This window comes from Dyadobacter sp. CY343 (genome assembly GCF_021390335.1).
GTDB lineage: Bacteria > Bacteroidota > Bacteroidia > Cytophagales > Spirosomataceae > Dyadobacter.
Map to the genome: position 1 here is coordinate 1 of NZ_JAJUXK010000001.1, position 57,671 is coordinate 57,671.

The 57,671-nt window shown below is 45.6% G+C and carries 52 protein-coding genes and 1 rRNA gene (1 of these 53 running past the window's edge); 23 read left to right on the plus strand and 30 right to left on the minus strand.

Going from position 1 to position 57,671, the window contains the following annotated elements; translation table 11 throughout:
- From rrf to LZG94_RS00025, 5 genes are all read left to right on the plus strand, one after another.
- Nucleotides 1-101 (plus strand): 5S ribosomal RNA (gene rrf / locus LZG94_RS00005); the annotation flags it as partial.
- A 709-nt stretch (nucleotides 102-810) separates the two neighbouring features.
- Entirely contained in the window at nucleotides 811-2,217 is a 1,407-nt protein-coding gene (locus LZG94_RS00010; RefSeq protein WP_233789771.1) for a Gfo/Idh/MocA family protein, read from the plus strand.
- 5 nt (nucleotides 2,218-2,222) lie between these two features.
- Nucleotides 2,223-2,984 carry a glucosamine-6-phosphate deaminase gene (locus tag LZG94_RS00015; protein ID WP_233789772.1) on the plus strand — a complete coding sequence of 254 codons (762 nt, stop codon included), beginning with the start codon at nucleotides 2,223-2,225 and terminating at the stop codon, nucleotides 2,982-2,984.
- A 67-nt stretch (nucleotides 2,985-3,051) separates the two neighbouring features.
- Nucleotides 3,052-4,200: an acyltransferase family protein gene (locus LZG94_RS00020; protein WP_233789773.1), complete on the plus strand. Its 1,149-nt coding sequence runs from the start codon at nucleotides 3,052-3,054 to the stop codon at nucleotides 4,198-4,200.
- 55 nt (nucleotides 4,201-4,255) lie between these two features.
- Complete coding sequence (locus LZG94_RS00025; RefSeq protein ID WP_233789774.1) at nucleotides 4,256-5,518, plus strand: hypothetical protein; 1,263 nt, start codon at nucleotides 4,256-4,258, stop codon at nucleotides 5,516-5,518.
- A 5-nt stretch (nucleotides 5,519-5,523) separates the two neighbouring features.
- Here LZG94_RS00025 and LZG94_RS00030 read toward each other — a convergent pair whose 3' ends face one another.
- The 4 genes from LZG94_RS00030 to accC form a co-directional block, all read right to left on the minus strand.
- Nucleotides 5,524-6,606, minus strand: coding sequence for a winged helix DNA-binding domain-containing protein (locus LZG94_RS00030; RefSeq protein ID WP_233789775.1), 1,083 nt, complete (start codon nucleotides 6,604-6,606; stop codon nucleotides 5,524-5,526).
- A 35-nt stretch (nucleotides 6,607-6,641) separates the two neighbouring features.
- Nucleotides 6,642-7,313, minus strand: coding sequence for a 2-C-methyl-D-erythritol 4-phosphate cytidylyltransferase (locus tag LZG94_RS00035; RefSeq protein WP_233789776.1), 672 nt, complete (start codon nucleotides 7,311-7,313; stop codon nucleotides 6,642-6,644).
- An 87-nt stretch (nucleotides 7,314-7,400) separates the two neighbouring features.
- On the minus strand, nucleotides 7,401-8,450 hold the full coding sequence (queA, locus tag LZG94_RS00040; RefSeq protein ID WP_233789777.1) for a tRNA preQ1(34) S-adenosylmethionine ribosyltransferase-isomerase QueA: 1,050 nt from the start codon (nucleotides 8,448-8,450) through the stop codon (nucleotides 7,401-7,403).
- Nucleotides 8,451-8,698: 248 nt separating this feature from the next.
- Nucleotides 8,699-10,204, minus strand: coding sequence for an acetyl-CoA carboxylase biotin carboxylase subunit (gene accC / locus LZG94_RS00045; RefSeq protein WP_233789778.1), 1,506 nt, complete (start codon nucleotides 10,202-10,204; stop codon nucleotides 8,699-8,701).
- 184 nt (nucleotides 10,205-10,388) lie between these two features.
- On the opposite strand from accC, the gene LZG94_RS00050 reads away from it, so the two are divergent.
- The 3 genes from LZG94_RS00050 to LZG94_RS00060 all read left to right on the plus strand — a co-directional run bounded on the left by LZG94_RS00050 (nucleotide 10,389) and on the right by LZG94_RS00060 (nucleotide 13,113).
- Nucleotides 10,389-11,168, plus strand: coding sequence for a hypothetical protein (locus tag LZG94_RS00050; RefSeq protein WP_233789779.1), 780 nt, complete (start codon nucleotides 10,389-10,391; stop codon nucleotides 11,166-11,168).
- Nucleotides 11,169-11,407: 239 nt separating this feature from the next.
- Entirely contained in the window at nucleotides 11,408-12,679 is a 1,272-nt protein-coding gene (locus LZG94_RS00055) for a pyridoxal phosphate-dependent aminotransferase family protein (RefSeq protein ID WP_233789780.1), read from the plus strand.
- A 254-nt stretch (nucleotides 12,680-12,933) separates the two neighbouring features.
- On the plus strand, nucleotides 12,934-13,113 hold the full coding sequence (locus LZG94_RS00060) for a histone H1 (RefSeq protein WP_215234328.1): 180 nt from the start codon (nucleotides 12,934-12,936) through the stop codon (nucleotides 13,111-13,113).
- Nucleotides 13,114-13,168: 55 nt separating this feature from the next.
- Here LZG94_RS00060 and LZG94_RS00065 read toward each other — a convergent pair whose 3' ends face one another.
- From LZG94_RS00065 to LZG94_RS00075, 3 genes are all read right to left on the minus strand, one after another.
- Nucleotides 13,169-13,582, minus strand: a complete 414-nt coding sequence (locus tag LZG94_RS00065) for a MaoC family dehydratase (RefSeq protein WP_233789781.1) — start codon at nucleotides 13,580-13,582, stop codon at nucleotides 13,169-13,171.
- Nucleotides 13,583-13,716: 134 nt separating this feature from the next.
- Entirely contained in the window at nucleotides 13,717-14,079 is a 363-nt protein-coding gene (gene hpf, locus LZG94_RS00070) for a ribosome hibernation-promoting factor, HPF/YfiA family (RefSeq protein WP_215234330.1), read from the minus strand.
- Between the two features lie 228 nt (nucleotides 14,080-14,307).
- Nucleotides 14,308-14,610: a DUF4286 family protein gene (locus tag LZG94_RS00075; protein WP_233789782.1), complete on the minus strand. Its 303-nt coding sequence runs from the start codon at nucleotides 14,608-14,610 to the stop codon at nucleotides 14,308-14,310.
- 142 nt (nucleotides 14,611-14,752) lie between these two features.
- On the opposite strand from LZG94_RS00075, the gene LZG94_RS00080 reads away from it, so the two are divergent.
- On the plus strand, nucleotides 14,753-15,172 hold the full coding sequence (locus LZG94_RS00080; RefSeq protein WP_233789783.1) for a cytochrome B: 420 nt from the start codon (nucleotides 14,753-14,755) through the stop codon (nucleotides 15,170-15,172).
- A gap of 54 nt (nucleotides 15,173-15,226) precedes the next feature.
- Here LZG94_RS00080 and cysM read toward each other — a convergent pair whose 3' ends face one another.
- The 13 genes from cysM to LZG94_RS00145 all read right to left on the minus strand — a co-directional run bounded on the left by cysM (nucleotide 15,227) and on the right by LZG94_RS00145 (nucleotide 27,954).
- Nucleotides 15,227-16,099 carry a cysteine synthase CysM gene (gene cysM, locus LZG94_RS00085; RefSeq protein ID WP_233789784.1) on the minus strand — a complete coding sequence of 291 codons (873 nt, stop codon included), beginning with the start codon at nucleotides 16,097-16,099 and terminating at the stop codon, nucleotides 15,227-15,229.
- Between the two features lie 43 nt (nucleotides 16,100-16,142).
- The gene (locus LZG94_RS00090; RefSeq protein WP_233789786.1) at nucleotides 16,143-17,354 is read right to left on the minus strand and encodes a S9 family peptidase; all 1,212 of its coding nucleotides are present in this window, start codon (nucleotides 17,352-17,354) and stop codon (nucleotides 16,143-16,145) included.
- A gap of 64 nt (nucleotides 17,355-17,418) precedes the next feature.
- The gene (locus LZG94_RS00095; RefSeq protein ID WP_233789788.1) at nucleotides 17,419-18,165 is read right to left on the minus strand and encodes an alpha/beta fold hydrolase; all 747 of its coding nucleotides are present in this window, start codon (nucleotides 18,163-18,165) and stop codon (nucleotides 17,419-17,421) included.
- 68 nt (nucleotides 18,166-18,233) lie between these two features.
- Nucleotides 18,234-19,952, minus strand: coding sequence for a long-chain-fatty-acid--CoA ligase (locus LZG94_RS00100; protein ID WP_233789790.1), 1,719 nt, complete (start codon nucleotides 19,950-19,952; stop codon nucleotides 18,234-18,236).
- 137 nt (nucleotides 19,953-20,089) lie between these two features.
- Nucleotides 20,090-20,599, minus strand: coding sequence for a GNAT family N-acetyltransferase (locus LZG94_RS00105; RefSeq protein WP_233789791.1), 510 nt, complete (start codon nucleotides 20,597-20,599; stop codon nucleotides 20,090-20,092).
- Between the two features lie 30 nt (nucleotides 20,600-20,629).
- Entirely contained in the window at nucleotides 20,630-22,021 is a 1,392-nt protein-coding gene (locus LZG94_RS00110; protein ID WP_233789793.1) for a hypothetical protein, read from the minus strand.
- A gap of 77 nt (nucleotides 22,022-22,098) precedes the next feature.
- Complete coding sequence (locus LZG94_RS00115; protein ID WP_233789795.1) at nucleotides 22,099-23,238, minus strand: hypothetical protein; 1,140 nt, start codon at nucleotides 23,236-23,238, stop codon at nucleotides 22,099-22,101.
- 97 nt (nucleotides 23,239-23,335) lie between these two features.
- Nucleotides 23,336-23,953, minus strand: coding sequence for a hypothetical protein (locus LZG94_RS00120; RefSeq protein WP_233789796.1), 618 nt, complete (start codon nucleotides 23,951-23,953; stop codon nucleotides 23,336-23,338).
- A gap of 11 nt (nucleotides 23,954-23,964) precedes the next feature.
- Nucleotides 23,965-24,513 carry a thermonuclease family protein gene (locus tag LZG94_RS00125; protein WP_233789798.1) on the minus strand — a complete coding sequence of 183 codons (549 nt, stop codon included), beginning with the start codon at nucleotides 24,511-24,513 and terminating at the stop codon, nucleotides 23,965-23,967.
- Between the two features lie 48 nt (nucleotides 24,514-24,561).
- Complete coding sequence (locus tag LZG94_RS00130) at nucleotides 24,562-24,960, minus strand: hypothetical protein (protein WP_255700571.1); 399 nt, start codon at nucleotides 24,958-24,960, stop codon at nucleotides 24,562-24,564.
- 10 nt (nucleotides 24,961-24,970) lie between these two features.
- On the minus strand, nucleotides 24,971-26,203 hold the full coding sequence (locus tag LZG94_RS00135) for a sulfite oxidase (protein WP_233789800.1): 1,233 nt from the start codon (nucleotides 26,201-26,203) through the stop codon (nucleotides 24,971-24,973).
- Nucleotides 26,204-26,411: 208 nt separating this feature from the next.
- A complete protein-coding gene (locus tag LZG94_RS00140) occupies nucleotides 26,412-27,203 on the minus strand; it encodes a ferritin-like domain-containing protein (protein ID WP_233789802.1) in 792 nt (263 codons plus the stop codon).
- Nucleotides 27,204-27,231: 28 nt separating this feature from the next.
- A complete protein-coding gene (locus LZG94_RS00145; protein WP_233789803.1) occupies nucleotides 27,232-27,954 on the minus strand; it encodes a ferritin-like domain-containing protein in 723 nt (240 codons plus the stop codon).
- A 569-nt stretch (nucleotides 27,955-28,523) separates the two neighbouring features.
- On the opposite strand from LZG94_RS00145, the gene LZG94_RS00150 reads away from it, so the two are divergent.
- Nucleotides 28,524-28,829: a hypothetical protein gene (locus tag LZG94_RS00150; protein ID WP_233789805.1), complete on the plus strand. Its 306-nt coding sequence runs from the start codon at nucleotides 28,524-28,526 to the stop codon at nucleotides 28,827-28,829.
- 135 nt (nucleotides 28,830-28,964) lie between these two features.
- Nucleotides 28,965-30,332, plus strand: a complete 1,368-nt coding sequence (locus LZG94_RS00155) for a sigma-54 dependent transcriptional regulator (protein WP_233789807.1) — start codon at nucleotides 28,965-28,967, stop codon at nucleotides 30,330-30,332.
- Here the strand turns inward: LZG94_RS00155 and LZG94_RS00160 are convergent.
- From LZG94_RS00160 to LZG94_RS00170, 3 genes are all read right to left on the minus strand, one after another.
- Nucleotides 30,320-32,845, minus strand: coding sequence for an ATP-binding protein (locus LZG94_RS00160; RefSeq protein WP_233789808.1), 2,526 nt, complete (start codon nucleotides 32,843-32,845; stop codon nucleotides 30,320-30,322). The genes LZG94_RS00155 and LZG94_RS00160 overlap by 13 nt on opposite strands.
- A 187-nt stretch (nucleotides 32,846-33,032) precedes the next feature.
- Nucleotides 33,033-34,988 (minus strand): c-type cytochrome, encoded by a 1,956-nt coding sequence (locus LZG94_RS00165; protein ID WP_233789810.1) that lies wholly within the window; start codon nucleotides 34,986-34,988, stop codon nucleotides 33,033-33,035.
- A gap of 28 nt (nucleotides 34,989-35,016) precedes the next feature.
- Nucleotides 35,017-36,867, minus strand: coding sequence for a family 16 glycoside hydrolase (locus tag LZG94_RS00170; RefSeq protein WP_233789812.1), 1,851 nt, complete (start codon nucleotides 36,865-36,867; stop codon nucleotides 35,017-35,019).
- 194 nt (nucleotides 36,868-37,061) lie between these two features.
- On the opposite strand from LZG94_RS00170, the gene LZG94_RS00175 reads away from it, so the two are divergent.
- The 7 genes from LZG94_RS00175 to LZG94_RS00205 all read left to right on the plus strand — a co-directional run bounded on the left by LZG94_RS00175 (nucleotide 37,062) and on the right by LZG94_RS00205 (nucleotide 43,111).
- A complete protein-coding gene (locus tag LZG94_RS00175) occupies nucleotides 37,062-37,826 on the plus strand; it encodes a DUF1080 domain-containing protein (RefSeq protein ID WP_233789814.1) in 765 nt (254 codons plus the stop codon).
- A gap of 136 nt (nucleotides 37,827-37,962) precedes the next feature.
- Complete coding sequence (locus tag LZG94_RS00180; RefSeq protein ID WP_233789816.1) at nucleotides 37,963-38,529, plus strand: hypothetical protein; 567 nt, start codon at nucleotides 37,963-37,965, stop codon at nucleotides 38,527-38,529.
- 92 nt (nucleotides 38,530-38,621) lie between these two features.
- On the plus strand, nucleotides 38,622-39,281 hold the full coding sequence (locus LZG94_RS00185) for a hypothetical protein (RefSeq protein WP_233789817.1): 660 nt from the start codon (nucleotides 38,622-38,624) through the stop codon (nucleotides 39,279-39,281).
- Between the two features lie 134 nt (nucleotides 39,282-39,415).
- Complete coding sequence (locus LZG94_RS00190) at nucleotides 39,416-39,568, plus strand: hypothetical protein (protein ID WP_233789819.1); 153 nt, start codon at nucleotides 39,416-39,418, stop codon at nucleotides 39,566-39,568.
- A gap of 13 nt (nucleotides 39,569-39,581) precedes the next feature.
- The gene (locus LZG94_RS00195) at nucleotides 39,582-40,709 is read left to right on the plus strand and encodes a DUF692 family multinuclear iron-containing protein (protein WP_233789821.1); all 1,128 of its coding nucleotides are present in this window, start codon (nucleotides 39,582-39,584) and stop codon (nucleotides 40,707-40,709) included.
- A gap of 88 nt (nucleotides 40,710-40,797) precedes the next feature.
- Entirely contained in the window at nucleotides 40,798-42,444 is a 1,647-nt protein-coding gene (glgP, locus tag LZG94_RS00200) for an alpha-glucan family phosphorylase (RefSeq protein WP_233789823.1), read from the plus strand.
- Nucleotides 42,445-42,493: 49 nt separating this feature from the next.
- On the plus strand, nucleotides 42,494-43,111 hold the full coding sequence (locus LZG94_RS00205) for a Uma2 family endonuclease (RefSeq protein ID WP_233789824.1): 618 nt from the start codon (nucleotides 42,494-42,496) through the stop codon (nucleotides 43,109-43,111).
- On the opposite strand, the gene LZG94_RS00210 is transcribed toward LZG94_RS00205, so the two are convergent.
- The 5 genes from LZG94_RS00210 to LZG94_RS00230 all read right to left on the minus strand — a co-directional run bounded on the left by LZG94_RS00210 (nucleotide 43,112) and on the right by LZG94_RS00230 (nucleotide 46,998).
- On the minus strand, nucleotides 43,112-44,017 hold the full coding sequence (locus tag LZG94_RS00210) for an NAD(P)-dependent oxidoreductase (protein WP_233789826.1): 906 nt from the start codon (nucleotides 44,015-44,017) through the stop codon (nucleotides 43,112-43,114).
- 7 nt (nucleotides 44,018-44,024) lie between these two features.
- Nucleotides 44,025-44,732, minus strand: coding sequence for a peptidylprolyl isomerase (locus tag LZG94_RS00215; RefSeq protein WP_233789827.1), 708 nt, complete (start codon nucleotides 44,730-44,732; stop codon nucleotides 44,025-44,027).
- A gap of 4 nt (nucleotides 44,733-44,736) precedes the next feature.
- Entirely contained in the window at nucleotides 44,737-45,330 is a 594-nt protein-coding gene (locus LZG94_RS00220; RefSeq protein WP_233789829.1) for a hypothetical protein, read from the minus strand.
- Nucleotides 45,331-45,449: 119 nt separating this feature from the next.
- A complete protein-coding gene (locus LZG94_RS00225; RefSeq protein WP_233789831.1) occupies nucleotides 45,450-46,862 on the minus strand; it encodes a BamA/TamA family outer membrane protein in 1,413 nt (470 codons plus the stop codon).
- Nucleotides 46,852-46,998: a hypothetical protein gene (locus LZG94_RS00230; RefSeq protein ID WP_233789833.1), complete on the minus strand. Its 147-nt coding sequence runs from the start codon at nucleotides 46,996-46,998 to the stop codon at nucleotides 46,852-46,854. Before LZG94_RS00230 ends, LZG94_RS00225 begins: the two co-directional genes overlap by 11 nt.
- On the opposite strand from LZG94_RS00230, the gene LZG94_RS00235 reads away from it, so the two are divergent.
- The 4 genes from LZG94_RS00235 to LZG94_RS00250 all read left to right on the plus strand — a co-directional run bounded on the left by LZG94_RS00235 (nucleotide 46,997) and on the right by LZG94_RS00250 (nucleotide 54,205).
- A complete protein-coding gene (locus tag LZG94_RS00235) occupies nucleotides 46,997-47,194 on the plus strand; it encodes a hypothetical protein (RefSeq protein WP_215234358.1) in 198 nt (65 codons plus the stop codon). The genes LZG94_RS00230 and LZG94_RS00235 overlap by 2 nt on opposite strands.
- A 33-nt stretch (nucleotides 47,195-47,227) precedes the next feature.
- Nucleotides 47,228-50,569: a SusC/RagA family TonB-linked outer membrane protein gene (locus tag LZG94_RS00240; protein WP_233789835.1), complete on the plus strand. Its 3,342-nt coding sequence runs from the start codon at nucleotides 47,228-47,230 to the stop codon at nucleotides 50,567-50,569.
- A gap of 39 nt (nucleotides 50,570-50,608) precedes the next feature.
- Entirely contained in the window at nucleotides 50,609-52,321 is a 1,713-nt protein-coding gene (locus LZG94_RS00245) for a SusD/RagB family nutrient-binding outer membrane lipoprotein (protein ID WP_233789837.1), read from the plus strand.
- Between the two features lie 102 nt (nucleotides 52,322-52,423).
- Entirely contained in the window at nucleotides 52,424-54,205 is a 1,782-nt protein-coding gene (locus LZG94_RS00250; RefSeq protein ID WP_233789838.1) for a metallophosphoesterase family protein, read from the plus strand.
- Here LZG94_RS00250 and LZG94_RS00255 read toward each other — a convergent pair whose 3' ends face one another.
- Complete coding sequence (locus tag LZG94_RS00255) at nucleotides 54,206-55,489, minus strand: hypothetical protein (protein WP_233789840.1); 1,284 nt, start codon at nucleotides 55,487-55,489, stop codon at nucleotides 54,206-54,208.
- 146 nt (nucleotides 55,490-55,635) lie between these two features.
- Here LZG94_RS00255 and LZG94_RS00260 point away from each other — a divergent pair, with 146 nt between their 5' ends.
- Nucleotides 55,636-56,853 (plus strand): DegT/DnrJ/EryC1/StrS aminotransferase family protein, encoded by a 1,218-nt coding sequence (locus LZG94_RS00260; protein ID WP_233789842.1) that lies wholly within the window; start codon nucleotides 55,636-55,638, stop codon nucleotides 56,851-56,853.
- 13 nt (nucleotides 56,854-56,866) lie between these two features.
- Here the strand turns inward: LZG94_RS00260 and LZG94_RS00265 are convergent, their stop codons facing one another.
- Nucleotides 56,867-57,671, minus strand: the final stretch of a protein-coding gene (locus tag LZG94_RS00265; protein WP_233789844.1) for an alpha-2-macroglobulin. It continues 5,210 nt past the right edge of the window; 805 of the gene's 6,015 nt are visible here — the last part of the coding sequence; its start codon lies off the right edge, out of view; the stop codon is at nucleotides 56,867-56,869.

Here is a 57,671-nt window from a genome sequence, read left to right on the forward strand (position 1 = left end):
TTGGCCTGGTGTTCACCTCTTCCCATCCCGAACAGAGAAGTTAAGCCCAGAACCGCCGATGATACTTGGGTCAAACCTGGTAAAGTAGGTAGTCGCCACAATACCATTCATAAGACCATCCCCAAAAGATGGTCTTTTTTTTATGACTCGTGTTTAATGCTCCCATGGATTTGCTGGGATGCGCCTTGGTTCTGACTACTCGGTAGGAGCTGAGCTGGCAAGTGGGCTAAGCAGAGCCCCAGAGCATATCAAGTCGGTACTAATCAAAATCTCATAAAGTAAGTCTAGCCGTGCAGGTATTTGCCGGGCGCAATACCCAAGCTAAAAGGCAGCTAAAAGGATGGTCTTTTTTAGTACGTTATAACAGTTATGAGGTAATCCAAACAGCTTCGTAGCACTGTGGAGCCAATCCGAAGTAAACAATAAGGTACAAGGACCTAATGGAGCATATCGCTTACTAGACGAAGCGCCGACTACTATTCCCTAGACACATCTCACAAACCAAGTATTCCTGATTTAAGGCTGGCAGGCTTAAATTGCACCGCAAGATCCATCAGACAAGAGCTAGAAATATACTGTCTAAAAAGAAAGATAATTTCATGCACATACTTAGATGGAATTCTCTTCCTTTTCATGCAAATGTAATGCCAGCAAAGTATTTATTAAGTCAGGCAAGTTCTCAGGAGCAGCTACCTTTTCCGGAATTAAACGATAATCTCTCACAACTATTTAACCGAAATAATTCTTACTAAATAAGAAAGATTAAAAAATTGTGTAAATATGAGGTTCAACTTCAACTCAACGATACAGATGAAAAAGAGAGAGTTCTTAAAAGTTGCAGGTATGAGCGGACTCGGTATTACAGCACCTGCCGGAGTCTTAACTAGCGACAACAAACGACATTTTGTACTGGAAGAGAGAAAGCAGGTTTTTAATATGAGTGGTTATGCCGCTCCTAAACTTGACACTGTCCGAATTGGCTACATTGGTTTGGGAAATCGTGGTAGTGGAGCTATCAAGAGGATAGTGCACCTGGAAAATATAGAAGTGGTAGGAGTTGCAGATATCTTGCCAGATAAAGCGGACGGTGCTAAAAAAGAATTAGAGAAGTCAGGACAACATCCGAAAACCTATTCGGGATCAGCAGATGCGTGGAAGAAGTTATGCGACAGAAAGGATGTAGACCTAATCTATATTTGCACTCCATGGGCTCTGCATGCTCCAATGGCACTATATGCGATGGAGCACGGCAAACATGTGGCAGTGGAAATTCCGGCCGCGCTAACCGTAGATGAATGCTGGAAGCTTGTTGAAACGTCGGAAAAGACAAAAAAGCATTGTATGATGCTTGAAAATTGCTGCTATGATTTCTTTGAATTACTTACGTTGAATATGGCGCGGCAAGGATTTTTCGGTGAAATTGTTCATGTGGAAGGGGCTTATATTCACGATATTTTTGACTCTCTGTTTCAGAAAGAAAAGCGGTTCGAATTGTGGAGACTAAAAGAGAACCTTCGTAACGGAAATTTATATCCCACCCACGGGCTTGGACCTGTCGCGCAAATACTTGACATTAATCGCGGGGATAAAATGGATTATCTGGTGTCGATGAGTTGTAATGATTTTATGCTGCAATCGAAGGCAAGAGAATTAGCAGCAACTAATTCTTACTTTAATCAATACGCCCAGAAGAGCTTCCGCGGAAATATGAATACTACTACCATTAAAACAAACAAAGGGAAAACTATCATGTTGCAGCACGATGTGTCTTCGCCGAGACCATATTCCAGACTTCACACCGTAAGCGGAACCAAAGGGGCAGCCCAGAAATATCCACTACCGGAAGACGGTACGCAAGGCAGAATCTCGGAAGGACATGAATGGCTAAATGCTACTGAGTTTAAGAAGCTCGAAGCCAAGTATCAACCGGAAATTATCAAACGAGTTGGAGAACTTGCGAAAAAAGTGGGTGGTCATGGAGGAATGGATTTTCTAATGGATTGGAGATTAATTGATTGTTTGCGAAATGGGCTTCCGCTCGATCAGGACGTATACGATGCGGCGTCATGGAGTGTTATATCTCCTTTAAGCGAATGGTCAGTGGCCAATAGGTCAAATTCAATTGATATTCCCGATTTTACAAATGGGGCGTGGAAAAAGAACAGGCCGGTTGATATTACTCTGAATGACGGCGGCAACACAGGTGTAAAATCATAGAAATTATGAAGATTGAGATTTTTGATAACAAAGAAGAATTAGGAGCGGCAGCGGGACGTTATGTAGCTGAGTTACTTAGGGGAATTATCTCCGAGAAAGGTTTTGCAAACATTATCCTCGCAACCGGGACAAGTCAATTTGATACGATCGATCAATTGATCAAGGAAAATGACATTGATTGGTCAGTAGTTACCATGTTTCACCTGGATGAATATATTGGTTTGCCAATTAGTCACCCGGCTAGTTTTAGAAAATACTTGCAGGAGCGTTTCCTGGCACAGGTACCTGCATTAAAAGAAGCGCACTTAATCAATGGTGAAAATGAAGCCAATATAGAAGTGGCCAGGGTTAGCCAGCTGATCACGAACTGTCCTGTTGATATTGCTTTGGTAGGTGTTGGTGAGAATGGACATTTAGCATTCAACGATCCGCCGGCAGATTTTGAAACTGAGGAGCCTTACCTAATTGTCGATCTGGACGATGCTTGCCGGCATCAGCAAATGGGTGAAGGGTGGTTTCAGGCATTTGATGAAGTTCCAAAGCAGGCTATCAGCATGTCAATCAGACAAATCATGAAATCGGATCATATCATCTGTTCCGTTCCAGATGCCCGGAAAGCTACGGCTGTGAAAAACAGTCTTGAAAATGAAGTGAGCAACATATTTCCAGCCAGCATTTTGCAGCAACACAACAACTGCACATTCTTTTTAGACAAGCATTCAGCGGATTTACTTTCTGAAAAGTCAAGATCAATTGGCCAGGATTAACAGGTACATAGGTACTTAGGGTAAAAAACAGTGTCGCTGTTACTTTCTTAAAGAAAATTGACAAGTAATGGAAGCTACTTCCCTGTCCGAAGCAACCAAGATTCAAAGCGAATATCCGATCTCTTCCTCGCGACTGGCGTCCATTGATGCATTGCGTGGATTTGATATGCTGATGATAGCCGGTGGGGGAGCATTTATTTTCTTGTTAGGAGGAAAAACTGGAATTGCATTTGTTGATGCAGCAGCCGCTCAGTTTGAACATCCCGAGTGGAACGGTTTCACATTCTTCGACTTCATATTTCCGCTGTTTCTGTTTTTAGCCGGTACATCTTTGGCATTCAGTGTCTCGCGCGGGTTATCCAAAGGGATGCAGCAATCTGAAATCAGGAATAAAACCTTCATGCGGATGCTGATCCTGATCGCACTGGGTATTCTGGATAAAAATGCGCCTATTGACATTTTCGATCCCGCGCATATTCGGTATGGAAGTGTCTTGGGCAGAATCGGATTGGCAACTTTTGTAGTCGCTATTCTTTACATGAACTTCAACTGGGTGCAAAGATTGTATATCGCGCTCGCCACGCTCGCCTTGTACTATCTCGCATTAATATTAATTCCGGTACCCGGCTTCGGGCAGGGCGATCTCACTTTTGAAGGTAACCTGGTAGGATGGTTTGACAGAGCATTCATGCCGGGCAAATTAAGACAGGGATCTTATGACGAACTCGCATTACTAACGCAGTTCCCCGCCATCTGTCTGACGATTTTCGGCTCTCTTGCCGGGGATATTCTATTGAAATCAACAAGTGCAATGAGCAAAGTCTTGAATATGCTATTACTGGGAATCTCAGGAATAGCTTTGGGCTTGCTTTGGAATTTTGTTTTTCCAATAAATAAACACCTGTGGTCCAGCTCATTTATTATGCTAACTGGCGGAATGGCATTCGTCTTTCTAGCAATATTTTACTGGATCATCGATGTGAAAGGATATGTCAGATGGTCGTTTTTCTTTCGGGTAATTGGGATGAACTCACTCGTTATTTATCTGGCAGTTAGGTTCGTTAATTTCAACGCTTCTTCACAACTGCTCTTCGAAGGATTTTACAAATATGCGCCAGAAAAATGGCATGAGGTATATAATGCACTGGGCGGCTTCTTGTTAGTCTGGTTTTTCCTTTATTTTTTATATCGAAATAAAATCTTTGTCAAAGTATAGTATGGAATCGGGACCATTGGAAGAGTCACATGGAAAAATAAAACGAAGGGAGTTCGTGAAAGCTGCAATTCAAACTGCCGCACTTCCTGTATTCCTGGATTTGCCCGATCCTGATTCTGCATATTTGACACAACCACATATTAATAACCCGACTCCCGATATGTCGCCAAAAAAAAGTGTAATAGGTCACTACGGTTCCTGGGCCAATTATCTGCTTCCTAAAACACCTCCGTTGTCTTTCAGAAATGAAAAGCACACAGATATGAAAAAATGGCAGGCAGAAGCACTGGCCAAAACGAAAGAGTTGATAGCAGCGCCAGAGCGAATTAAGTCCCCAATAGTAACTGTCGAAAAAAAATATATTTTCGATGGACTCGAAATCGAGGAATTATCCTGGGATTTGGGATACGGACGGCCGACGAAAGCAGTTTTTATGAAACCGCAGGGAGCTAGTAAACCGCTACCAGCTGTATTGGGACTTCACGACCACGCGGGTATGAAATATTTCGGCTTGCGCAAAATCGTAAAAACATCGGAGGATCAGCATCCAATTTTGAAGGAGCACCAGGATAGTGACTACGGCGGAAAACCTTGGGCAAATGAACTGGCTAAATTAGGCTATGCAGTTCTGGTGCACGACACTTTTGCATTTGGAAGCAGGCGCGTCCATTTTGACGATGTAGAAGGTTTAAACTGGGGATATGTGGATACGACAGGAAAAAATGATCAGGACCCGGAAAAGACCGAAAATATAAACATTTATAATGCGTGGTCTTCGGAACATGAGCATGTAATGTCGAAGTCGCTGTTTTGTGCAGGTACCACGTGGCCGGGCGTTTTCTTGTCGGAAGATCAGGTGGCGCTCGATATTCTCAGCAGCAGAAAGGATGTTGATCCGGAACGTATAGGCTGTGGCGGTCTCTCGGGAGGCGGCCTCAGAACTGTTTATCTGGGCGGGCTCGATCCGAGGATCAAGTGTGCAGTATGTGTAGGTTTCATGACAACGTGGACGGATTTAATCCTCAACAGATCCTTTAATCATACCTGGATGACGTACACGCCGCTGCTACCGCAATTCTTGGATTTTCCCGAAATATTAGGCTTGCGCGTTCCGATGCCCACATTGGTTCAGAATAATAATCAGGATCAACTATATACTTTGCCTGAAATGAAAAAAGCGGACGAAGTTTTAAAGGAAGTATACAAAAAAGCAAAAGCCCCCGAAAAATACGCTGCGAAGTTTTACGATGGCCCACATAAGTTCGACTTGGAAATGCAGAAAGATGCATTCGAATGGTTTGGAAAATGGCTTTCATGAGATAATTATAGCCAGTTTACCTGAGAAACCGCTTTACTTGAATACTGGGCGAACAGCTCAGCCTGCTTTTCAACGCGCCGCTTCTTGATCTGAGTAAGTTTGTTAAAAGGATACATATCTATTTGCAGCTTATCCTTCTTCACAGCCTTTCTCCACGTCCCTTCCACTTTTCCATCTATCACAATCGTAGGCATAAACATTCCATTGTTACCGGGGACGATTTTTTCAGCGTGCGACTTGTCAAGTATGATGGATCTGTCGGTATAACCGAGCATATATTCATCGAATCCAGGTAACAAAAACGTGTTGTTTCCGGTACCAAAATCAGAATCCGTTGGCGCATGCCAGTAGGTTGTTCCGGCCAGGTCAAAAGATTCCAGCTTACTGGCAACTTCATTCAACCCTTTTCTTGCATCGGAGATTTTCAGGCCTGCCCACCAAACGAAATCATTTAGGCTTGCGGGGCCGTGGCTGGTGAAGTAGCGGAGTGAAATTTCGGCCAAACTTTCAGCTTCGTCAAGTTTTCTCGGATTCATAACCCACTCATCGAGTAGCGCATAGGTAGGTTGCTTCTCACTATGTGTGCCGTGACAAAGGATCTTTTTCATTGCCAAATAGCCGATAATATGGATTCCTCGCTGCCCGGAGGTTGCTATTTCTGCGCTTTCCAGTAAAGCATAAACTTCTGCGCGGGTCAGCTGCTTGCCTCCCTGGAGCGCCGACGTAAGTAGTTCGGAACTTTGGCCAAATACCTTTTCATTCAGTTCCAGTTGTCTGTGACGACCTGCCGCCCCGGCGATAATTCTGGGGGCAAGCAAGCTCAGCATCCAATGTGCATCTTGGGCTGCAACAAAGTGGAGGGTACCCCGCATCGGCCAGGTTCTGAGAATCGATTTCTCACTTATCGCTTTCTCAATCTTCGCTTCACTGCTTCCCGCTGTCCTGAGCGCCAGAGACCATTTAGCACCTGCATAATCCTGCGCCTGCACAGCACCCAGCCAATGTACCGTTTCGGAGATCGTCTTAAAACGCCGATTTGAAATTAGCAGATTGTGTAGCCTGAGATATCTGATTTCGCTGTGTGTCATCGCAATTGGAGATTAAGACAGGAAAAGATAACAAACTATAAGGCCAGGTAGGTCTCAGCCCATTTGAGATCTTCCGGAGTGGTGATCTTAATGTTTTCGTATGCGCCGTCAATCAGTTGAATTGGATACCCTTTCGCTTCCAAAACACTCGCGCAGTCTGTGAAATGTTCCTGATAATCTACCGAGAATGCATCCAGCATCCAGGGAAGCCTGAAAGTTTGCGGTGTTTGGACGAGCCGGAAATGTGTCCTGTCGAGCGCCCTATTTCCCAAATTCGGATCAATGCTCCGGATCGATTCTTTCAATGGAACACTTGCCACTGCGGAGCCAAATTCAGCCGCTGTAAAAAAGCTTGCAGCAATAACCTCCTTTGATATTACCGGCCGCACGCCGTCGTGAACTGCAACATATCCTTCGACAGCATTGATACTACTTAGTCCGTTTTTGACAGAATGGAAACGCGTACTTCCACCTGAAACCAGCTGATACCGCTCTTTGAACTGGTATGTATCACACAAATTTTCCCAAAAAAGAAACTGTATTTCCGGGAGTACCAAAATAATATGAAGGTCCGCAGAATAGTTTCGGAAAGCTCGGATCGTATGCATAATTACAGGAAGCCCATTCACTGTGTGGAACTGCTTCGGAATGTCACTTTTCATGCGGCTTCCACTCCCCCCTGCTACTATTACAGCGTATTCTTGCATAAAATCGATCTGTTAAAAAAAATGATCATTTATGGATGAGTATTAATCTCAAACATAAATGATCATGTATAGACCGGAAAATTAATGCTAAATAATCAGCATTGCATCCCCGTAAGTGAAAAACTTATATTTCTCTTGAATCGCCATTGCGTAAGCCTTCATCACCAGGTCAAATCCGCCAAATGCGCACGCTGACATTAATAAGATAGACTCAGGAAGCTGAAAGTTGGATAATAGTGCATTAGCTATCTTGAAATCATACGGAGGAAACACGAATCTGTCTGTCCATCCTTCCACTGCTTTCAGGTGCCCGCTTGCTGAAACTGACGACTCAATCGCTTTCAAAGAAGTTGTTCCCACTGCGCAGATCCGCTTTTTACCATCAATAGCAGCATTAACAATACTAGCGCTGGATTGCGAGATCCTGTAATTTTCTGAATCAGTTTTGTGTTTTGTAAGATCTTCCACGTCAACAGTACGGAAAGTACCCAGTCCAACGTGCAAAGTTACCGGAGCAAAGTTTACTCCTTTAATTTCAAGACGTTTCATGATCGCCTTCGTAAAGTGCATTCCGGCAGTAGGAGCGGCTACGGCACCTACATGCTCAGCAAAAATCGTTTGAAAACGTTCACGGTCAGCAGTTTCTACTTTTCTGCGGGAAATAATTTCGGGAGGAAGCGGCGTTTCGCCCAACTCGTCGACCAGCTTCATGAATGCATCATTGTCGCCGTCATAAAGGAAACGAATAGTCCGGCCACGGGAAGTAGTATTATCAATTACTTCTGCAACCAGGTCGCTATCTCCGAAATAAAGCTTGTTTCCGACACGAATTTTACGCGCAGGATCAACTAAAACGTCCCACAAACGCATTTCACGGTTCAGTTCTCTTAGAAGAAAAACTTCAATTTTAGCTCCAGTTTTTTCTTTCTGACCAAAAAGGCGCGCAGGAAAAACCTTGGTATTATTAATCGCCATTACGTCACCGTCATCAAAATAGTTGATAAGGTCTGCAAAGGTCTTATGTTCAATCTCGCCCGTCTTACGATGAACAACCATCAGGCGCGATTCGCCCCGGTCAGAAGGATGAAGTGCAATTAAACTTTGGGGAAGATCAAACTTAAATTCGGAAAGCTTCATAGCTGGAAAATCTGTGTATTACTTATATCGTAGATGAAAATGCCGGGTTAAAATAATGCTTCTCAGCATCGTTTGCGCCAGCTTTTTTACTGAAAATCAACCTCAATTCGTGTTGTACTCAACTAACAAAGAAAATTTGTAACCAGGAATACTGTAATTGAAATAATATTTACTATAATAGATCCTGTAAAAAAATTAAGAGCGCAAAAGTAGTGATTTTCCTGCGGAAATCCTATCGGTCAACCACATTAGCCGTTTTGATGTCTTCTGTCTTTCCACCTAGACCTGACAGGCGCTGCAACCTCATGCTGAACATCTTTAGCCTGTTTGTTAACACTCAAAAGGATAGCCGAAATAAGTCCCGCAACCGCATCTGACTCAGTATCCTTCCTTGGTTTTATCATATCCGGACTAAAATATCTGCTGATAAAATTCGTGTCAAAATTGCCTGACCGGAAAGCCGCGTGTTCCAATACGAAACGGCAAAAAGACAAAGTTGTCCGTACTCCTGAAATCTGGTATTCATCAACCGCCCGGATCATTTTCCGTATCGCATCGTCCCTGTTATCAGCATAAGTGATGAGTTTAGAGATCATCGGATCATAATAAATAGGAATATCCATTCCCTGCTCAAAACCATCGTCCACGCGTACGCCATTTCCATCGGGCTTGATATAGGTAACCAATTTTCCGACGTCAGGCAGAAAGTTATTCAGCGGATCTTCTGCGTAAACGCGGATTTCAATGGAGTGCCCCTTGATAGTCAGTTCATCCTGCCGGATTTCCAAATGTTTCCCCTCCGCGATCAGGATCATTTGTTTCACCAGATCGACACCTGTTATCTGCTCAGTTACAGGATGTTCGACCTGTAACCTGGTATTCATCTCAAGAAAATAAAAATTCTGATTTTCGTCGAGGATGAACTCTACTGTTCCGGCGCCATAATATCCGCACGAACGAGCCACATCGATCGCGCAGCGGCCCATTTCTTCACGGATAGCGGGCGTAATCGAGATAGACGGCGCTTCTTCGATCACTTTCTGATGCCGTCGCTGAATGGAACATTCGCGCTCGAAAAGGTGAATGATATTTCCGTGCTGATCCCCGAGTATCTGTATTTCAATATGTTTGGGAGAGAGAATATATTTTTCAATGAATACCGAGCCGTCGCCAAAAGAAGCGACCGCCTCACTGACAGCCCGGTCCATTTGTTCGTCGAAATCGGCTTCACTTGCTACGACCCGCATTCCCTTTCCGCCTCCGCCCGCACTCGCCTTGATCAGAATCGGGTAACCGATCTCCGCTGCGATTTTTTTTGCCTCTTCCCGGTCTGTAATCGCACTTTCTGTGCCGGGTACCATCGGGATATTGTACTTCGAAGCCGACTGCTTTGCCGCCAGCTTACTTCCCATGATCTCGATCGATTCAGGCGAGGGGCCGATGAAGATAAGACCAGCTTCCTTTACCCGCTGCGCGAATCCGGCATTTTCGGACAGGAATCCGTAGCCAGGGTGTATGGCGTCGACACCCAGATCGCGGCACACTTTCAGTATTTTTTCAATATTGAGATAAGACTCCGAAGAAACAGCCGGTCCAATGCACACAGCTTCGTCGGCATAGCGAACGTGCGGCGATTTGCGATCGGCTTCGCTGAAAACAGCTACGGTAGAAATATTCATTTCCCTTGCAGTACGCATGATTCTTAACGCAATTTCGCCGCGATTGGCGATCAGGATCTTTTTGATTCGGGTCATGTAATTGGATGAATGCATTTGTCGACGTTCCTAAGTTAGCAAAAGCAGGCTCTTTTATTCAGACTACTCACGCCTCAGAATAAATGGACGGTTGCCGAAGGATTTTTGAGCACGAGCTTTCAGCATTAACAGCGAGCTGCTTCATGTATTTTAGATATTATTTACAACCAAAACTAATTAAACCATGAAAACGAACGCGATAAACAATCTTGTTTGGCTTTTGCTGACAGCGATACTATTGGTCAATACAGGATGCGGAGAAGAAAAGAAAGCGCCGGTGCCCGAATCAAAGCCTGAGGTGGTAGTAAATGAGAGGCTGCTGAATGCATCGACTCTGGCGAGCGGGGTCAAGGACATTCAGTACAATGCGGACAAGCAGCCTGAAAAGTTCTTTACTGCCGGAATGAAAGTGGATGTGAGCTATGCGAAAAACAATGTAGTGTATTCCTATTACGGTAAAGAATTGCTTGCGAAGAAAGTATACGATTTGCAAAATGGATTGGTGAAGAACCTGACCGAGTACAATTACTTGGGTAAAGTCGAGGAAAAGGGCTTTTCGACGTCATTCGAATATCAGGACGGGAAAATGATCAAGGAGATTACAACTATTAAAGATAAGCCGTTTGGCCACACGGAATATACCTATGATGCTGTCCACAAGAACGTCGCAGTATCTAAAGCGTATGATCATTCCGGCAATTTGCTCACTACTACAACTTACGAATACACGGATAAGTTGGATAAATCGGGATCGCATAATGAATGGTATATCTGGCTTGACGGCACGCTCTTCCCCAAAAAAGCCTTATACCTGGTTAAAAAAATAGGTACAGAAGATCATCTTGCAAAGAAAAAGTGGAACATCAGTTATGAGTATGATATCGATGCACAAGGATATGTGGTAAGTGGAAAAGGCACGAGGGATAATGGTTCATCGTTTGAATGGACCAATACCTGGCAGTAATTTTCGTATTCTAAAACTCAAATCGATCCCGGCACTTCCTGTCGGGATTTTTTATTTACCAGTTATTTTATTTCGGCTGCATTAAAGTTGCTATACGCAGTAACAGCAATGTTATCAGTATTTTACTAACTTACTGTTAGTTGGAAACATGACGGTCTTACTAAAGTACCGGTATATTTTTTTAATTTTGCATTTATCTAACATTAGTAATCATTGTTACCCACATAAATTAGAAGAGAGTGGATATTTTCGAGAAACTGCGCAACAACTCTGGTCCGATAGGAACTCCGGCAAAAATGCTGAATAGCCATCACTATTTTTCATTCCCAATGCTGGAAGGAGATCTGGGCCCGCGCATGAGGTTCATGGGACGTGAAGTATTGAACTGGAGTCTGAACAATTATTTAGGTCTTGCAAATCATCCCGAGGTAAGAGCTGCCGATACAGCCGCTACCGAAAAATGGGGACTGGCCTATCCGATGGGAGCGAGAATGATGTCCGGAAATTCAGTTCTCCATGAAACCTTCGAAAAAGAGCTGGCTGAATTTGTAGGTAAAAAAGATGCATTTCTTTTGAACTACGGCTACCAGGGCATTATGTCGGCAATTGAATGTTTGTGTGATCACCGCGATGTAATCGTTTACGACGCCGAATCACATGCCTGTCTGATCGACGGAGTCCGCCTTCACAAAGCTAAACTGGGGGAATATTACAAGTTTAACCACAATGATATGGTTAGCCTTGAAAAGAACCTGATCCGCGCTACCAAGCTTGCCAATGAAAAAGGCGGCGGCGTTTTGGTGATCACAGAAGGCGTATTTGGTATGTCTGGCAAAGTGGGCGACCTGAAAGCGATTGTTGAACTGAAAAAGAAATATGATTTCAGGCTGATCGTGGACGATGCGCACGGATTTGGTACTATGGGCGAAACCGGCGCAGGAGTTGGCGAAATGCTTGGTGTGCAGAAAGAAGTCGATCTGTACTTCTCTACGTTTGCAAAATCGATGGCGGCGATCGGTGCATTCATTGCTTCCGACGATGAGGAAATCATCATGTTCCTGAAATACAATATGCGTTCACAAACTTACGCGAAGGCGCTTCCGATGCCTTATGTGGAAGGTTGCCGCAAGCGTCTGGATATGATCAAGAAAATGCCTGAGCTGCGTGCCAAGCTTTGGGAAAATGTGAAAGCAATGCAGGATGGTCTGCGCAGCCGTGGTTTCAATATCGGCGAAACTGAATCTCCGGTAACACCCGTTTTCCTGCACAGCGAAGGCGGCGTGCCCGAAGTGACGCGAATGGTTCGTGACCTGCGCGAGAATATGGGCGTGTTTTGTTCGATCGTCGTTTATCCCGTAGTTCCGAAAGGGCAGATTATGCTGAGGATCATTCCGACAGCATCTCACACCCTCGAAGACGTGGAATATACACTGAATGCATTCACCACGCTGGCCGAGAAATTGAAGAACCGCGTGTACCAGCAGGAAGATGTGCAGGTAGTGGTGGAGTAATTAGAAATATGCGTTATTTGCATTCAGGGGGCTTTTTTTCTAAAAGCTCCCTTTTTTTGTCACAGGGCGAGGTATTTTCGACTTTATTTAAATATCTGATTATTAGACACTTAAATGATTGCAATCGATTAATTGTATTATAGAAGTGTTTTTTTTTGTTTTTTGGGTTGCTAAAATACTTTTAATTATTAAATTTCGGTCAAAACATGCGTTTTAAGCGTGTTAGAGGCATTTAAACTAAAAAACAAAAAGACATGGCACGATTCGATGAAGTTAGAGATTTGATCCTTTCACTTGAAGGTGATTTCGATAAGTTTTACAACAAAGAAAATCAAGCTGCAGGTACCCGCGTTCGTAAGGGTATGCAAGATCTTAAGACGCTGGCTCAGGATATTCGCGCAGAAGTTCAGAACAAAAAGAACGCTGGCGAATAGTAAGAAGCACACAGAAGATTTTTTGAACCCGGGCCAAACGTCCGGGTTCATTTCTTTAGAACTTCTCCTTATTGATCATAGTCGCCACTCCTTTTGTAGTTACCTTCTTCGTGGCCACATCCACAATCTCCGTCGAAATCTCGGCAAGATGCTTTTCAGCATTGATCGACTGTATTTTGAAAACCGCCTTGTATTCCGTGTCGACAAACATCGGCCGCAAAAATTCCAGCGTCTGCTTCACGTAAATTGACCCGAAGCCCGGAAATTGCGTTCCCAGTACTTTCGTGAATACCGTCGCTCCTAGCATTCCGTGAATGATCGGGCGCTTGAAATTCGTGGTAGCGGCATATTCCGCGTCAAGGTGAATGGGGTTATTGTCGCCTGTGAGGTCGGCAAAGCGCTGTACTTCTTCCTGTGTAATTGTAAATGGATATTCAAATGAAGCTTCAACAACAGGTTCTATTTCCATAGTATCAATAATTAGTGGATATGCGAATGCTTCAAAATAAGGTTAATTCGCGGATTGATCCAAGTTGCCGGTGGCCTTAAAACAAAAGAAGCCGCCTATTAAGCGACTTCCCTGATTGATCAAGCTATATGATTTTACTCTTCGGTTTCCTCTGTAAGTACTACGCCGTCAACCTCCGAAATTTTGGCAGACCTTGCGTTATTTCGCTTATTCTTGAACTTTTTAACCTGCATTTTCAGTGAATCTATCGCCAGGTCTGTCGCTTCTTCAAACGTAGTCCCTTGCTCTTTCACAAACATTGTCCCACCCGGAACATATAATTTAACTTCAAGCAGTTTGGTATGCGCCTTCGCATTCTCACTTTTGTCAAGCTTAAGAAATACCTCTCCACTAGTTATTCGATCATAAAATGTATCTAGTTTATCTAATTTCTGCTGAATGAAATTCAACAGTTTAGGATCGGCATCAAAATGAATTGCTTGCATCTGCAGTCTCATAAGCACATTGTTTTAAAGGTAAAACATATCGTTTAACTGCCAGCGAAATGCGAAAACCGTAACTTACTCAACTTGGAATGTTTATAAAAATCAAAAATTCCAGGTTTGAAACCGGCTTTCATATTTCCCTAACATTATTTAAGTAAAGCAAATATTAAGCCAATGTCAAGTAAACCGGATTGTTTCTCCAGATATTTCTCGAATTAAAAAAACGCGGCAAAGGCGACCTTAGGCTTCTTCCAGAAGGGTTCTGAAAGACACATATTGCCCATTAAAAAGTGAATGGTGCCGCTCCTGAAATTCAGACTGGAAACCGGTTTGATAGGCCAGAAAATCCTCCATTGTCCTGAACTTGAACTGGGTCGTGTAAGTCACGCCTTCGTTCTCAATTTCGGTCAAAAGCCTCAGTAGCTTGCATTCAAGCGGGATATTCGTTTCTAATATGCCTGGAATATGAGTACTTTTCATGTATGTAAGCCACTCTTTTTCAGCTGCGTAGCTGATATTGATCGTGATATTGTAAATAACCATAGTATAACTTGTTAACGGGACGCAAATATCAGGCTAATATTTTAGAATCGATTATGCGAGGTTGATATGTATTGCATTTGGGGGATGGTCGTTTGTGCGCTACATTTGCAAGCCTGCTTATTCACCATAACTGTTATTTACAATGAACATTTTGATACGAGCGCATTCAGGATTGCGATATGTTGTTCTCGCACTTTTGCTGGCTGCCATTTTCATCGCTTTCTCCAACTGGCGCAAAAACTCACGGGAAGACAGCAAAGTGTATCTCTTCGCCATGATCGCGACGCATACGCAAATGCTGATCGGCCTGATACTCTACGCAATGAGCCCGAAAGTGAATTTTGATCTGATCAGCGAAAAAGTGTTCCGTTTCTATTCGATAGAGCACATTTTTATGATGATCATCGCAATGGTACTCATTACGGTTGGAAGGGTGAAATCGAAGAAACTGGCGGGAGGCGATAAGCACCGAACCGTCTTATACTTTTATGGAATGGGGCTGATCATTATCCTGGTCGCTATTCCCTGGCCATTCAGAAGTCTCGGAACAGGTTGGTTCTGAGGTAAGATTTAAATAAAACGGCTATCAATCTTCACGATCGATAGCCGTTTTTATTTATCCGAAAAGCTCGCTCGAAAGGTACCGGTCGCCCCGGTCGCAGATAATGCACACGATCACGCCTTCATCCAGCTCCTTCGCCAGCTCGATCGCCGCCCAGGTTGCTCCTCCGCTGCTCATACCGGCAAATACAGCTTCTTCTCTTGCCAGCTTTCTCGTCATACTTACCGCATTTTCCTGCGTCACTTCAATCACCCGGTCTACCCGCTCGCGTTCGAAAATCTTGGGGAGATATTCAACCGGCCACTTACGTATTCCCGGAATGCTCGCTCCGTCGGTTGGCTGGCAGCCTACGATCTGGATCGATTCGTTTTGTTCTTTTAAATATCTGGAAACACCCATAATGGTACCTGTGGTGCCCATTGAGGATACGAAATGCGTTACTTTCTGATCCGTGTCCCGGTAAATTTCAGGGCCGGTCGTGCGGTAATGCGCCTTCCAATTGTCGGGATTGGCAAATTGATTTAACATATAATACTCCCCGCCCGCTGCTTTTTCCTCCGCCAAATCCCGCGATATCTCCATATTCTCTGCCAGGATCACCTTGGCCCCAAAAGCTTCCATGGTCAACACACGCTCTCTGGTAGAACTTTGCGGCATGATCAGCTCTATTTCAAGATCGAACAAACGTGCGATCATCGCCAGCGCAATACCGGTATTGCCGCTGGTAGCCTCAATCAGTTTCATGCCTGACTTAATCTCGCCGCGTTCCAGCGCGCCCTGGATCATACTGTAGGCCGCGCGGTCCTTCACACTGCCGCCCGGATTATTACCCTCCAGCTTTCCGAAGACTCTTACTTTCGGGTTGGGATTGATTCGTTTTAATTCAACCAAAGGGGTATTACCTACGAGATCAAGGAGTGAAGACATTTATGTATATGCTTTATTACAAAAAAATTAATATAATCCTGCCCTAAGGTGTGGCAGTGAAAAAACCGAGGGTACCTACCAGAAAAGCCACAATGGAACTGCTGTGCGTACCGCCGGGTATAGTTGTCAGCTGCACGTCCGCACCCAATCCTTTCATGGTATTGTATGCTTTTTCGGAATTAAAATAAAAAACCAGCTCATCGCTACTACCATGATACAATCTCGTCGGCGTTTTGGGCTTCCAGTTGTACACGTCGTTGTCACCGATCGCATCAATAAAACCTTTATCAGTACCGTCGTTGAGCGCTTTTTTGAAAGAATCGGTTAAAATAGAATCAAAGCTTGTGGCTATCCGCACATTCGCGCCGGACTTTGCAATTTCAGTCGCATAAGGTTCTTTGAAATAATAGGAAGCCGGTTTATTGAGCTTATAAATACGGTCGTATGTGAGCAAAACCCACAGATAAGAAAAGTTATAGGAAGCCAATCCGTGAGTCGGGGTATTGACGATATATTTCATAAAAGCAGTCTTATCGTAAGCACCCGCGCCACAGCTCGAAGCTCTCAGATTAAACTCACCAGCGGCTTCCTCTTCGATCTTTTTCTGCAAAGACATCGTCGCAAAGCCACCTTCCGAATAGCCGGCAATATATAGCTTCTCATCCCATTCTACTTCTTCCTGATCTTTCAAAAACTCTTTCGCCGCCCGCAGCATATCCAGCGAAGCCGACGCCAGGCTAGCCCGGTGCTCGTAAGGGTGCGGAACATCTTTCGAATCCCCATAACCGATGTAATCCGGATAAGCGATAATATACCCCATTGACCCGAACAAAGCACCAAAGGAGGCGGCCTCGGAATCATCTTCAAAATTGGAAGGGGCCGAAATATCTTCCCGAATAGTCCCGTGCTGCACACTGATCATCGACGCCGGCTGATCGGTGTCAGGGAGAATGAGTGCGCCCGAGGCCGTAATATCGGTTCCGTCGGTATTTTTAGTTTTATAGGAAAGTTTGTAAACCTTGATCCCAGCCTTTACATAGTTGGCAAGTAACGGGTTTATATCGCGAGCCCGTTGTACGATCTGCTCCCTGGAAAGAACAGAAATATCTTCACTGCGAATCAGATATTGATTTTCCTCTTCCGGTTCCGGTACTACCGCCGGTTTATCATTATTACAGGAGTTGAGGAGCAGTAAGCTCCACAGGAGCAGGTAAATGGATCTTTTCCCGAGGTTCAGGCTTACAGATTTTTGCATGGATTGAGTAACAGGTAGGCGTTTCAGGTTATAACGAACGCCTACCCGGTTTAGATCGCCCGACTCACCTTTTTTGTGATTTAATTTTGTCCATGTACCAGCTGATCATCCGTGAAGTTGCGTCCGGCCGCTCCACCATTCCCATGTGACCGGCTTCCGCCAGAATAAACGGATAGCTTCGCTTCGGAAATTCTGACAATGTAATCAGACTTTCAAAAGGGATAATTTTATCCTGCATCCCGATAATGAACAAAACGGGAAAGGGTAGCGCTTCCAGAACCGCAGTTCGGTCGGGGCGGTTGATCATCGCTGTAATGCCCACAATCAGCGCGTCGGCAGGAAGCTTCGAGTAAGTACTGATATGCGCTTCTACTTTCTCCGGAAATAATTCTTTAAAGCGATCCCCAAACATATTCGGGGCTGTATTTTTAATAAATGTCTCCGTGCCTTTGTTTCTCAGAATCTCGATAGCCTGATTTCTCTGCGCTTTCTTTGCCTCATCATCGGCATAGGCGGTGGAATGGAACAGGCCGAATCCTTCGAGCATATCCTGGTATTTTTCAGCGAAAGCCAATGCAATATACCCGCCCATCGAGTGTCCGATCAGCGTGCATTTGTGAATATTTGCATTGGTTAAAAACCGGTGTAATTCGTCGGCGTACTCTTCAACAGACTGGCAGAAAGTGAAGAGTGAAATATTGGGCCTGACAATCGTATAATATTCGTTAATCGTCGCGTCAACGTAGTCCCAGATCGTATCGTCAGCTCCGTGACCGTGCAGTAATACCAGGGTTTTCCGGTGTAGATTCATATATATCGGCTTTCATTGTTGAGAACTTATTTGCCTAAATATACAGAAAGCTGACGCTAATTGTGCCCTTAACTCCCAATTTTCGCCATTTCCTCCTCCCGCAATGCTCTTCTCAGGATCTTGCCGACGTTGGTTTTGGGCAGCTCGCTGCGGAACTCGATCTGCTTCGGCCGCTTGTAGCCGGTCAGGTTTTCTTTACAGTATTCCCGTATCTTTTCTTCGGTCAGTGCAGGGTCTTTTTTAACAATATAAACCTTCACCATCTCACCCGATTTATCGTCGGGAATGCCCACACAGGCAACTTCCAGCACGCCCGGACATTGCGCGATCACGCCTTCTATTTCATTCGGATACACATTGAAACCCGAAACGAGTATCATATCTTTTTTCCGGTCCACGATCTTGAAAAAACCATCCGGATCCTCGATACCAATATCCCCGGTCTTGAACCAGCGCCCATTTTCATCTTCAAAAATAACCTTCTCAGTTTCATCCGGCCTGTTGTAATACCCAAGCATAATCTGTGGTCCTTTGGCGCATATTTCGCCTTTTTCACCAACAGGTAGCCAGTTTCCATCGTCACTCAGAATGCGCATTTCGGTGCTCGGAAAAGGAAGCCCGATCGTACCTTGTCTGTGCTTTTCGTCGAGCGGATTAACGGATAGTACCGGCGAAGTTTCAGAAAGTCCGTAACCTTCCACCAGTATGCAGCCGGTTGTTTCTTCCCACCGGTCAGCCACTACCTTTTGCAAAGCCATTCCACCCGCAATGGTAATTTTCAGTTCGCTGAAATCTACGGAAGCGAAGTCGGGATTATTGAGTAAGCCGTTAAAAAGGGTATTCAGTCCGGGGAAGATATGGAATCGGAATTTTTTAAGCTCTTTAATGAATGCAGGAATATCTTTGGGATTGGTGATCAAAACATTCAAAGCGCCCCACTTAATGCCACATAACCCATTGATTGTCATTGCGAAAACGTGGTACAGAGGCAGCGCGCCGACCAATGTAAGTTGATTTGAATTAGGCGATTTCCGCATTTTGGACATCAGCCACTCATTTATTCCCTCCACATTCGCGATCAGGTTCCGGTGACTCAGCATGGCGCCTTTGGAAATGCCGGTAGTGCCGCCGGTATATTGAATGAATGCGACGTCAATGCCAGAAACATTAGGCCGCTTGTAGGTAAGTCCTGCACCTGTTGCAATTGCCGTAGAAAAGCTGGTAGCCTGCGGAATATGATAACCCGGCACCATTTTCTTTACATATTTGACTACTGCATTCACAATGAGCTTCTTAGGAAAGCCCATCAAGTCGCCGATCTCCGTAATAATTACGTGTTGTATATTGGTATTTTCAAGAACCTTTTGAAGATTTTGTGCAAAATTGGCAAGTATTACGATCGCTTTCGCTCCTGAATCTTTGAACTGGTGCTGCATTTCGCGACACGTATAAAGCGGATTGGTATTCACGATCACAAGTCCTGCCCTCAGCGCGCCCATCATTGCTACCGGATACTGCAGCAGGTTGGGCATTTGAATTGCAATCCGGTCGCCCTGTTTCAGGCCAACACTCTGCAGGTAAGCAGCAAAATTCCTGGAAAGCGCATCCAACTGACTGAATGTGATCGCCTTACCCATATTCGTATAAGCTGGCTTATCCGCATTTTGCTGAAAGCTGATCTCCATCATCTCAACGAGCGAAGAGTAAGCGTCCGGGTTGATTTCGAATGGAATACCTTCCGGATAGTTTTTAAGCCACGGATAAGAATCCTTTGAAGACTCAATCATAATGGTGGGGGCTAAGGGTTTCAGAACTGCGTTCGATAGCTTAATGTAAATAATTAAGCCAAAACTTTATTACTACAATGCAATTAATTTTCGCACGCAGAAATATCGGTATTAAAACGAAAAGCCGGATTCTGCTATTATCTACGGGAAATTTCCCACCGCCAAAGCAATCCTTCGTCGGGATCGCTGACATCTTCTGTTTGAGCAAAACCGATTTTTTCCAGCAGGCGGGCGGAGGTATTTTCTTCTGAAAGCGTATGAGCGACTACCTTCAATACGCCGGATTGACCGAATGCGTGGTCAACAAGTCCCTGTGCAGTTTCGGTACCCAGCCCTTTTCCACGATGGGAAGGCATAATTTCGTAGCCAATTTCTACCATACCAGTCGAATCAGGCTCCCCCTTGTAGCCGCAGGATCCGATCAGTTGGTTGTCGGGCTTGTAAATAATAAGATAAACCCACCAGTTTCGAAGCGGCGGATGCGCTTTCCAGCGGTGGTAGGAAGGGGTAAACGTATCGCGGAATTCGGTCCATTTTTTTGGAACATTCACGCCCATTACCCTGGCGAGTGTGTTATTCCCCAGGCGGATCGCATCGAAAAGGGTGTCGTCGCAGGGTACTATTCTTAAATTAGGGGTCTCAATCATATCGTGAATATCGACCCCCAATTTAAGAAACTATGAATTGTTTTCGTCGAAACGATCTGTAATTGCTTTTCTGATCGCCTGGTGCGGACGCATTCCCGAGCTTTTCGTCCGCGAAACAGCTCGGTCGGCTGAGGCATTCGATCGGGCCCGCAGCGCCAGGTTGGAAACAGTCAGGTGGCTGTCTCTCCACGAATCATATTCCTCTTCGCTCATCACATCCCGGCTTACTTTACCATGTGCATAACCATCACCAAATGATTGGATTCTGCTGTCGGTAAGTGCATTGCGGCGTTCGGCTTCCAGGCTTTCTATCTCAGCGCGGATTGCCGATTCTTCCTCCCTAAGTTCTTCGAGCTTTGGCAACAAAGCGAGGTCATTTTCGAGAATGCTTTTTTGCGTCATGTGCAGGTTAAGCTGTTCCTGAAGTGGCTCCATTTGTTTCAAAATTCTTTTTCTGCGTCTTCTTAATCTACCCAGTTTCGGGTCAATTTGCAGCCAGCGATACCAGAAACCCTGCAATACCGGCAGCGCCATACCTAGTGAAACTGCACCTGCCACTGCAAATAATACCCCGCTCAGTACAAAAGAAAGCAGCGCCCAGGGACTGTTCACCAGATCCATATTCAATTGATCCGAATTCCGCAAAGCGCCTTCTATTTTATCCGTCAGCTCGGGACTGCTGATCGGCGCGCCCGTCATCGGGTCAACTGCATTGAGTTGCAGGTTTTTGACTGATTTATTGATTGCTTCTTTTAGCTTGTCTGTCCTATAAGCTTCATACCGGAACCAACCAAGAATAACCAGCGTAACGATCGCGAAAATGGAGAGTGTTAGTTTAAAACCGGCATATCTCGACCTTGCTTTCGGTGTTTCGTTTTTGTGATAAGGTTCTTCAACGAGCCTGTCGTAGGCAGGTTTTAATAGGATAGACAACATCGCCAAACCAATTGCAAATGCCCACGCTTCATTCGGATTTCTGATATTCAGCGCATAAGCCACAATTTCGTGGGAAATGATCAGGTCACCGGCTATGAAAGAAATTCCGGCCGCCAGAAATATCAATCCGGCAACTAATGAATAGGAAGGCGCTTTGTCTGCTCTTTTTTCCCGCAGCTGCTCCGATTGTACATCAATATCAACTACCGATCTTTCCAGATCTTTCATTTGGCGGGCAGTTCCGTTAAGCGCCATCATCTCAGCCTGCAACTTATCGTAGGCTCCCTTATGCAGTTGCTGAGTTTCCTGGGTTCTTGTCCTCACAGAAGATAACTCGTCTTTTTTGGAGCCAAGGCGCTCCCGGATCCAGTCGTGATTGACATCACTGGATAAATATGATTCGTAAACCTGGCGGTCAATTCCTTCAATACCACGTGTATAACCGTGCTGGTAATCGCCGCTTTCGTTTGGATTTTGCTCGTTCATGATCTGTTATTTTTTATTGATCAGGTGGGAGATTTGAAAAAATCAGGCCATCGGGCCGGTAGTGTCGCTTCAAAAAGCTACTTAATGCCCTTCTGGATCAGGTTGAGCTGGCGGGTAGTAAGCTCATTTTTCATGCGGCGGGCGAGAAAGAACTCACTTTCGAAAAGTTTGATCAGCATATCGCGCTTCGCAAAAAGCCTGTCCCGCTCAGTTTCAGAAGCACTTTGTTCCCGGAGAACCTGCCACTTTTTGACCCTTATTTCATCAATTTCTTCCTGTAATACCTGGCAGTCAGCCTCCCAGTTGGAAGTATTGTCCCTGTAATCGCGCCGGTCATTCCTGATATTCAGCCACGATTGCAGGTCGTTGCGGAGAACGGTAATATTGCTTAGCAGTAATTTTCCCGCAAAAAGGAACAGGAAGAATACGAATATGAACAGGGCGAAAGCCTGCCACCAGGTTTGGTGCGTGATCACATTTGCAAATACAAAAAGCGCAGCTGCAAAAGGCAAACCCACTTCTTCCAGCAGCGATTTCCAGGTTACTTTCGATTCCGTATCGTGAAACAGAGAAATCTTGCCAAACAAACTGAACATACCCGCCAGGAAAACGCCGAGAGCGATCCATGAATTATCGCTAAAAACAGGCTTTAACGATTCCCGAATCAGGAAGAAGTTGCCAATGCACATCGCAATGCATAAGGTGATCCCGATTAATGTTCTGGGTAAATGATGTTCGCCAGCCAGCTTATCCGCAGGATGTTTCAGCTTCTCCTGCAATTCTTCGATCCGGTTATTTTTTTGACCGATAAAAAGGTTCAGTTCCTGGATCCGCTCATTTTGCTGTTCGATATTCGCGATATGCTCAGCCGCGAGATTTGAAAAGTACTTTTGGATTATATCTGTTTTCTCATGCGGATCAGATTCCGACAGGCCGAACAAAACACCTTCGTCGCGCAGCATATCTTCGTCTTCCAGCCAATACGGAATAGTTACTTCCACCCGCTGCAATTCCCGCACTTCCGGCTCAGCCTGAGCAGCTGCATATTGAACAGTAGCAGGCTTAACCTCCGCTGTTGGAATGCGCTTCTCGTCCGCGTAAACGGCATTTGATATGGAATTCTGATCTGTTTCGACAGGTTCGTCGTCGTAGTATTGGTTCTCGTCCGACTCTTTCGTACGGAACCAGTTCGCAATGTATTCAGTGAATTTGGCCATAGATTTTCATGGGTTAGCCTGCGATTATCCATGAAAACACGGAAATTCACTACATTATTGTGATGACCGGCATTTAAATAGCGTAACCCGCTCGGAACTAGGACATTTCGAACATTTGCTTCAATGCCTGCCAGAGTTTTTTCTTCAAATTACGGTCCGCTTCAATCACTACCAGCGGATCGGCCAACAGGAACCAGATCCCGTCGACATTTTTGGGGGTATAGGGCGCGAGCAGCAGGTCGAGGTGCAGCCTGATCAGCGGCACACCGAATGTGATGAAGAAATTGGTTCTCTTTTCTGAAAACACTTTTCGCGCATCCTGGCCGGGTAAAAAGCTAAAATTGAGAATATCTGCATGCTCGGTTGAATGCCCCACCGCTTTGAGGATATTATCTAAAAACAGTGCCTCTGAGGCGAGCATATCTTTCTGCTTTTGTTCGTCGATCAGGATCAGGACTTTGTGTTTAAGTTTTGGAAAATCAGGAGTGGCAGGCGGGGTAACAACCGGCGTCGCGTGAAGTATTGTTTTAGGCTCAGCAACTACGGGCGTAGAAACTTCGGGTACCGGCGTTTTTGCCTGAGGTTCCGGTAAAGTTTTCGCGGAAACCTCTTCTAGCGCAGGTTTGGCCGCTGCCGGAGCTGCAATAATATCTTCGGGCAGCTGAAAGAGCGTTTCATGCTGGTAAAGGATTTGAAACAATGCAGAAGAGCTCATTGGTTTTCAGCTTAAAGTTTACCCACAGAATAATCCGCAATACTCCATATCCCCAGCCGCTGTTTTCTCGCCTGTATTTCCAGATTTGCATATTCGGTACTGGTCGAATATTTCTTGAAATGTACCGCAAGTCCCTGCTTGACCAGTTCTTTATTCAAAACCCGGCCGTCGGGCAATACTACTTCGCCGAGTAGGCGGCCATACTTGTCGAAGTTACCTGCATGCCGGATCTGTACGGTTTTCCGAAAGCAGGCGTCGCTTGTGAATTGTTTGGCTACCTTATAAAATGGCCGGCCGCGCTCAGGTGAATTCACATGTAAAAACCGGATCCTGACCGGCATTCCCGCGCGGCGCCCCGTTTTTCTACCACTAAATATATATTTCAGTTCAATCGTATCCCCATCCTGTATTCCAATTACCTCCGCCCGTAGCGGGTTCGGGAGAGTTTGTTGCTGAATAGAGGATTCCCTGGAACTTGAATGGTTGACAAAGGCAGTTAATGCGAAAAAGCAAATCAGGGATGTCAGTTTCCCGATGGTCAGTTTTAAAAAAGATTGCACGCGTTTTTACTAAAATAAAAAATAGAAATAAGGGAGATAAGCCGGGTATTATTGTTCCAGCTTGTACCATTTGACGTTTTTCAGCGGAGTCCGGCGAGTCGAGGCGATCGTGGGGCTGTAGTGTTTTTCGAGATAATCGAGTACCGGCTTCTCTGTTTCACCCAGGTCCCAAAGGTTGTGATTTGCCTGCATCCAGCGGATCTTTTGTTTCCAGCCGTCGTGGGTAAACCGGTTATTCAGGATCAGTTTCGAGTTGTGGCAGGTAGTACACTGGGCTTTCACCAGGTGCAGGTTTTCGTCGGTAACCAGACCAGTTTCTTTGTCCTTTTTCAATGTATCCAACTTCAAAAGCGTGGCAGACTGTTCCAAACCAGCCCGATCTACATTCGACCCAAATGAAAAAAGCAGGATTCCAATACTAGTAAAAAAGATCAATAACAGTTTCATAATGTAGCTTTTAACCGACTTTCACCGCAATTCTCTCACACGCATTATTCAGGTAACCGCCAGGATTCCACGCCGGGATTACCATCGGCTGCGCATTACCTTTCGAATCGGTCGCTTTCACCCAAACTTCATAATATCCGTTTGAAGGAAATTTAATATTTGTATTCCAATGCTGCCAGGCAAGCCGATTCGCCGGCGTTTCGAGCTTGCATTCTTTCCAGGTAGAACCAAAATCGATAGATACTTCCACTTTCTTAACGGAAAGATCGCCTGCCCACGCATGTCCGCGCAATGCAAGTTCTTTATCCGGCGCGATCATAGCGCCCGATTTTGGAAAAGTGATCAGCGACTTCACCGGCATTGACTCAATAATCCGGAAATACTGGTCCGTTTGCGGAACATCTTCACCCGGCGCAACCGGACTTTTAGGCATTCTGTAACTATGTCCCTCCATTTTCGCCCCGTCGTGCACCTTGTTACGCACCGAAATACTGCTCAGCCATTTCCCTGAAACCGAAGCCGGCCAGCCACCGATCACGAGCCTGAGCGGGTAACCGTGAAATTCAGGAATATCCTTTCCATTCAGTTGCCAGGCGATCAGTGTCTCATTTTCCAATGCTTTTGCAATAGGTACCCCGCGTGAAATCGCCTCTTTTTTCGGGTCGCGGCTCAGGTGCTGGTCTTTGCCGTGATATCCAATATAAACCGCATCGTCTTTAATCCCCACATCAGCCAGAATATCCTTCAACCGCACTCCGGTCCACGAGGCGCAATGCACCGCGCCCTGGCCCCACTGGTTTCCCGAAGCCTGCGGCTGGAAACCCGACCGGCCATTCCCGCCGCATTCGAGTACAAGCTGGTAAGTATAGGTTTTGAATTTCTTTTTAAGATCTTCCAGGGTATAGGTTTTCGGCGCTTTCGCGGATTCTCCGTCAATAGTAAGCGTCCACTTGCTTACGTCGAATTTTTCGGGGATGAGTCCGTTATTTCGGATAAACATTTTTTCGACCGGCGTGATCTTGTCGTCCAGCAAATGCACCGGCGATTCCACATTCCAGGGTTTATCTCCCTGCACGATCATTTCCGGATTTTTACCTTTTAATGCGTCGCCCTCATCCCATTGCAGGGGTACATATCCTTCGGGCATTTTATCAGCAAATACCATTTGACTGCCCAAAGCAGTGCCAAGAACAGTTAAGCCGCTCTTCTTCAAAAAACCTCTTCTATCTAATGCAGGCTTCATTTTGGATTCAGGAAAAATTTCTTGTTCGATAACCAAATTTAGATAATCCTGTCTGGTTACCTAGTCCGAAAGCCGATAATAAGGAAATTTTACACAAAAAAAGAGGCTACCAACCGGTAGCCTCAAAGTCAAGAATAGTGCGTTGTAACACTTCGAACTTACTGTCACATACAAGTGTATGTATACGTCCAACAGGGGAAGATTTACTTTAAGGTTTTATGAATGGACCTGCAATTGCAAGTACTGCTTCTTTGGTCAAAGGCTCGTCAAAAGCTTCTGAAATGGCTGCATCGGTCTTCGAAGCTAATCCTTTCAGGTCTTTTCCGCCTTGTGTCAGATTATCTTCGCCAGCATAGATAGCAGGAACTGCGCCTTCTTTTCCGGTGATCCAGCCTTTCATTGCCGCATTTCCGGTAACGGAAGCAGCCAGTCTGCGTACAACCGCCGCGTGACGCGCTTCCACCGAGTGAACCTGCAATGCATATTCAAGGATCTGAGGATCACCGATCAATGCACCAGCTTGTCCTTTGTAGGCACGCACGCCGGTATCTTCCAGGGCGCTGGATACAGTTACAAACGTTTTGTAATTAGTAAAAACATCACCGAATGCGCCGCCGTACTGGAAGTCGAAAGACGGTTTTGCGATTGCTTTTGTACCCAAAGCTTTTACAAGAAATGCAACGTGCTGCGTTTCGTGTTTGCCAATCTGGGTGAAAATGGTTTTATCCGTCGCAGGGATCAGACCGGCGGCTGCATTACCTGCTTTGTAAAATTCGTCTTCCAGGAATTCCAGCGTCAATGCATAGTTCAATACATCCACTGCACCGGCAGACTGTGCGAAAGCTTTGTTGACGATACTTGCAAAAACGGTCGGTACTGCCACAGTCGCCAGTTTTGAACCTACCTTACTCATAAAATGACGGCGGGTAGCATATTCAAGCCTGCCTAGTGCGTCACCGTCAATTTTTTGAAAATTGTCAATTATTTTAAATATATCCATGATTTCTGATTCAGATTAAGTGGGAAGATTATTTACCGACGTTGGCTCCTGTGATGGTTTCTTTAACGTAACCCTTTACAGCATTCAGAATATCGGCAGGCGCGATCGCCTTATCCATTCCATTTGCATCCAGGATATCATCACCGGCAAAATCAGCCGACTTAGGATTGATCAGATCACGGATTACCGCCGCGTGACGGGCTTCCACTGAAACGATCTTGCCAGCCAATAAAAGGTTTCCGCCGTCTTTCAGCAGCTTGCCCGCTCCGTTGTAAGCAGCTACGCCTGTATCTTCAAAAAGCTTGGCAGCACCCAGTACCGCGTCCTTTTTTGTGAAGTCAATACTGGCGAAATTTGGAGTAAGTCCTTTGATCGCCTTGTCGCCCAATGCAGCTTTGAAAAATTCTCTGTGAATGATCTCGTGGTCGCGGATATCGGTCAGGATCGTTTTTTCGGCGTCGGTCATTCCCATGTAAGGTGTGGTAATTACCTGCGAATAAAATGCAGCTTCCAGTTGTTCGAGTGCGTATGCATAGTTAAGTACACCTACGTCGCCTGAGCCCAGGTCAACAGTATCGCCGTTGCCTCCTGGCATTGGTTCTGTTTCATCGTCTTTACAAGCGCTTGCGAGTGCAATGGTACCCAGCGAGGTAGCGATACCTGCTGCTCTCAAAAACGAGCGCCTGTTTACCGGCGATGTTTCCCCTTCTCTTTTACCTGAATTGGTTTCTGGTTTCAATAGTTTGTTCATAGCTTCAAAGGTTATTGAGCTCTCTCGTACATCGAAAGATTTGCAAAGACCTACGCCACTAAAAATGCTTTAGATCGAAAGGGGAAGAAAAAGCGGGAAGCGATGTATTCAGTAGGAGCAGGGCTAAAAAACAAAAAGAGCCTATTTCTAGACTCTTTTTGTTTTCAGACTAACCGATGAAATTCTCAATAACGTTGAGTAAATAATGCCATCCAGGTATTCAATCAATGAATGTATAGCGCTAATTTCGGGGATGAGCGTGTAGTATAATTTCTATTTATGACTCTTAAATGAGTTCGACACAAATATAAGTGATTCTGTTTCGTTTCAGATAGTACGATTCAAAATATTTTGAACAAATTTCGTTGTCATGCACAACCTATGGCAGATTTAAGGATTTTGTAATAAAAATTCTGATTTTGTGTCCAACAGTACATTTTTCTCAACGCTTCACCATTTCGAAAAAAGTGCTGTAAAATTTTTTTAGAGCGATGAAATCTGTTCTTTTGTCCCCGGTCTGCGGGCATAAGTTCTTGCCTGCTGCCTGACTTTACATTAAAAACAAAACTATGCGAAAGCTCATTTTTGCCACTATTCTGGCCTTGCTCGCAATATGTAATCTGCCTTCCGGAAAGCTCCGTGCCGCGAATCTGCCACATATACCCATCGCCCAGGAAAAGGTGGCGGTTAGACCGGAAGATCTGCCCGAGGCAGTTAAATCGACACTTGCGTCCGATGATTACGCGGAGTGGAAAGTTTCCAGCGCCTATATTGTAAAAAGAGACAATAATGCGCAGTATTACGAGATCAATCTTAAAAAAGGAGAGGAATCGTTAACAGTGAATCTGGACAAATATGGCCGGAAAGTCGATTAGCCGTTTTCTGAATTAATTTTACAAAAGCTACAATTAAAAGCCGGGCATACTCCGGCTTTTTGAGCTTACTTTTTATAATTTTACGTTTATCCCGCTCGTTAGTAAGCTATTTATTTTTGACCTACTTAATATCCCATGGCTCATCTGCTCCTCGTTGAAGACGATACAACTTTCTCTAAACTGTTGACCAATTTTCTTGGTAAACACGGGCATCAGGTTAAGGTTAGTTCGAATCTGAGAGAGGCCAGAGAGATCATTAGCAACAATCCTGATGGTCCATTCGATGTGCTTATGCTCGACTACCGCCTGCCGGATGGGAACTCGGTTGACTTCCTGAAAACGCTCCGCAGCGAAGGTAACAGGACAGCTGCATTCATTATGACCAGCTTCCACGATGTGCGTACTGCGGTGACTGCCATGCAGATAGGCGCTTTTGATTACATTACCAAGCCTGTGAATCCGGAAGAGCTGCTGATGGTTTTGAGAGAAGCGCTCAACAAAGGAGAAGTAACCAGCGTGAAGGCTGCGCCGAAAGTAAAGGGAAATTCGAAGGTGGATAGTCAGTCGCTGGATTTTATTGAAGGTAAAAGTAAGATCTCCAAGCAGCTTTACGAATATGTGCGTTTAGTGGCACCGACAGATATGTCCGTAATCATTCAAGGTGAGAGTGGTACTGGGAAAGAACACGTAGCAAAATCTATCCACAAGCTTAGCAAGCGCAGCAGCGGACCTTTTGTTGCGATCGATTGCGGGTCGCTTTCGAAGGAATTGGCAGCGAGCGAACTGTTCGGGCACAAGAAAGGGGCGTTTACAGGGGCATTGATGGATAAGATCGGTCAGTTCGAAGCTGCCGACGGAGGTACGCTTTTTCTCGACGAGATCGGTAACCTGGGCTACGATGTTCAGATCAAGCTGCTTCGTGCATTGCAGGAGCGCATTATCGTGCCGATCGGCAGTACGCAGCAGGTGAAAGTGGATGTGAGACTGATCGCTGCAACAAACGAAGACCTGATTTCAAGTGCAGCCGCAGGCGATTTCCGGGACGATCTTTACCACAGGTTGAACGAGTTTAAAATTGAAGTACCGCCACTTCGCAAAAGGGGAGAGGATCTGGCAATATTTATTCAGCATTTTGTGGATAAAGCCAATAGCGAGCTCGACAGAAATGTGCGTGAGCTTTCGAAGGAAGTGCTGGATATTTTTATGAAATACGATTGGCCGGGTAACCTGCGCGAGCTCAATAATGTGATCAAAAGGCTTGTATTGTTATCGAAAGAAGAAGTTGCAACTTCTGGCGCATTGCCGGCTGAAATGATCACTGCAATGGAAGATACCCCGAAAGCCAGCGGCTCGGACCTGAAAGCTTTGCAGGAAACGCATGAAAAAGAAATGATCGAGAAAGTGTTGCAGGAAGTGCGTTACAATAAAAGTAAGGCAGCGAAACTCCTTAATATTGACAGGAAAACCCTGTATTATAAAATCGAAAAATATCACATTGAATAAGCCAACGCTTTACCCTCGATCTGCTCGATTACACCACGGGCTCTTTCGGTAACACGCTCCATTTCCGGCACAGAAACTTGCGAAGGATCTTCCCGTAATGCTAACTCAAAGTTCCTAAATTGAGCTGAAAGCTCCCTGGCACCTATCTGACCCGTCCGTCCCGCCATTCTGTGCATGATTTCGGTTACTTTATCCAGTTCCCGCGTTTCAATATGAAGTTGGAGAGCCTCCACATCTGTGCGTGAATCCTTTACGAACTGTTCCAAAATTTCGCGCAATAGTCCATCGTCGCCGAAAGTCATTTGATTGAGCATCGTGAAATCGAGTTCTTCGGGCTCAGGTTCTTCGGTAGCTATTACCTCGGGAGACGAGGAGGATTCCAGCAGTTCAAGCAAATCGTTTGAATGAAAAGGTTTCATCAGATAGCCGTCAAAGCCGAGATTGAGCAGATTCGCACGTTCTTCCGGTAAAGCCTGGGCTGTAAGCACAAAAACCTTGACATCCTGCCCGGCGATCTTGCGGATCCGTTTGCAAAGCTCAGCGCCATTCATACCCGACATACGCATATCGGTCAAAACAAACTTAACCTGATTGTCCCACGGCCTGCTCAGTACTTCTTCTGCGGACGAGAATGAATTATGCGGAATGCCGTTCATTTCGAGAACGGAAGAGCACCATTTCAGGATGAAGGTATCATCGTCCACCAGCCATACTTTACCGGTAACATGATAGTTCTTTTCCGGAGCTTCCTCTGTCAATTCCAGTGTGTCAGCTTTTTTCATACTGGTGGTTACAAAAAAAGTTGTGCCCTGCCCTGGGCTGCTTTTGACACGAATATTGCCCTCCATTCCTTCTACGAGCGCTTTTACAATGGTCAAGCCTAGCCCAGTACCGCCGAAACGTCTTGAAATAGAGGAATCAGCCTGTTCAAATTGATTGAAAACCCGCTGTACCTGCTCCGGCGACAACCCGATTCCTGTATCTGAAATAGTATACTCAACCTGTATTTTGTTGTTTAATTCAACACTGGCAACCCTCAGCACAACTTCTCCGGTATCCGTAAATTTGATCGCGTTGGTAAGCAGATTGTAAAGTACCTGTCTCAATCTGAAAGGGTCACCGCAGAGATACAGGTTGGCGGGAAGGTTGTTTTCCAATCTCAGGACCAGATTTTTGGTCGACGCACTTGGCTTCAAAACCTGTATTACTTCATTCAGTAACGGACTCATCGCAAATACACGTTCTTCAAAAGTGAAGCGGTCGGAAATAATGCGGCTGTAATCAAGCACCTCATTGACCAGGTACAACAAGTGCTCGGATGCGGAATGGAGCGTTTCGAGATCCTGCTTTTTAGGCTTATCGACTTTTTTAAGTGCTTCGGTATAACCGATAATAGATTGGAGCGGCGTGCGGATTTCGTGGCTCATATTAGATAAAAACCGCTGTTTGGCCATGCTATGGTATTCGGCTTCCTCTTTTGCTTCTTCAAGCTGGCTCCGATAGGTATTGCTTCTGGAAATATCTGCAAATATCAGGTAGGCGAGTAATGCAGTCAAAAAGAAGAAACCCAGCATTACCCATTGCAGCATATCCACACTTTTAGCTACCATTTGATTGGCCTGGTAGCTGTCCTGGTTGGATTGGCTCAATACCTCGCTCTCGACCTCCTGCATGACGTTAAGCAGCTCGTTTACAAGTGCATTACCAGCTGTTGCAAGTTCTTTTTCCTTGTCTACGAAACTCGTGGTCCTCTTTTTCTGAGCCTTTTCAATTGCGTGAACGGCCTCATCTACCTTCTCGATCGTACTGTCTTCCTGAGCAACCGAAATCGTGTCGACCTGCACATTCACTTCCTGTTTCTGAACAACTTTATTAGGCTGTACAGGTGCCTTTTTCGCTTTTTTATTACCCCCAAAAACCCTGTTAAAAAAGCCTTTTTTCTCGGCCGCTTTTTGTGCCGAATCGGCAACTTCAGTATAAATAGTGGTAGTAGTGGTCCTTTTTTCTGTTTTGACTACAGTACTGTCCGGTTTCAGTTTGGTCGTGATCAATCCGGAAATGTTCTTAACCTCGTCTTCAAGCGTTTTGGTGTCAACAAGCTTTGATCTTACTGTCACATAGTTGCCGTAAATCTTCTCTCTTTTGCGGAGGATCGTTTTCATGGAATCGATCCGGATGATCTGTAAATCATCCCCAATGCTCATGTCGCTCAGCGAGTCAAGCGTGGCGACCAGCTCGACGGATTTGGCGAGTACTTGCTCCGTATGTTCCTCGTCGCTAGCCCTACGTGCGTTCTGTAAATGGTCGAGTTGCAGGATATTTTTGAAGATCTTATTGACCAGCCTGAGTTTATCATTAGGCGTGGAGATCATTTCGACCCGGCCAAGGATTTCCTGAAAGGCCAGTTTACTGATCAGCCACGAAGCGCCTAATGCGATAGACGCAACGATAAACCCCAGAAAAATCTTGCCTTTAACAGATTTCAAGAAAGACGGGTCGCGTAAAGTGGACATAACAGACTAACCATATTCAATATCAACTAACGCATTTCAGCTGCAAAAACGTGCAGTTACAATGCATCTGTCTGATAGAGTGTGAATATAACTGATTTTAAATAAAGAAAATATTGGTGAAAACGCAGAAAAGGTTGCCCGGGAAGCGGGCAACCTTTTCGAAACAAAATAACAATATCAATGCAGTTTACTTCGCAAGTGAATTGATCCAGGCAGCGATTTTCATAGCATCTGCTTTCGGAACCTGCGGCATTGGAGGCATTGGAGTTGCGTAGTCCGGCCAGTTTTCAGGCTTAGGACTATAGATCAGATCAACGATCTTCTCATTCGTATACTTGCGTTTAGCAACGTCCAGGTAAGACGGTCCAACTACCTTTTTGTCAGTTGTGTGACAAGCGAGGCAGGTGTTTCTTTGCAGGATCGGTTTTACTTCTTCAAAAGTCGGCGCTTTCGCTACGTCAGCCTTGCCAGCTGCGGGCTTGCCTTTTCCGTCTGGCGATACGTGCTCTTTTTCAGCAGTACCTGCCGAAGCAGAAGTAGTTCCAGGTTTCGTGCCGCCCGATCGGGTCGTCTTTAATTCCGATACTTTCAGTTTTTCACCATCCGGAATATTGTTCAACGTATAATATGCATCGGGATGAACAAGCGACCAGCTGTTTGTAGCAGCTCTTACGCCTTCCAGTGATATTTTGTGAACGTAATATTGCTTCATTCCAGCGAGCACAATGCGTACCTTTTTGTTATCGTCAGAAACTTTTACGCCCGTGATCTTTACATCTTCCGTATTAATAGGAGGGCTGCCGTAAACCGGGTAATGCTTGTACAGATAGCTGCTCACGTTGTAAGAATCCAGATCTTCGGCTGATTTGCGATCAACCGGCATAGTAAATTCTATTTCAAATCCGTCCGGCTGCGCTTTTACCGTATACATTTCAAAAGGCATTTTACCATTCCAGACAAGACGCTGCAAACCCTGGTTCGCGTCGCCTGCTGAACCCCAACCGCGGTTTGTTTCACCTACAAACATCGATCCGTCCTTGTCAAATGCCATTCTCAATACACCCGACTGGAATCCGCTGCGGAAACCAATACTCGCGCCCTGATATTCACCTTTAACTTTTTCCAAAACCACGCGCATGATATTGCTCTGGCCCTGGTCGCCCACAAATACCTGTCCGGTAAATGGACCGAATCCGCCTTTTGTATCATCCAAAATCAGCTCAGAAGTAGAAACTCCGTGTACACCATAAGGCAACCAAACTGCCGGCAGCTGCACCATATCATATTTTTCTTTCAACTGATACAGAAACTGGGGCTTCTCGTTCATCGTATTCTCCGGCTTGATCGCACGGCCGTTCGCGTCCTTGTTCTGGCGGTTATCTCTTTCTGCGAAGAATTGCTTTTCGGTCAGTTTCACAGGCGAGTTAGGAAGTCCTGCCCATTTCAAACCAGCAGGGTGGCCCATAAAGCCGCCTTTTTTAACCTGGAAAATCGCGCCTGTTCCCATCCAGTCGCCCTGGTTGTCGGTATAGAACAGTTCGCCGTTCAGCATGCTGATACCTGCCGGGGAGCGAACTCCTGTTGCGTAAGGCTCGTATTTTCCATCATTTGTAATATGGAAGATCCAGCCTCTTGTCGGCACGCGACTTTCGCCTCTCCACCATTCTTCGTCACCAAATGCTACGTTACCGCTCACATAAAAGCTTCCGTCCGGCGCCAGTTTTGGTCCAAAAGAATATTCATGGTAATGTCCCGAAAGTGGCCACTGATAGACCGTTTCATAAACATCGGCCTTTCCGTCGCCGTTTTTATCGATCAGCTTCGTAAGCTCGCCGCGTTGTGCGCAATACAATGCACCTTCTTTGTAAGCAAGTCCGAGGATCTCATGCAAACCTGTCGCAAATTTCCTGAAATAAGGTGTGCGGCTGGTAGGGTTATCCACGATCCATACTTCTCCGCGACGCGTTGAAATCGCCAGTGAACCGTTTGGCATCGTCGTCAAACCACCAACTTCGAGGATTATACCTTCGGGAATAGGTGGGGTGATGATCTTGTAAAAATCTTCTTCCTTAGGCGACTCCTGCGCTTTCAGCACGGTTAGCGTAGCCAAGAAAATGAATGCTATCTGAATTAATTTTTTCATTATCAATGAGGTATCTTAAAGGATTTGATCAGAACAGGATGGAATATTTTACTTCTCCATTGGAAACCGGTACCAGCAATTCCTGGCGTCCGTCGATGCTTCTGATTTCGGGTTTCATGTTTTTGTCGGCCAACTGGATGTAATACGATTTGTTGTCCACCGCATACAGTACGTCTGAAAGCTTTTCGATATTCGAACCATCAGCCAGTCTCGCCACAAGTCCTTTGGCAGGATTGTTCACTCTCACGATCCGGTCAAAATATTGGTTATTTACTACCGAAACATAGTCCGTTACCGTCGAGCCAAAAGCCTGGTACTGAAATGTAGGTACATCCTGATCGTCCAATACATATCCTTTTGGACGGTAGCCGCTTCCTGTTGTGTCAGTAGCCCATTTCGTTTTTCCGGTAGCTTTACCCAGTAACATATCGTCGCCCAGCAAAGTCACGCTTCCGCGCGGACGCGAAGATCCGTCGCCGCGATCGTGCCACATCGGCGTAGCATCCAGGAATTCGCCTCTCCAAACCTGCAGTACGGTTCCTTTGTCCATATCATAGGTATAATGCAGGTTAGTTGGGCTGCCCACTGAAACGGCATGTACTGCGCGCTGTCTTTTACCTTTATCATCTTTTCTGAAATCCATGAAACTGCGGGTAATCGTATTGGTACCAGCTGTGATCAGGATAGGGTCGGTCGCGCCGGCAGGCATTGCCGAGCTTTTGCTATGGAAAGCCATTTCGCGGAAACCTGGGCCACTTACCCAAAGTCCCAGTACCGGACGCATCCAGCCGTCTTTTTTATTATTGAATATCTCGATCGTGTGATCGCCTTCTTTCAGATTCACTGAACCTGTGCGGAATTCGTTATTGTTCTTCCACTGTGCATCGATCACGAACTTGCCGTCGATTTTCAGGTAAGAATTTCCGGAAGCCTGTAATTTGAAGTTGTATTCCCCCGCAGTAGGCGCATTGTATCTGCCTGTGTATACGTAAGAATAGTTGTTGTTTTCTTTCAAAATCTCCCAGCTCAGAGCTTCCGACTTACCTGTTTCTGCAGGCGTCATTTTGGTGAGATCTTCTGTTTCCGAAAGTGCGCCGTAGTAAGTTTTGTAGGCCAGGTCAGAAAGTGTCCCTGGTTTTTTATCAAAATTGTTGATCACTATATTCTTGATCGCCAGCGAACCGTGGTCACCCTGAATGCGGATCGGACCCATTGCTACGTCTTCTGCTGTCAGAGATCCGCGGGTCGGGCCGCTTACTTCTACATTTTCGTGGATCGTTACACCATTTAATATGATAGAAAGGAATACTGCATTGGAAACCTTTTTACCGTTGGCATCGAAACGCGGGGCCTGGTAGGAAATCTTGATGTTCTGCCACAAGCCAGGCGCTTTTGCTACATTAAAACGGGGCGCGTAACCTTCGTATCCTTTCTCACCTTCCGGCTTTGAATCGTTCCAGCGTTCGTAAATACCGCCGCAATCGTTGTATTTGGCGCCTTTTTTACCCCAGCTGTCGAAAAGCTGAACTTCGTAATTTCCTTGCAGGTATATACCCGAGTTGGAACCTTTGGTCAGCATGAAGTCCATTTCAATGTCGAGGTCTCCGTGCTTGAAGTTGGAGATCAGTTCGTACTGGTTGCCGTACTTTCCTTTTTCATGAATGCAGGCCAAAACACCTTTTCCGGGTGTTGTTACCAACGTGTTTTCTTTTGAGATATCCGCAGAAGCATTTCCCACGATTTTCCAGTTGTTGGATTGGGTAGTAAATGCACTGAGATTGTCAAGAGGAATAGGTTGCTGGGCATAAGCGGATTGGGTTACAATTATCGCTATGCCGCAAACGATCAATTGTAAAAATGAACATGTGACTTTAAACATACTTGGGTAAGCTTGGTAGGTTTTAGATTAACACTGGCCGTAGAACGCCGAAATGCGGTGCAAATTACGTGATAAGAATCGGGAAAATTGCATTTAATTAGATGAGAATCGCTAACCTTGCTACTTTTGGTAATCGGTGCGTTCTTGCGCCTTTTCCAATCAGTTTTATCTGACTAAAACAGTTTATCTTCAAAATGAAAAAATTATTTCTTACCGCGTTCAGCCTGGCTGCTGCATTTGCCGCTCACGCGCAGTTGCAACCAGCCAAACAAACTCCCGAATCAAGCGAATTGTGGAGCCCGGTACCGCGGGTAGTAACGCCCGGAAAAGCTTCTACTGCGGTTTCAGGATTTACAGCTCCTTCTGATGCAATCGTACTTTTTGACGGAAAAAACCTGGATGCGTGGGTTTCGGGAAAAGATGGGAAAGCTGCTGCGCCCTGGACAATTGCCGACGGCGCAATGACTGTTGCTCCGAAATCAGGGGATATTCAGACCAAACAGACTTTTGGCGATTACCAGCTGCACATTGAATGGAGAACACCTGCAAAAGTGGATGGAAGCGGACAGGGACGCGGTAACAGCGGTATCTTTATGCAGGGTATTTACGAATTGCAGGTACTCGACAGCTATAATAATGCAACCTATTCCAACGGACAGGCAGGCTCTATTTACAAGCAAACCATGCCTTTGGTAAATGCAGCAGTAGGGCCGGGCGAGTGGCAGACTTACGACGTGGTTTACACTGCGCCGCATTTCAACAAGGACGGTCAAATGACCATTCCGCCTTACATTACCGTGATCCACAATGGTGTTCTGGTTCAAAATCATACGATGATCCAGGGAACTACGCCTTACGTGGGCCAGCCGACGATCGAGCCGCATGGAAAAGGGCCGATCAAATTGCAGGACCACAACAATACAACGAGCTTCCGCAATATCTGGATCCGCGAATTGTAAGCGGCCGGCGACCGGCGCCCGGCGCCCGGAAGGTATTCAGGTACAATAATTTTAAAAGGCTTAAACGGTTTACGGATCGTTTAAGCCTTTTTTGTTTTTTTATTAAATTGAAATCAATATCCATTAAAGTGCGATTATGCAGGAAATTGAACCCTATTATAACTGGGAGAAACATTATATAGCCAGTCACGATGAGCGGTCCCCATTTTACGGCCGTACCTATAATCTTGACTATTACGAAAATGCGATTTACGGCTACTATATCCACCCGCTTTGGGACGATATCGGCTCGGAGACGCTGTACGTGAAGATCATTTTTGCCGATTATTTGAAAAAGTATGTGATTGTCGAAATGTTCGGTGAATGGAATGACGCGCTCCATAATGATATTATGTTTCTAAAAAGGCAGGTGATCGATCCGCTGGTGAATGAGGGTATTAACCAGTTTATATTAATGGGTGAAAACCTGCTGGACTTCCACGGCGGCGAGGACGATTATTATGCAGAGTGGTTTGACGATATTGAAGACGGGTGGATTGCGGCAGTCAATTTCAGGGAGCACGTGGAGGAGCAATGGAAGAAGTTCAGGCTGGACTATTACATCAATTTCGGAGGTACCTTACAGATCGGCAACTGGCGGACGTTACAGCCCGAGCCGTTTTATGAATTGGTTAAAAAATTGATGATTAGGAGGTTAGAGTAGAGAAACGGTGCCGCATTTCTTGCAACGTTCCGAACTCCTTTGTAGCTTACGATTTCAAGCTAATCTACTTTTTAACCTTAACCTTGTTTCCTATGGCCGAAAATGACAAACCACTTCCGGATGATGCAGCAGAATCGCTGGAAAACAAAACAGAAGAGCTGAAAGCAACAACCGCAGAAGCCAAGGATGAAATTGTGGAGGAGGTACTGGAAATAAAGGATAATGCGAACGAAGTAGTTGCTGATGAGGCCGACGAGCTGGAAATAAAAGCAGAATCAGCGCTGGCCGACGCAGAAGACACTGCCGACGGGATTAAAACAGAAGTGTACGAAACTGCGGAAGACCTGAAAGCAGAGGCGGAATTGAAAATAGAAGAATCGAAAGAAACGGTGGCTGAATTGCAGGAAGAAGCCACGGTGGAAGTGGAGGAAGTGCAGGCCGCTGCGGAGGAAAGGGTAGAGGAGGTGAAAGGAAAAACAGGCGGATTTCTGGACGAGCTTTCGGAAAAAGTAAGTGAATGGAAAGAGGTCGCTGAGGATAAATACGAAGATTTGAAAGAAGACGCGGCCGAAGCATACGAAGACGCCAAGGAAATCGCGGCGGAAAAGCTGGCAGAAGCAAAGGTGAAGGCGGCTGAGCTGCAAGTGAAAGCGCAGGCGGAATATGAAGAACTGAAAGAAACGGCTTCTGAAAAAGCAGTCGAAACCAAAACAAAAGCAAAAGGTTTCTGGGCCAGATTGTTTGGTGGATAAAGCTTATCGTTAATCTGAATGCATTGCCTGATCTCACGGTCAGGCTTTTTTATTTAAAAATCACAGCGGTTACAACGATGTAGCGTGCATTTTGATCTAACAGATATTCCGATTCACCTTATAACGACAGATACATGAAAATCTCAAAACCAATTCTTCAGGCAGTCGCAATAGCAGTTGCGCTCAGTACCATTACCGCCTGTGCCGATATGGACATCAAGCCCGGCAAAGAAAAGAAGTCAAATGCACGAAAACTAGATCCGTGCCCAGCCTGCGGAATGGGTTAATCCGCTTTATACAATGTCCCGGATATTTTCTGCTATTGTCTGTAATCTGGATACTCATATCCTGCAAGCGTCTGTTCCGTTGTTTGAAATGGAAAAGGTGGAGGCGATCGAGTGGTCTTTTGATTCCCTTTTCAAAGTCGATACCATTCCCGAGTGGTTTACGGATTTGGTCAAAGAATTTAGCGACCATAACAGACTGATCGGTCACGGCGTTTACTTTTCTTTATTTTCGGGTAAATGGTCGCCCGAGCAGCAGAACTGGCTTTCACAGCTCAGAAAACTATCTGGCGAATTTCATTTCGATCACATTTCCGAGCACTTTGGTTTTATGACCGGCAGCGACTTTCACAAAGGTGCGCCGCTGGGTATTCCTTTCAATAAATCAACACTGGCGATTGGCCGGGACAGGCTCGCAAGAATCCAGGAAGCGTGCAATTGTCCTGTCGGTCTGGAAAATCCGGCATTTTCCTATTCTTATGAAGAGGTCAAAAAGCATGGGGACTTTCTCAATCAATTAGTAGAAAGTATCAACGGTTTCATTATCCTCGACCTGCACAACCTGTATTGCCAGTGCCACAATTTCGATATCGATTTTGAACAAATGCTGGCCTGCTATCCTTTGGAGCGGGTTCGGGAAATTCATATTTCGGGTGGAAGCTGGGAAATGGCAATAGAAGAAAGGCTGATCCGGCGGGATACCCACGACGACGCGGTTCCTGAAACGGTATTTGCATATCTTAAAAAAGCATTGCCACGTTGCCCGAACCTGAAATTTGTGGTGATGGAACAGTTGGGCACTGCATTGGATTCAGTGGAGAAGCAACAAGCTTTTCAGCAGGATTTTTTTCAAATGGACAAGATGGTTAAGTCTTTTGAAGAAAATTCAAACTCAATCCAAACCAAACATTTTCTCCCACTCACTGCACTTACTTTACAAAGTCAGCCCGTAGAAGATCTGTTGCTGGCAGCGCAGCAAATGCAATTATCCTCTATTTTGGAAACAGCTGTAAACCTGGACCACGCCCGGAAAATGCTGATTTCTTCTAATTTAAATAATAGCGACTGGCATATTGAACAGTGGCAGCCGCACATGCTGAAAACGGCAATTGATATTGCGCAGAAATGGAAAGACGGATTTTAGAAGTTGGTTTCTTATCTTGATGGCACAATTTTGTAACCTGATCAAGCAGAAGCTCAGGCTTCTCGTTTCTCAACCAAAACTCCTTCTGATGTCACAGTCCACATTTTCACTTCCTTACAAGCATCCATTTACTCCCGACCCCAAGTACAAAAAATCAGTAGCCTATTTTTCAATGGAATTCGCCGTCGACCAGGCGCTGAAAATATATTCCGGCGGACTCGGTTTTCTCGCCGGTTCTCACATGCGGAGCGTTTATGCATTAAAGCAAAACTTGATCGGTATCGGAATGCTTTGGAAACACGGATACTATGACCAGGGAAGGAAAAAGGATGGTAGTATGCAGCCGGAGTTTCGCGAAAAAATGTATTCTTTTTTGACCGACACCAATATCCGTTTTCAGATTCCTATTCTAGAAAAACAGGTTTGGGTAGCAGCCTATTACCTCGATCCGGAAGTATTCACGTCGGCCCCGCTTTTCCTGCTCACAACGGATACAGATGGAAATGACGAAGATACGCGGGCAATCTGCTATTCATTATATGATGCGGATGTTACCCTAAAAGTAGCCCAATGCATGGTGTTGGGCATAGGCGGCGCGAAGCTTCTGGAACAACTGGACTACGAGCCGGAAGTGTATCATTTTAACGAGGCGCACGCTGTTTCAGCGATTTTTAGTTTATATAAAAAACACAAAACAGTAGCCGAGGTGAAAAAGCGCGTGGTGTTCACTACACATACGCCGGAAGAGGCAGGGAACGAAAAACATGAGATACACTTTCTGGAAAAGTTGGGTTTCTTCTCAGGTTTAGATATTGAAACTGTGCGTAAAATAAGCGGTGTTAAGGAGAATATCTTTAATCACTCTCTGGCTGCATTAAGTTTGAGCCGCAAGGCAAACGGCGTTTCCAAGTTGCACGGAGAAGTGTCCCGGGATATGTGGAAAGCACATCCGAAAATTGCGCCGATCGATCATATTACGAACGCGCAGAATAATACCTATTGGGTTGATAAAGAGCTGGAAGAAGCGCGGATTAACAAAGATCTTGATAAAATTGCCGCACGTAAAAAAGAGTTGAAAGCTGTATTGTTTAAAACAGTTGCCGATCAATGCGGGAAAATATTCGATCCAAATGTACTGACTATCGTGTGGGCGAGACGTTTTGCAGCCTATAAAAGGCCGGATATGCTGGCCTGGGACGTAAACCGGTTTACTAAAATGATGCAAAATGCGCAGCAGCCGGTGCAGGTAATCTGGGCCGGGAAACCTTATCCGAAAGATGAAGGTGCTGTGAATACGTTCAACAAATTGTTCTACATGAGCCACCATTTCCCGAATATGGCTGTACTGACGGGCTACGAGCTCGCTTTGTCAAAATTGCTGAAAGATGGTTCGGACGTGTGGCTGAACAACCCGGTCGTAACCCGCGAAGCTTCGGGTACCAGCGGCATGACAGCCGCCATGAATGCCTCTTTGAACTTATCGACTTACGACGGCTGGATCTGCGAATTTTCAAAGGACGGCGAAAACTCATTCCTTCTTCCAGTTGCAAAAGGCGAAGATATTAACAAACAGGATTGTGATAATCTGCTGGAAAAACTGGAACGCGAGGTGATACCAACCTATTATAACAACCAGGCTAAATGGCGGCAAATGGTACTGAACAGCATGAACGACGTTAACGTCGAGTTTAACTCCGACCGTATGGCGCGGGAATATTATGAAAAGTTGTACTAAGCCGCAGGATAACTGATGGAGATAGTGTGAGGTAAAATTTGTAAATTGTTTGAAAGAGAACTTCCAAAATGATGTAGAGATGAATATGCCAGTTCAGTTCAAAGTGGGGGATTTGATAAGTGAGGATGGATTTTTCGAATTCTGTCAGATGAACGACGACGCGCTTGACTTTGAGCGTGATAAAAATGGAAATATCATCACTATGTCGCCATCTGGAAGCTTAACTGGCAATTTTGTGTCAAATATTCTGATCTATTTTGGCAGCTGGTTGCTGCGAGAAAAGATTCCGGGAAAAGTGTTTGATTCCTCAACTGGTTTTACTTTACCAAATAGTGCGGTTAGAGCACCGGATATTGCCTGGATCAAGCTGGACAGATGGGCCGTTCTGCCTGAGGACGACAAAGAGAAGTTTGCGCATATTTGCCCGGATTTTGTGATTGAAGTCCGTTCCAAATCTGACAGCGTGGCATATCTTAAAAACAAAATGCAGGAGTATCTCGAAAACGGTTGTGAATTGGGCTGGCTGATTGACAGGTTTGAACAGCGGGTCTACATTTATCAGCCAAATCAATCCGTTATTGAGCATCGCCATTTCAATTTCCAACTTTCCGGAAAACCCTTATTTCCTGGGTTTGAAATTAATCTGAGTAAACTAGAAAATTCCTGATCAGGCGATCTGTCTTGCTAAAATTGCAATACCTTCTTCAAACGAATGCGGCTCGTAGCCCAAAATTGCATTGGCTTTTGTGAGTATGAAGCCGGTGCGTGGCGGGCGGCGGGCCGGTTGCGTGAATGCGGACGCGTCGGTTGGGGAGATCAGGGATTTGTCGAGATGAAAGTAGTCGGCGGCCATGATCGCCATTTCGTAGGGGGTAAGGAAATCCTTTCCGGAAATGTGGAATATACCTTCGGATTCCTGATCTGCAATTAGATAGCATCCAGTTGCCAGGTCCTCGGCGAGCGTTGGAGTACGGTACTGGTCGGTTACTACTTTGATTGCCTTACCTTCTTCCAATGATTTTTTAACCCAGAGAATAATATTGCTCCGGCTCATATCGTGCGCTATCCCATATACGAGCACTGTTCTGGTGATCGCAAACCGGATTCCTGAACTTAATACCGCTTTCTCGGCTGCGTATTTGCTCCAACCGTAGAAGCTGATTGGATTCGGTTTATCTTCCTCAGTATACGGTCCTGATTTTCCGTCAAATACGAAGTCTGTGGAAAGATGTTGGAGGAAAATATCAAACCTGCCGCACACCGAAATCAGGTTTTCTACCGCTGTCACATTCAGCTTCCAGCAGGCTTCCTTCTCCATTTCGCATTGATCCACATTCGTCATTGCGGCAGTATGGATCACTACGTCCGGGCGAATTTGGGAGATTACTTGTTCCACTTCCTGCACGTCAGTGACATCCATTTCGAGAAACTCGTATCCCTCCTGAAAAGGTAACCGGTTCCCACCCTTGGCCGTCGCAAACGTCCGGACATTGTCTTTTGCAACCAGCAATTCGACCAATTTCTGGCCTAAAAGTCCGTTGGAGCCGGTTATGAGTATTTTTTTCTGTTCCAAAGATCTGTTAAGCTTCGTATTTCCAGCCGTATTTTCTGGTGATTTTTTTCTTCTTCATGTTTTTCACCGAAACTTTGATCGAAATATCCTTTTCCGGCCGGTCTCTCTCGTTTTTTTCCAGCGAAGCAATTTTGTCGATCACTTCCATACCATCAATCAGCTGACCAAATACGGTATAAGATCCGTCCAAATGCGGTGTGCCTCCGATAGTTTCGTAGACTTTCCGTTGCGCATCCGTCAGTTTCCTGGCTGCCCGCGCTGCCTGTTTGTCAAGATCGATCTTACTCCATTTTCTGCCTTCTACAATATAAAACTGGCAGCCACTTGACTCCTTTTTAGCATTATTATCCCTTGCAGCTGCTAATGCACCTTTTTGGTGATACAGTTTAGGATTAAATTCAGCCGGAATCTTGTAACCGTTTTCACCTTTTCCCAGATTATCTTCCGGTTTGGCGTTTTTCGAATCAGGATCTCCACCCTGGATCATGAAATCGTCGATCACGCGGTGGAAGAGTGTTCCGTCGTAAAAGTTCTCTTTCGTGAGTTTGAGGAAATTTTCCTTGTGTTTGGGGGTTTCATCGAACAGGATAAAACGCATTGTTCCCTGGTTTGTCTCGATAGTAACTACCTCGTCTTTTTTTGATTTTTTCTGAGCAGAAACGCTAAGTGAATACAGGCACAGAAGTGCCAGGACAATCGAATTTTTGTTTTTCATAGTACTATTTTGCGGCTAATACGTTTTTATTCGCTGGGTAAAACTGGAATTTTAAACCATAATCTTTCCCCTCCGAAACATCTTCCATATTAACTCCTACCAATTTATTATTCCACATGATTTTCTTGCCTTCCTCTTTTGGAGCGCCATAATTCTCGCTGAAATAGCGCTGGCCGGCTCTCCAAAGCTGTTTTGTCGCTTCCGGGCTGTTGAGGTACACATCCACAGTGATCTTATTGACTTTTTTATCCTTATCAAAAAAATACTGCACATCGATCGTTTCCAGGCGGGATGTTTCCTGCGTGTAACCCAGGTGGTCCGGAGCTTCCTCGAACATTTCGAAAGTTTCCGCCGCTTTGACCTTACTCACCGCGTCCCCGAAAGATACGCCCCGCAGTATGGTTTCGTCACTGGCTTCGGACTCGCCCAATATCGTTTCGAGTAAAGCAGATTGATCGCTGTTCAGGTCTGACGCCGCGGGTTGTTCTATCACAACCGAATCGGGAGCCTTTTCCGTCTTTTCATTTGTTTTGGTATCGCAACCTCCTGCTGTCAGCAAGAAAACGATTGCGCTGGCACCAATCATGCAATATTTCATAGTAGTAGACTTTTTGTTCATTCAGTAAGGTTTGATGTCCGGTAAAATAGTCGTGCCTTTAAAAGGTCTTCCCGTCTGCCCACGCAATTTAGCTATAAATCCATTTTCTGAAAATCAAATCAAAATTCCCTGGAAATGTTGAAAAAGAAGCGTTTCTCTGCCTGTGCATTCAGTGTTACATTGAACCGCATTACAATATTATAAAAAGTAACGAGGTCGAGCCCGGCACCCGCGCCATACAGCATCTTGTTCCCCAATCTGGTGTTGCTTAGCTCAGGGTAACTGTTTTTTACATAACCCGCGTCTGCAAAAGTATTGAGGTAAGCCGCCAGCGGAACCGTATTGAACTGGCGGATAGGAATGAACGAAAACTGTTTCTGGATCGCGAAGAGCCGGTATTTAACCTCATTTTTGATCAATGCATAATCCTGTCCGTCAACAACATAAAGTTCATAACCGCGAACGAGGTCATTTCTGTAACCGAGCCCGATCGTTTGCAGATAAGGCTGCCGCTTTGGAAATGAAAGCCTCCCGCGCAGCCCCGTATTAAAAAAGAACTTCTTGCCCAGCGGGACATATTTGCGGTAAGAACCGTAGAAATACAGCGTATTAATATTGTCGCTTGGAAGCAGGCCGATTTTAGAAGCTTGTAAACCAAATGTTTGCCCCTGCAAAGCATATTGCACATTATCCCTTTTATCGTAGCTGAAAGTATAGGTCAGTTGCAGGAAATGCTGCTTTTTTCTTCCGTCGAGGATATAATTAGGATTGAGTATCGCGATGGTATCAGAGATCCGGGTTTGGCTCCACCTCAGGTCAAGCGAATGAAAAGTGTAATATTTATTACGGCGGGTTAAACTGACATAACTGTAAAAACGCTGCCGGTTGATATCCTCGCTGCTCAGATATTGCAGCTTGTCACGCCAGGTGCGGAATGCAGTAGTCTTATTGATAGAATAGGAAGCACCGATCGTAATGCCGGTCTTTTGTGCTTTGTCAAGGTACGGGAGCGTATAAGCGATTTCAAATTTGGGAATAAACCCGAATTCCGCCAGAAAGCGCAACTTATCAGCTCTGCCTGTTAAATTTCCGTAGCTCAGATAAGCCCCGTAAGTTGTTCTGGATAAATCTCTTTTACGCTCGTACCACCATTCATTGAAATTCCTGTCGGCCAGCTGAAATACGGGCAATGCGATGAGATACCACCTTTCCTTCACCACCACCCGGATATCCGTGTGCACAGAGTCAGGATTAGCCTGCGTCAGCATTTCGACGGTAATAAAAAGATTGGTATTGACGACCTTCCTCCGGTCGATTTCGAGCTTTTCTTTCAAGGTCTCCGTCGAGAGACGGTCGCCAGTTCGAACCTCTATTTCACGAAGAATAATACTGGTGCGCGTCTTGTGGTTCCCTTCCACCTTTACTTCTCCCACCACGACTGTACCTGAGCTGTCAGGTGCAACGGTCTGAGAATGAGCGTATCCGGTAATGGTTAGAAACAAAAATAAATAGTAAAATCCTCTATAATACATTCTTCACAGCCTGGTTTCCATAACCGAAACGAATCTTTTCCTGAATATGGTGAAAATTTTGATAAAGCTTATCTCTCGCAGTAGTCCATAACCCTGCAACGCCAGTATTCTTGACATACCTAACAAGCCAAGCCATGTCACTTTCCCGGGTGGAAAAATTGATAGAGAAGCTCATAAGCAACAAGCTTTCAGGGGAAGAAGTGTCTGAACTGCTTGCCGGTATTACAAGCGAAGAGCAGCAGCAGGAATATTCGGAAGTTCTGGAAGCCTACTTTTATCAGCTTCTCAAAGAGGAGCAAAAACACGAAAATCAATCTGAAAAATCAATCTGAACCTATGTTTTTAACTACTACCAACTTAATACTATGAAACCGAAAGCGACTTTGAAAATGGCGGCACGATGTATGCTCGCTTTGCTCTTCTTTTCAGGAACGGATATTCCTGCGTTTGCAATTGGGCTCGCAAAAGCTATTGAAAATGGCCAGACAGCGGTTGACAGAATAAAAGGGACAGTTACTTCGGCCGTCGACGGTGTGCCAGTACCCGGCGTCAATGTACTCGTGAAAGGTACCCAAACCGGAACCACAACGGATGCTTCCGGCAACTATACCATTGATGCTGAGGGCAGCAATGCAGTGCTGGTTTTCTCCTATATCGGCTTCAACACCATCGAAATGCCCATAAATGGCAAAAGTGTGGTCGACGTGGTGCTGGAGGAAAACGTGGCCACATTGCAGGAAGCGGTGGTGACAGCCCTGGGTATCAAAAGAGAAACCAAATCACTGGGTTATAATGTGGGAAAAGTGGAAGGAAAAGATATCGCGAATGTAGCCAATGAAAACGTGCTCACTTCGCTTTCCGGCCGCGTTTCGGGTGTGTCGATCAATCAGACCAGTGGGGTAGGCTCTTCTATCAGCATTATCATCCGCGGAGCAGCTTCGCTGAAAAATAACCAGCCGCTATTTGTAGTGGACGGTGTGCCTCTGGCCAACAGCCTGGCCAACGTGAGCGAAAAAGGAAGTGGCAACAGGGTGGATTACGGAAATGCAATTTCGGATATTAACCCCGACGATATTGAAAGTATGTCGGTACTGAAAGGGCCAAGTGCTGCTGCATTGTACGGCTCGCGCGCAGGAAACGGGGTTATCTTGATCACTACCAAATCGGGCAAAAAAGGCAAAGGATTGGGCGTATCTTTCTCCACTTCCAATGTTTTCGAAAAGCCTTACCGATTCCTGGACTTCCATTATAAGTATGCAAATGGGGACAGGCCGTTTCTGGTCGATGAATCTTCTGCTTATTGGGGAGGAATGCCGCTCGATGCAGGAAATAAGGCGCCACAATGGAATAGCCCGCTCGATGAAAATGGCAATCCCGTTCCTACCGAGCTTAAATCGTATAAAAACAATATGAAGAACTTCCTGCAGACAGGGATTACTTCAACCAATAACCTGACAGTTTCGGGTTCTACGGACAAATCGACGTACCGTGTTTCGTACAACAATATGGTCAACCGGGGCCTGATCCCAAACTCGGATCTGTACCGGAATGCGCTTACGATGGCGGGTACTTTCGATATGCATAAGAACCTTAAATTGAGCACTAACCTTAATTTTGTCAGATCTAATTCAAACAGCCGCCCGCAGACTTCCGAGCGCGACGGTAACCCGCTGCAAGCTGTATACTATTCGTCAAGCTACGATATCAACGACCTGAAAGGTGTTTGGAAGCCAGGTTTGGAAGAGATCGAACAGCTTACTGTTGCAAAAGGTGAAACAGACAACCCGTACTTTCTGGCTAATCACTTAACCAATGCGTATACACGTGACCGTTTATATGGAAATATTAAGTTAGATTGGACAATCGCTCCCGGCCTGACTGCATTCGCCCGCTACTCGCACGATATGTACGATGAGGACCGTGAAACGAAAATTCCATGGAGCTATAAAAGCATGGCGAAAGGCGGATATTATCTGGAAAATATCGGTAGAAATGAAAGTAATGCTGACTTCCTGATCGCGAAAGCTATCAAGACACCAAGCTTCGATGTCACTATTTCGGCTGGTGGTAACATCATGCAGCAGAAGGGTAATAGTTCGAATCTGGGTGGTCGCGATCTTTCTGTACCTGGTTTGTATAATATCGGTAATATTCCTGTGGGGAACCGTATTGTAGGAAATGGCAGCTACCGGAAAGCGATTTACAGCTTATATGCACTCGCTTCTGTTGGTTTTAAAAATCAGTTATATCTGGACTTGACAGCGCGGAACGACTGGTCGAGCACATTGCCTGAAAGTAACCGCTCTTACTTCTATCCGTCTGCATCTTTGAGCTGGGTAGCGAGCACTACTTTTAATATGCCTTCTGCTATCTCGCTTTTGAAATTCAGAGGAGGATGGGCGCAGGTGGGTAATGACACCGACCCTTACCAGCTTTATCCAAACCTTGGAACAGGAAACTGGGGTGATTTGGTAACTGCCAATCTGGGTGACGTTTTGTTAAACCCAACCTTACTGCCTGAAATCGCAACTTCTACGGAAGGAGGTATTGATTTGAATATGTTCAATAACCGCCTGCGTTTTGACATTACTTATTATGACCGCGCGAATACGAACCAGATATTCAGTGTGCCGATGGCGCCTTCGACCGGATATAGTTCCAAGAATATCAATGCCGGAAAGCTGGTGAGCCGCGGCTGGGAAGTTGGGTTGGGCGGAACCCCGATCAGTAACCTGAATGGATGGAGCCTGGATGTGAATGCAAATTTCAGCCGCAACAGGGTGACTGTGAAAGAGCTGGCCCCTAATTTTCCGTTTTTTGAACAATGGAGCGAAAATGGCGCTGGTGCTTATACCTACGTAGGAGAACAGATCGGTAATATTTACAGCCGCGGATTCGCGACTGTAACTGATAAAAGTTCACCCTACTATCGCTGGCCGATCATTGCTTATAACGAGGACGGTAGCGGTGACAGGGACTGGCAGAGAGCGGGTGCCCGCGAGACTAATGTGAAAGTTGGAAACTATAACCCTGATTTTCTTGTCGGTGCACAGGCGACTCTTTCTTACAAAAGATTGTCTCTGGGATTGAGCTTTGACTGGCGCCAGGGCGGAGAGTTCATGTCGTTCACTTATCGTTACGGAGAGTCTGACTGGAAATCGCAGCGGCAGATCGATAACCTGATCCCGGGCGGTTTATACAGCCCAGACGAGCTGGTCGCATTACTGAAATCGGATCCTGAAAAATACATTATCCCGCAAAATGGCAACTTTCCGAGAGTAGGCGGTCACACAAAAGAAACCGGCGGTTTTGGTGAAGATGGTGACGGTGCTTTTATTCCCGGGGTTTGGCAAGATAAAGCGGGCAACTACCATGAATGGTTAGGTGGCCCAGGCACAAAAACGATGCCGATCACCAGTGCATATCCGTGGGATTACAACCAGCAGATCACGTTCGACGCTTCTTTTGTAAAGTTGCGGGAAGTTACGCTTACTTATAAACTTCCGACAATGGGAGCTATCAGAAACGCCAGCCTGTCGGTATATACGCGTAATATCATGCTTTGGAATGCTGCTAAAATCGGTATCGATCCTGAAAGAGCATTCTGGGCTGATCCTCAGCGAGGTGGTTTCCGTCAGGGTATTGAAAGGCAAAATGTAATGCCGTGGACAATTCCTTTCGGATTCAAGTTGAACTTCGACTTCTGATTTTCATAAAAACGCTTATTCATACTTAATCACAAGGCGATGAAGATTTTAAAATATATACCCAAAATAGCTTTCGTTTTCATGCTGCTCGCAGTATCCTCTTGCGAGGATTCGCTGACAGAGATCAATGAAAACCCCAATGGAGTGGACCCGAACAGCGCCAATCCGAACCTGGTAATGCCGACGGTAATGAGCGGCGTGGCCAACCGCTATGTGAAGCTGGGTTACGGCAGGATTGCAGGCGTAGTACAGCATACCCAGGAAGATGCCTGGAAAGACGGATTCAATGATTATAACTGGACAGAAGAAGACGATGAATGGAAAGAATGGTATGGATATCTGAGAAATAATAACTTGCTGTACAACAGATCGGTAAAGTTGAACTATAAGTTTCAGGAGGGTGTGGCGCTCACAATGCGCGCCTTCATTTTTGGAACGATCTCTGATCTCTGGGGTGACGCACCTTACACGAATGCGCTCAAAGGTGACGCCGGAGAAATGCTTCCCGCATTTGATAGCCAGGAGGTGATCTATAAGGGAATCATCGAAGATCTCAAAGCGGCAGCTGCTATTTTTGGAACCACTGAAAATGAGCGTGATGCGGCTGCTTATGATATTTATTTCAATGGCAATACCCAAAAGTGGCAAAAGTTTGCCAATACACTTTTGCTTCGTTACTATATGCGTATTTCAAGCAAATTGCCGGATGTCGCCAAAGCGGGTATCGAATCGGTTTACACCTCAGGTATTTATATGAAGGATGCAAGTGATGATGCCGTGATGGACTTTATCGGAACTGACGCGAACAATTCGTGGCCAAATGCAGTCGCTTACGATGTAAGTGAATCCAACTGGAGAAGAAGAAGACCTGCTGCTACTCTGATAAACAACCTGGTAGCGAACAGCGACCCGCGTTTGAAAGTCTGGTTTCAGCCCGTGCACGTACGGTGGGTATCGGATCCTGCGCTGGCGACCGGAATGGATGAATTTATCCGGAAAGATGGCGTGATTCAGACGGGCGTTAAATCGCTGACAGAGGTGGAATTGAAAGCAGGTATTGCTGCCGGCCACAAATACACCCGCCATTTTAACCCAACCAAATACAAGCCAACCCGTCCTGATCTTTTTAACGGACCGCTGAATACAAGCGAGTATGTGGGTATTCCTGCAGGTATGACCGATCCTACGTATTACAATGAAAATCCGACAACCGGACAACAGGTTCAAAATCAGCATGCTTCGCAGCTTAGTTATACTTATCAGGGAGTTAAAGGCGGTATTTTAAAAGCCAGATTAGCGTCGGCTTCTGAGACTTCCTTTATTCTTGCGGAAGCTGCGCAAAAAGGCTGGGCGGCTGGCAATGCTGAAACTCATTATAATAATGCGATCAAACAGTCGCTGCAAACCTGGGGAGTAGCTGATCAGTATGATGCTTTCTTGAAAAGTGTGGCTTACAAAGGCACGCAGGCGCAGATTATTGAACAAAAATGGGTAGCGAGCTGGACTATGGCGACGGAAGCCTGGTTTGATTACAGAAGAACAGGGTTGCCTGCGCTTGTTCCAGGTGTAGCCCCCACTTCCCGCGCATTGCCTTTGCGATTTATTTACAGCAATAATGAGTTGAATAACAACGGCGCAAGTGTGAGAAGTGCTATTGAAAAACTGGAAGAAACGAGCTTCTCCGGCGTACGCAAGAAAAACAGTCAGTGGTCGAAACCCTGGCTGGTACAGGGAACGGGCAAACCCTGGTAATTGATTTTAAGTTATAAAATGAAACCGGGGCTGTCTGTACCGACAGTCCCGGTTTTTTAATGTGCCGGCCAGCAATTGTTGTCGACTTTTTTAAATACAAAAATGAAAATTAAACGAATTGGAATTCTTGCATTGCTGGCTGTAGTAACGCTGTTTTCGGCGTGCAAAACGGAAAAAGAACGAGCGGACGGCACTGTCAAGGAAGTAATTGATCATGCAGTGACCCGGCTTTACAAAACACTCAAACCTGCTGAGCTGGATACGATTTCGGAAAGGTATATCCTGCAATTCCTGAGTGCGGGCGAGCGCGAAATTCTGGCTACCAAATTCTGGACGTTTCACACCAATGTGCCCGTGAAGGTTTCCGTCATGCGGGATACCGCGCAAAAAGTGGTACCATTTTGGCTGGAAGAAGCTGGTTTTAAGAAAACTAAGCTGGTGGTTAAAAATGAAGAATATACCTACGAAGTCTGGCAAAAGAACTTTGAAGAAGGGGATGTGGAACTGGGAATTAACGGTTTCGACAAACACCGGCCGGTTTATTTTATTAGTGTAGCTCCGCAGAAAAGCGACGATAAGCTGGAAATAACGCATGTTTATCCGTCGGAATACAATGTGAGCACCCTGAAAAAGGGAGCCTTTACCTATCACGATTGGGACGGACTAGTATTGACAGAGGTACCCGCTGAATTAATAGGGCAGACATTATTTACAACAGTCAGGGGCCGGGCCCGCGAAGCGCATTTGGTAAAAGCTTTCAGGACTACTGATACTCCTTCATCCGCACATCCCGACCAGGTAATACTCACGTGGAGCGGCGACCCGCGCACGACGGTCGACGTGCAATGGAGGACCAACGCTGAAATTACATCGGGCAAAGTGAAATACTGGGTTTCCGGCACCACTGACACGCTTTTCAAGGATGCTTCCGCGTTCAAAATGGAAGACCGGCTTTTGCAAAATGACAGATATATCAAGCGCTTTACGGCTAAACTTGGCAATTTGAAACCGGGTACTGACTATGGTTACAGTTTAAGTTCTCAAAAGGATAGTTGGGAGGCAAAAGCATCATTCAAAACGGCTGCTGATCAGAAGGATAACTTCTCATTCATCTGGTTTGGCGATACGCATTTCTCTGAGATTTGGGGAGATATGGCGCAAAAATCTTTGCAAAGACACCCGGAAACAGCATTTTTCTCAATAGCCGGCGACCTGGTGACAACCGGTTTGCACCGCGACGACTGGGATCATTTATGGAATTATTCAGGAAAGACCTTTACTACCCGCCCGCTCATGCCGGTTCCGGGTAATCACGATAGTCAGGACGGATTGGGTGCGGGCATGTACAAAGCGATGTTCAGCCTGCCAGAGAATGGACCGGCTAATCAGCCTTTCGAAATGACGTATTCATTTGAATATCAGAATGCTCTGTTTTTGATGCTTGATCCTACATTACCAGTTCCTAACCAAACCAAGTGGGTTGAGGACCAATTGAAAAACAGCAAGGCGAAATGGAAATTTGCGATGTTCCACTTTCCACCGTATAATTTTGAAGAGCCTTATGACGAGATTATGCGCGAGTGGTGTTCATTGTTTGACAAATACCATGTGGATATGGTGATGAACGGGCACATGCATTACTATCTGCGCACAAAACCGATGTTTGCGGGCAAGTCGGTTGATAGTCCCTCGAAAGGCACTATTTACACAATGTCGATCAGTATTCCTGGCAAGCAGGAACGGTGGCCGGAGGAAGAGTATGCAGTGAAAAGGTACAAGGACGGGCCTCTCTACCAGCACATTTCCATTAAAGGTAACAAGTTGCATTACCGTTGCCTGGATCCGGAGGGTGTTTTGAAAGATGAATTGATCATTGAAAAATAGTCATTCAAACCTGACTAGTGCACCGTGCAGCTCGCCGTGGGAACTGATCGCCAAGGCAGTAAGAATAGCAAGAAAGGCAAGTGCAAAGAGAAAATTTACAGTCCAACGATTGCTATTCAAACCCCGGTCAGTAAATGCCGGGGTTAGCTTTTTGATTGTAAATGCGACAACCAGAAAATTGCAGATATACAGATATTGTTCGATTCGGTAAAAGCTCATGAAAGCGCCGGTGATTAGAATGCTGTAAATAATGTACATTCCGAAGTAGGTCAGGAAATATGTATAGAGTGAATCGGAGCTCAATGTAAATTGCATTGATCTGGTTTTCAAGTGATAGTAAAGCCAACATCCGCCAAAAGCAATTGCCAGCAGAAACGTGATCCACTGGACGTTTTTTACTGTTAAAGCAGTGTTAACCATCGGGTTGGCAGTTTGGAAAATCTCCGTCAGTCGTTCAGTTTCAAAAGATTGATCCCAGACGATCAGCGGAATTAGTAGCGAGAGCAGCAGAAGTGGCGCAATGAGCGAATTGCGGTTCGAATCGGTTTCGCCAGCTTCCCATTTTGCGGTGAAAGTACCATAAGCCATTCCGATCCCACCGAAAAAGCCGATTGAGTATTCCATTACATTCCAGAAGTTGAATTTGATCCCGTAAGTATGCCCCATTACTTGCAGGAAATTTCCAAATGCGAAACCGAATCCGGCACCAAACCCAGCCATAATCGCTACCCGAATCGCAGCATATTGTTTGTGCCTGATCATGTGCCAGAACAATGCGATCGTTATTCCGAAGCAGGTAGCCCAGGCTTCGGAGCGCGGTGGCGTCATTAACCACCCCATTTCTTCTATCAAAAAATAGTAGAAGATAATCGCCCCAGCAGTCATCTCAACCAGCAACTGCGGCCAGTTGACAGGTTTGGCGCGTGAAGAAGCGAGCGTGAGCCCGAATAATCCGCCACCTAGCAACCCGAACAAACCTCCGATTACAAATAGCTTAACCAGGCCGTAATAGACATTGCCGAAGTCGAGCCCACGCGCGTAGCCTACAACTTTTCCATAACTGATAATGCCGCCGACTCCCCAGCCCATTGCCGAGGCAAGCGTCAGCTGAAATGCTTTGGCGTACCAATCCTGCCTTTTTGAGAGCAATACAATAGCCAGTCCGCCAATTGCACCGGCCCAGGCTGCTCCTTGTTCGTGACCAAATTGTCCGCGTACCGCCCAGGCAGTCCCGAAGGACATTCCTGCGATGAGGAGGGATAATGACAGCGGTCGGTTCTTCATAGATTAGCAGGGTAAAATGTTGTGTGGGAAATACTTGGCTGTTTGCAAAACGGACTACGGAGCCGGCTGGTGAAGTCTTGTAGTAGTCCAAAAAACCCGTCGGTGAGTATACCAAAAGAAACACAGGAGCTATTCAAACACCAATTATGAACGAGAAACTGGCAATACACGGCGGCCCCAAATCCATTGACAAAAATTTCAACTGGCCCATTTACGACGAGGCGGAAGTAAATGCAGTCGCCGAAATCGTAGCGAGTGGAAAATGGGGTAACCCTGATTGTGGGGATGCGATAGCCAGGTTTGAGGCTGAATTTGCAGCTTATTGCGGAAGCAAATATGCGATCACTTGCGTAAATGGTTCAGTTTCGTTGCGCCTGGCACTGATTGCGTGCGGCGTGAAGCCAGGCGACGAGGTGATTGTGCCGCCTTATACTTTCATTACTACCGCTTCTTCGGTGATTGAATGCAACTGTGTGCCTGTTTTCGTGGATATCGATCCTGACACTTATAATATCAGTCCGGCCGCAATAGAAGCGGCGATCACACCGCGTACGAAAGTGATCATTCCGGTACATTTCGGCGGGCTCGCTTGTGATATGGATGCTATTATGTCCATTGCGAAAAAGTATAATCAGAAAGTAATTGAAGATGCTGCCCACGCACACGGTGCGGAGTATAAGGGTAAAAAATTAGGCTCCATTGGTCACGTAGGCAGTTTTAGTTTTCAATCTTCCAAAAACCTGACTTCGGGAGAAGGTGGGATCGTAATTACAGACGATGACGAATTGTACGCGATGATGCATTCGCTGCGTAATGTCGGTCGCATTGAAGGCGGCGCCTGGTATGACCACTACAATCCGGGCTGCAACTATCGGATCACACAAATGCAGGCGGTACTGCTTTCGGAGCAACTTAAAAAACTGGAAGCGCAGACACGTACAAGAAATGAAAACGGGCTTTGTCTCAATACATTATTGGAAAACATAGCAGGTATTGAACCCTTAAAACGGGATGAAACGATCACGCTGCATTGCTACCATATTTACATTTTCAAATACGATCCGACCTACTTCGGCGGCTTACCCAAGGCTGATTTCGCTGAAATGCTGGCTGCGGAGGGAGTTCCTAGTTTCAAAGGGTACCCGCATCCTTTGTACAAGCAGCCCCTTTTTCAAAACAAAAACTTCATGTGCTACGCCATTCCCGATCATGTGGACTACACCACCGTGCATTGCCCGGAAGCAGAAAAAGCTTGCAGCTCCGACGCAGTCTGGATTTTACAGCACGCCATGCTGGGTGATAAAACCGATATGGAAGCTTTTGCCAATGCGATTTTGAAAATACAGTCAGCGATGAATGTTTAGTGAAAATCGATTTTTACTCTTTTTCAACTTTGATCCTGATCCCCTCACTATGTGCTGAAAATTCGGGTGCGTACATGCATTGAATGCTGGTAATTCCATTGCTGAAATCTCCCTGGTGATTTACAAAAAGGGCATATTCGAATACAAAGGTGCCTTTTTGCAAACCGCTGAAAAAGAAATTGGTACTCGCGTCTTTGGTCGATTCATAGTAGCCCAATCCGTTTTGCCACTTATAGCCACTGAGCACATTGACAGGTTCCAGAGCAGAGGCACGCATATCTTTCATGTGCACATATTCCATGTCGCGGTCAACGCGGAGCTCAATGCGGACTACAATTTTATCCCCCACTTTCAGAATATCACCTTCATTAACCGCCGACAACAAAGGTCCGCGATCTGTCTTTTTCTCAACAAAAAGCTTTTTTGACAGCTTCAATGGCGTTTCAGAAAAGGTAATTTTGTCCAGATCTTCAAAATACTGCCAGTACACAGCGCCCCAGCTCGGCGACTTGGATCTATTGTCCCCACGCATTTCAACCTGAATATTACCCATTCCTGCGTCAACTTCACTTTTCTGGAAAGATTGCTTGAAATAGCCAGTTCCGGTTTCAGCAGTTTCGGCTTTTACCACCTGCTTACCTAGTTGAATGACGGGCGTTTTCTCTTCCGTCAGCCATTTATTTCCTGTCATCAGAAGCGCGTAACACGCTTCGGCGGTTGCCTTGGTACTTTCCCAATTGTTGGTATGCTTGTTTTTAAGCAGCCACGTTTTCAAATCATCGACTGTTTCAGTGTCACCTTCTATTTCTTGAAATGCT

What these genes read in the sequence shown, in the direction of transcription:
- LZG94_RS00010 (WP_233789771.1), top strand. Translation starts at nt 811, where the DNA reads ATGAAAAAGAGAGAGTTCTTAAAAGTTGCAGGTATGAGCGGACTCGGT.
- LZG94_RS00015 (WP_233789772.1), top strand. Translation starts at nt 2,223, where the DNA reads ATGAAGATTGAGATTTTTGATAACAAAGAAGAATTAGGAGCGGCAGCG.
- LZG94_RS00020 (WP_233789773.1), top strand. Translation starts at nt 3,052, where the DNA reads ATGGAAGCTACTTCCCTGTCCGAAGCAACCAAGATTCAAAGCGAATAT.
- LZG94_RS00030 (WP_233789775.1), bottom strand. Translation starts at nt 6,606, where the DNA reads ATGACACACAGCGAAATCAGATATCTCAGGCTACACAATCTGCTAATT.
- LZG94_RS00035 (WP_233789776.1), bottom strand. Translation starts at nt 7,313, where the DNA reads ATGCAAGAATACGCTGTAATAGTAGCAGGGGGGAGTGGAAGCCGCATG.
- queA (WP_233789777.1), bottom strand. Translation starts at nt 8,450, where the DNA reads ATGAAGCTTTCCGAATTTAAGTTTGATCTTCCCCAAAGTTTAATTGCA.
- accC (WP_233789778.1), bottom strand. Translation starts at nt 10,204, where the DNA reads ATGACCCGAATCAAAAAGATCCTGATCGCCAATCGCGGCGAAATTGCG.
- LZG94_RS00050 (WP_233789779.1), top strand. Translation starts at nt 10,389, where the DNA reads ATGAAAACGAACGCGATAAACAATCTTGTTTGGCTTTTGCTGACAGCG.
- LZG94_RS00060 (WP_215234328.1), top strand. Translation starts at nt 12,934, where the DNA reads ATGGCACGATTCGATGAAGTTAGAGATTTGATCCTTTCACTTGAAGGT.
- LZG94_RS00065 (WP_233789781.1), bottom strand. Translation starts at nt 13,582, where the DNA reads ATGGAAATAGAACCTGTTGTTGAAGCTTCATTTGAATATCCATTTACA.
- hpf (WP_215234330.1), bottom strand. Translation starts at nt 14,079, where the DNA reads ATGAGACTGCAGATGCAAGCAATTCATTTTGATGCCGATCCTAAACTG.
- LZG94_RS00075 (WP_233789782.1), bottom strand. Translation starts at nt 14,610, where the DNA reads ATGGTTATTTACAATATCACGATCAATATCAGCTACGCAGCTGAAAAA.
- LZG94_RS00080 (WP_233789783.1), top strand. Translation starts at nt 14,753, where the DNA reads ATGAACATTTTGATACGAGCGCATTCAGGATTGCGATATGTTGTTCTC.
- cysM (WP_233789784.1), bottom strand. Translation starts at nt 16,099, where the DNA reads ATGTCTTCACTCCTTGATCTCGTAGGTAATACCCCTTTGGTTGAATTA.
- LZG94_RS00090 (WP_233789786.1), bottom strand. Translation starts at nt 17,354, where the DNA reads ATGCAAAAATCTGTAAGCCTGAACCTCGGGAAAAGATCCATTTACCTG.
- LZG94_RS00095 (WP_233789788.1), bottom strand. Translation starts at nt 18,165, where the DNA reads ATGAATCTACACCGGAAAACCCTGGTATTACTGCACGGTCACGGAGCT.
- LZG94_RS00100 (WP_233789790.1), bottom strand. Translation starts at nt 19,952, where the DNA reads ATGATTGAGTCTTCAAAGGATTCTTATCCGTGGCTTAAAAACTATCCG.
- LZG94_RS00105 (WP_233789791.1), bottom strand. Translation starts at nt 20,599, where the DNA reads ATGATTGAGACCCCTAATTTAAGAATAGTACCCTGCGACGACACCCTT.
- LZG94_RS00110 (WP_233789793.1), bottom strand. Translation starts at nt 22,021, where the DNA reads ATGAACGAGCAAAATCCAAACGAAAGCGGCGATTACCAGCACGGTTAT.
- LZG94_RS00115 (WP_233789795.1), bottom strand. Translation starts at nt 23,238, where the DNA reads ATGGCCAAATTCACTGAATACATTGCGAACTGGTTCCGTACGAAAGAG.
- LZG94_RS00120 (WP_233789796.1), bottom strand. Translation starts at nt 23,953, where the DNA reads ATGAGCTCTTCTGCATTGTTTCAAATCCTTTACCAGCATGAAACGCTC.
- LZG94_RS00130 (WP_255700571.1), bottom strand. Translation starts at nt 24,960, where the DNA reads ATGAAACTGTTATTGATCTTTTTTACTAGTATTGGAATCCTGCTTTTT.
- LZG94_RS00135 (WP_233789800.1), bottom strand. Translation starts at nt 26,203, where the DNA reads ATGAAGCCTGCATTAGATAGAAGAGGTTTTTTGAAGAAGAGCGGCTTA.
- LZG94_RS00140 (WP_233789802.1), bottom strand. Translation starts at nt 27,203, where the DNA reads ATGGATATATTTAAAATAATTGACAATTTTCAAAAAATTGACGGTGAC.
- LZG94_RS00145 (WP_233789803.1), bottom strand. Translation starts at nt 27,954, where the DNA reads ATGAACAAACTATTGAAACCAGAAACCAATTCAGGTAAAAGAGAAGGG.
- LZG94_RS00150 (WP_233789805.1), top strand. Translation starts at nt 28,524, where the DNA reads ATGCGAAAGCTCATTTTTGCCACTATTCTGGCCTTGCTCGCAATATGT.
- LZG94_RS00155 (WP_233789807.1), top strand. Translation starts at nt 28,965, where the DNA reads ATGGCTCATCTGCTCCTCGTTGAAGACGATACAACTTTCTCTAAACTG.
- LZG94_RS00160 (WP_233789808.1), bottom strand. Translation starts at nt 32,845, where the DNA reads ATGTCCACTTTACGCGACCCGTCTTTCTTGAAATCTGTTAAAGGCAAG.
- LZG94_RS00165 (WP_233789810.1), bottom strand. Translation starts at nt 34,988, where the DNA reads ATGAAAAAATTAATTCAGATAGCATTCATTTTCTTGGCTACGCTAACC.
- LZG94_RS00170 (WP_233789812.1), bottom strand. Translation starts at nt 36,867, where the DNA reads ATGTTTAAAGTCACATGTTCATTTTTACAATTGATCGTTTGCGGCATA.
- LZG94_RS00175 (WP_233789814.1), top strand. Translation starts at nt 37,062, where the DNA reads ATGAAAAAATTATTTCTTACCGCGTTCAGCCTGGCTGCTGCATTTGCC.
- LZG94_RS00180 (WP_233789816.1), top strand. Translation starts at nt 37,963, where the DNA reads ATGCAGGAAATTGAACCCTATTATAACTGGGAGAAACATTATATAGCC.
- LZG94_RS00185 (WP_233789817.1), top strand. Translation starts at nt 38,622, where the DNA reads ATGGCCGAAAATGACAAACCACTTCCGGATGATGCAGCAGAATCGCTG.
- LZG94_RS00190 (WP_233789819.1), top strand. Translation starts at nt 39,416, where the DNA reads ATGAAAATCTCAAAACCAATTCTTCAGGCAGTCGCAATAGCAGTTGCG.
- LZG94_RS00195 (WP_233789821.1), top strand. Translation starts at nt 39,582, where the DNA reads ATGTCCCGGATATTTTCTGCTATTGTCTGTAATCTGGATACTCATATC.
- glgP (WP_233789823.1), top strand. Translation starts at nt 40,798, where the DNA reads ATGTCACAGTCCACATTTTCACTTCCTTACAAGCATCCATTTACTCCC.
- LZG94_RS00215 (WP_233789827.1), bottom strand. Translation starts at nt 44,732, where the DNA reads ATGAAAAACAAAAATTCGATTGTCCTGGCACTTCTGTGCCTGTATTCA.
- LZG94_RS00220 (WP_233789829.1), bottom strand. Translation starts at nt 45,330, where the DNA reads ATGAAATATTGCATGATTGGTGCCAGCGCAATCGTTTTCTTGCTGACA.
- LZG94_RS00225 (WP_233789831.1), bottom strand. Translation starts at nt 46,862, where the DNA reads ATGTATTATAGAGGATTTTACTATTTATTTTTGTTTCTAACCATTACC.
- LZG94_RS00235 (WP_215234358.1), top strand. Translation starts at nt 46,997, where the DNA reads ATGTCACTTTCCCGGGTGGAAAAATTGATAGAGAAGCTCATAAGCAAC.
- LZG94_RS00230 (WP_233789833.1), bottom strand. Translation starts at nt 46,998, where the DNA reads ATGGCTTGGCTTGTTAGGTATGTCAAGAATACTGGCGTTGCAGGGTTA.
- LZG94_RS00240 (WP_233789835.1), top strand. Translation starts at nt 47,228, where the DNA reads ATGAAACCGAAAGCGACTTTGAAAATGGCGGCACGATGTATGCTCGCT.
- LZG94_RS00245 (WP_233789837.1), top strand. Translation starts at nt 50,609, where the DNA reads ATGAAGATTTTAAAATATATACCCAAAATAGCTTTCGTTTTCATGCTG.
- LZG94_RS00250 (WP_233789838.1), top strand. Translation starts at nt 52,424, where the DNA reads ATGAAAATTAAACGAATTGGAATTCTTGCATTGCTGGCTGTAGTAACG.
- LZG94_RS00255 (WP_233789840.1), bottom strand. Translation starts at nt 55,489, where the DNA reads ATGAAGAACCGACCGCTGTCATTATCCCTCCTCATCGCAGGAATGTCC.
- LZG94_RS00260 (WP_233789842.1), top strand. Translation starts at nt 55,636, where the DNA reads ATGAACGAGAAACTGGCAATACACGGCGGCCCCAAATCCATTGACAAA.